Here is a 56332-nt window from a genome sequence, read left to right as displayed (position 1 = left end):
CGGCGTGTTCTGTCTGCCGGGTCTGGAACCGGCATCGCCCCGGCAGCAACGCCAGCCCGGGCACACCCTGTTTTATAGCGATACTGATCTCCAACAATTGTTGGGCGACGATGCGTGGCTATCGCGCTTCGGCAATCTTGATGCGCGCTTGCGCTTTGACCCCGGCACGCCGATGGCGGCCGACGAAGATCGCCTGATGCAGCAGGCGCTAGCGACGCCGCTGGCCATCCTGTTGGGCCAATCTGCCGGGATGTGGATGAGCGAGGCCTGGTATCGTCGCTATGCTTTGCGTGAGCGCGATGTGCAGGATGCCTGGCATGCTGAAAAACACGCCGGTGAATGGCGTTTTATTTGCTGCCGCACCTTGCCCGGCCGGGCGGGCACGCAATGTTTACCCCGCGAGGTGCGTAGCGAGGGCGGTGGCCGGCGCGCCAATGCGTGGCTGAGTTGGTCGCTGGATGAACTGGCGGCGCAATGTGAAATGCACGAGGTCGATCTGGAGCGTGGGCTAAGCGTGATGTTGCGCAATACAGCGCAGTCGAATGTTTCGGTGGGCGACACGGTGACGGCCCGTCCGGAGCAGGAAGTCTGGCGCGATGCGTCGTTCGGCTTTTATCTGAAGCAAGTTGAGCGTTAACGCGTCGCCCGAAGCGGCGCACTAAAAAGCCGGCGCAAGGCCGGCTTCCATTTGTATTACGCATCCGCCAAGGGATTAATGCCGCACCTGCGCCATTTCCTGCGGCACGTGCTTATAGCGAAAGCCCAGCGAAAACACGATGGCTAGCGTCAGCGCATAAGCCGCAAAAATCATCCAGATGGTGTGCCAGTCCCGCGTGCCGCTTACGGTGTAGTGGTCCACAATCGCGCCGCTGGCTTTGGCGCCCACAAACGCGCCCAGACCGTTGACGATGGTCATGAACAGACCTTGTGCACTGGCGCGAATCTGCGGGCTGACTTCTTTCTCGATGTAGATCGAGCCCGAGATATTAAAGAAGTCGAATGCGCAGCCGTACACCACCATCGACAGCAGCAGCCACACCATGCCCATCGGCGAGGGATTGCCGATGGCGAAGAAGCCAAAGCGCAGCGTCCAGGCCAGCATGCTGATCACCATCACCGTCTTGATGCCGAATTTACGCAGCATGAACGGGATGGCCATGATGAAGAAGATCTCGGAAATCTGCGACATCGACAGCAGCATCGACGGATATTGCACCACCAGGCTATCGGCGTATTGCGGTTGGCTGGCAAAGTCGTGCAAGAACGGATTGCCGAAGGTGTTGGTCACTTGCAGTACAACGCCCAGCAGCATGGCAAACAAAAAGAACAGCGCCATTTGCGGCCGTTTAAACAGGACGAAGGCATCCAGGCCAAAACGGCTGGCCAGGCTTTGATTGGCGCTGCGTTCGGCGGTGGGCACGGTGGGCAGCGTCAGCGCATACAGCGCCAGCAAGATGGACGCGGTGCCAGCGATGTAAAGCTGCACATTGCTCAGCTCAAAATGCAGCAGGCTGATCGACCACATCGCCACGATAAAGCCAGCGGTGCCAAACACGCGGATGCGCGGAAAGTTGGCCACCGTATCCAGTCCGGCTTTACCCAGGCAAAAATAGGTGATGGTGTTGGACAACGCCATGGTCGGCATAAACATCATCATATTGACCAACATCACCCAGAACATGACCGCAGGCTCGTTCACTTGCGCTGCAAAGAACAGCGCCAGGCCGCTGATGGTGTGGCACAAGGCATAGAGCCGGTTGGCGGGCACCCATTTGTCCGCCACGATGCCCAGCAGGCCCGGCATGATGATGGCGGCCAAGCCCTTGGTGCTGTAGACGTCGCCCACCTGCATGCCGGTAAAGCCGAGCGTGCGGATCATGTATGCGCCAAACGTCACCACCCAGGCGCCCCAGATAAAGTACTGCAGAAACGAGAGAACTTTCAGACGGTTTTTCATGATGATTTTCCGTGTTTGCGTGCAGGCACACCGGCAATGGCAATGCCCAGCAAAATGGCGGCGACGCCCGTCAGTTGTAGCGGCGTCACCGGCAGTTTTAAAACCAGAACGGACAGCAGGATGGTGATGGGCAGTTGCATGGCGCTCAGTACCGAGGCCAGCCCGGTGCTGATCAGCGGCGCGCCCAGCGAGAACATCAGCACGCTAAATACCGAGCCGAAAAACGCCAGGAACAGGCCATAAGAGCTGAGCACATTCCACAGGCTGTCGGCATGCAACAAGAAGGTCGGGGGCACAATCAGCGATGAGAAAATCGCGCCACCGCTCACCATCAATGCCGCGCGCAGCATCGGGTCCAGCTTTACCCCGATGCGGCCGCTGGCATAAATGCGCAGCGTGTTGCACAAGGCGGCGGCAAGGCCTAGCGCAGTGCCACGCCAGTTAAGCCCGCCCAGACCCAGCTCGGGCAAGTTAACCGCCAGCGCACTGCCGACCAGGATAATGACCACCGCCAGCAGTCGGGGTAGCGCGGGCCATTGCCGTTGCAGCACGCCGTCCAGCACGATGCCCATCCAGGTAAATTGCAGGAACAACACCACGGCCAATGCGGGCGACACAAACTGCAGCGTCGCGTAATACAGCAATGTGGTTGCGCCGGTCGTAATGCCTGCAATCATGGTGGGTAGCGCGGTGCGTAGTGTTGGTGCACGCCACTGACGGCGGCGGGCCAGCACCACCAGCCACAGCATCAGCGCGCCCACCACCAACTGGCTGCCGATTACATCGTTGAGCACAAAGCCCGCGCGATACGCCAGCGCCACCACCGTGGAGAGCACGCCATAGCTACAGGCCCCCAGAAAAACCAGAATCCCACCCTTCATAAGTGCTATCCGTCCTGTTTGCGCGGATGCGCTTTAGAAGTTGTATTTAACGGTGGCGATATAGCCGTCCGTTAAACCGGGCTGGCCCAGGGTATTCCAGGCGTAGCGATATTGAATGCCGGGGGACCAGGCGGACTGACCGGACGGCAGCCACCACAGCGACAGCGCGCCATTCAGGCTTTCACGATCGGCGCCACGCGGCACGTAACTGGATTTGCGCTCGAAATCAATTTCGTTCCAGTTGGTGACGCGCCAGTTCTGGCCCAATAGATTGAATTTCTTGCCAGCCGACCAACCCAATTGATAGCCATTCCATCCGGCAAATTCGACCTTGGCGGCACTGACGCTTTTATTGGTGTACAAGGCGCCAAAGAACGGCGCAAACCAGGCGTCGGTAAAATAGAAGTTGTAGCTCAGGCCGGTGACGATATTGACTTCATGAAAGCCTTTGGCCACGCCCGGCTTGCCTTGCATAAAGAAGGCCAGCCCCTTGCTGCCGTCTTTGGTCAAGTAATAACGGAATTGGCCTTTGGCAAAGAAGGAGTATTTGTCGGAATCATTGTTGAAATGCTCGAAATCAACGAATCCATACAATTCGCCCCAATCGTAATTGCTGGCGCCCTCCAACTCGATATAGGCATTGTTGGCGCGCTTGGCCGGATTGTGATTCCAGTCCAGATAATTAACGCTGACATCGCCAAACCCGCTTTTATATTCCGCTTGCGCCGCACCTGCGGCAAACAGCATTGCACCTGCAATCATCAGATAACGCATGTCGACTCCCACATCGGTTAAATAGGCTGTGGCCGTTTTATGGATATTGTCTGGCCGGTCTACAGTGGGTTTTATCGGCTAATAGCTAAACGGATAAGCGGACTGAAGTTCGCAAATACCGTCTTTTAGGATTTGAGAGATATGGCTATTAACGATGCGAGATCGTAGAGCTGGATTTATATACAGGTCCAATACCTTAATTGGTTTCATTAAGCGTGATTTTGAATAGAAGAAATCGGGCGTAGCGAAGGAATCAGACGAGTCGTAAAAACATGATAGGCAGCGCTTTATTTTTGATAAGTAACAGGGCTTTCCTCTCACTTTGGGCGGCTGCTTATCAAAAAATGAGAGGAAAGGCGCTTTCTTATCATTCCAATAACGCTACGGCCTTTCAGCGGCTGCGCGATGCCTGCGCGCGCAACCCTGGCAGAAAGTTGTGGCAACAAAAAACCCGGCCGCAGCCGGGTTTTGCTGGTACAGCGCCGCGCAAGGCGGTTTCAGGCTACGCGCTCGGCCACATAACGCTTCAGTGCTTCGGCATCGGCTTCCATCACATCAAAGCGTTGCGGCAATTGCTCCAGATCGGCCAGACCCGCAGGCGGCACCGGTTTCTGGTTTAACGCCTCGACCATCGTGCTTTCGAACTTGGCGGGCAGGGCGGTTTCCATGATGACGACTTTAACGCCCGCCTCGCGGTGCGCCTTGGCGGCGTGGTAGCCGTCGGCGGTGTGCGGGTCGACTTGCACGCCGTATTTGCTGAACACTTCGCGGATATTGGCGATGCGATCGGCGTGCGTGCTTTTCTCGGAGCGGAAACCGAATTCGTCGCGCAGGCGCGCGAAGTCGGCGGCTTCCAGATCAAAGCCTTTTTCCTTTTCAACGGTATGCCACAGCGCGGCCAGTTTGGCGCCGTCGCGGCCGGTCAGGTCAAACACAAAACGTTCCAGGTTCGATGCCTTGGAAATGTCCATCGACGGGCTGGAGGTCTCGTAAGTCAGATCCAGGCCGCGCGGATGGTAGCCGCCGGTTTTAAAGAATTCGTCCAGCACGTCGTTTTCATTGGTGGCGACGATCAGTCGGCGGATCGGCAGGCCCATCTGGCGTGCAACATGGGCAGCGCAGATGTTGCCAAAGTTGCCCGACGGCACGCAGAAATCGACCGGCTCGCCCACTTGTTCGGCCACCGCAAAATAGCCTTTGAAGTAGTAAACCACCTGCGCCACGATGCGGCCCCAGTTGATGCTGTTGACTGCGCCGATTTTGTATTGGCGTTTGAAATCGGCATCGTTGTTCAGCGCTTTCACCATGTCCTGGCAGGCGTCGAACATCGATTTGACCGAGATATTGAAAATGTTTTCGTCTTGCAGCGAAAACATCTGCGCGCGCTGGAAGGCGCTCATTTTGCCAAACGGCGACAGCATGAACACGTTAACGCCTTTCTTGCCGCGCATGGCGTATTCGGCCGCGCTGCCGGTGTCGCCGCTGGTGGCGCCGACGATATTGATCTGCTCGCCCGCGCGCGTCAGCACGTATTCAAACAGGTTGCCCAGCAACTGCATGGCCATGTCTTTAAATGCCAGCGTCGGGCCGTTGGACAATTGCTGGATAAACAGGTCGTCTTCCAGGCGCGTTACCGGCGTGATGTCGGCGTTGCCGAAGGCTTCAACCGTGTAGGTCTTGTCGATCAGCGCTTTCAGGTCGGCGGGCGGGATGTCGTCGACAAAGCGGCTGATGATGGCGAAGGCCAGATCGGTGTAGCTCAGGCCAGCCAGCGCGTTCAGGTCGTCGGCACTCAGGCGCGGATATTCATCGGGCACCACCAGGCCGCCATCGGGGGCCAGGCCGCCCAGCAGGATTTCTGAAAAACGCTTGGGCGGCATGCCGCCCCGGGTCGAAATATAGTGCATAACGTCAAACTCGCTCGGGCCGCGGCAACGAGGCCACGGCCGGGTTAATCGGGGGGATTACTGCGCGGTGGCCGCGTCGATCTGCTGGCCCAGGCAGGTAAAGCCTGCTGCCGCAGCGCGCGATTCGAGCACGCGCTTCAGGCCATCGTCATCCAGTTGCGCATCCGCGCCAGAGATCAGCGCATTGATGCGCTTGTCATCCTTGAGCTTGCTGCCCACGCAGCCGCAAAACGCATTGCGGTCCAGATCAATCTGCAGCTTGGTCAGTACATCCGCGGCACCGGCGGGCAAGTCTTTTTTCTTGCACTGGGCGACGGCCTGGCCCCGTAACAGCTGGATGTTGACCGCGCGCACGCTGGTGTTTTCCGCGAGGGCGGGGGTGGCAAGCACCAGGCTGAGCCACGTCAGCAGCAGCGGCTTAACCATGCAGATGTTCCAGCCGCAGCTTGACCACGTGGCCGGTAATGCTGTCCAGCGCTTCGATGCGCGCCAGCGCTTCGTTAACGTGGCGTTCCACCGCCAGGTGCGTCAGGATGATGATGTCGGCACGGCCATCCACTTGTTCGGCGGCCGGCTTTTGCAGCATCGAATCCACCGAAATATTGGCTTCGGCCAGAATGCGCGTCACATCGGCCAGCACGCCTGGCTTGTCGTTCGCGTCCATGCGCAGGTAATAGCAGGTTTCCACGTCATCAATCGGCAGGATCGGCAGATTGGCGATCGCGCTGGGCTGGAAGGCCAGATGCGGCACGCGGTTTTCCGGGTCGGCGGTGGCCAGACGGGTCACGTCCACCAGATCGGCAATCACGGCCGAAGCGGTCGGCTCAGCGCCCGCGCCGGGGCCGTAATACAACGTCGCGCCCACGGCGTCGCCTTTGACCAGCACCGCGTTCATTACGCCATCCACATTGGCGATCAGGCGCTTATGCGGAATCAGCGTTGGCGCCACGCGCAGTTCGATGCCGTTTTCGCGACGACGCGTTACGCCCAGCAATTTGATGCGATAACCGAGCTCGGAAGCATATTTGATATCAAGCGCATCCAGCTTGCTGATGCCTTCCAGGTACGCTTTTTCAAACTGCACCGGAATACCAAATGCAATCGCGCTCATGATGGTCAGCTTGTGCGCGGCGTCGTGGCCTTCAATATCAAAGGTCGGGTCGGCTTCGGCATAACCCAGGCGTTGCGCGTCGGCCAGCGCGGCGGCAAAGCTCATGCCCTTGTCGCGCATTTCGGTCAGGATAAAGTTGCTGGTGCCGTTGATGATGCCGGCAATCCATTCGATGCGGTTGGCAGTCAGGCCCTCGCGCAATGCCTTGATGACGGGAATGCCACCGGCCACGGCGGCTTCGAACGACACCATCACGCCTTTTTCTTGCGCGCGCGCGAAAATCTCGTTGCCGTACTCGGCGATCAGTTTCTTGTTGGCCGTCACCACGTGCTTGCCGTTTTCGATGGCGCGCAAGACCAGATCCTTGGCGATGGTGGTGCCACCAATCAGTTCCACCACGATGTCCACATCCGGGTGATCCGCCACGGTCATCACATCGGCCACCACTTCGATATCGGGGCCGCAAACGGTGCGTGCACGTTCGAGGTCCCGGCTAGCGGCAATCTTGATCACAATAGGCCGGCCGGCGCGGCGGGCAATTTCTTCCGCGTTGCGTTTCAGCACGGCGGCCGTGCCACCGCCGACGGTGCCCACACCGCACAAACCTACATGAATCGCTTTCATTTCAGCGCCTTTTTAAAGTTGTACGAGGCGATATGCATGCCCTCGCGAAAATAGAATTTATGCGCCAATGCGCGCTGCACGCCGGAATCCAGGGCCAGCACGTCGCAGCCCTGCGTATTGGCTCGCGCTTCAAGCCAATCCAGCAACATTTTGCCCACGCCTTTTGAGCGCTGGGCAGCATCGGTAACCAGGTCATCGACATACAGCCGACGCCCTTCGTAGGTATTTTCAATAATCCGCCACAAGGCCAGCCCGAGCACTTTGTCGTCTTTGACCACCGCAATCAGTCGCCCGCCATTGGCGGCAATCTGCGCCAGCCGCGTTGCGTAATCGGCGGGCAGGTTGGGGCGCAATTGCACATGCACGGCTTCGGCTTGCGCCAGCCAGCGCGGTTGCACAATGCGTGCGGTGTCGTCGATCAGCTCGAGTACCTGCATCAGTCGTTTCCGTAACGTTTGCGATAGTTGCCCAGAAAGCGTTCGATGCGATCCAGCGCATCGCCCAGGTCATCCAGGTTAGGCAAAAAGGTAATGCGGAAATGATCGGGATGCGGCCAGTTAAAGCCAGTGCCTTGCACCAGCAGTACTTTTTCTTCCTGCAGCAGTTCCAGAATCAGTTGCTGGTCGTCCTTGACCGGATACATGGCCGGGTCGAGCCGCGGAAACATATACAGCGCCGCTTTGGGCTTGGCGCACGTTACGCCGGGGATGGCGTTAAGGCGCTCATACGCCAGCTCGCGCTGCTTGTGCAGACGGCCACCGGGCTTGACCAGATCGCCGATGCTTTGATAACCGCCCAGCGCCGTCTGGATGGCGTATTGCGACGGCACGTTGGAGCACAGTCGCATCGTGGCCAGGATGTTGAGGCCCTCGATGTAATCCTTGGCGATCTTCTTGTTGCCCGACACCACCATCCAGCCCGCGCGATAGCCGCAGGCGCGATAGTTTTTGGACAAGCCATTAAAGGTAACGAACAACACGTCGTCGGCCAGCGAGGCAATCGAGGTATGCGTCGCGCCGTCGTACAGCACCTTGTCGTAAATCTCGTCGGCGTAAATGATCAGCTTGTTCTGCCGCGCAATTTCCACGATTTCGCGCAGCAAATCATCGGGGTACAGCGCACCGGTGGGATTGTTGGGGTTGATTACCACAATGGCGCGCGTGCGCGGCGTGATCTTGGCGCGAATGTCGTCCAGTGACGGTAACCAGCCATTGGAGGCATCGCACAGATAATGGCGCGGCGTGCCCCCGGCCAGGCTGACGGCAGCGGTCCACAGCGGATAATCCGGCATCGGCACCAGCACTTCGTCGCCATTGTTGAGCAGGCCTTGCATGCTCATCACGATCAGTTCGGATGCGCCGTTGCCGATATAGATATCGTCGACGGTGACATCGGCAATCTTCTTTTCCTGCGTGTAATGCATGATCGCTTTACGCGCCGGAAACAAACCCTTGCTGTCTACATAACCGGCCGCGGCGGGCAGGTTGCGGATGACGTCTTGCACCACTTCTTCGGGCGCATCAAAGCCAAACGAGGCCAGGTTGCCAATATTGAGTTTGATGATGCGATAGCCGTCTTCTTCCATCTGCCGCGCTTTTTCGGGCACTGGGCCACGGATTTCGTAGCAGACGTTTAACAGCTTGTTTGACTTGAGTATGGCATCCATGGGCTGATCGGCAGTAAGACAGGGGAACCGCCTATTCTAGCGAAGAAGATGCTGCGTTGCAGGGGGGTGATTGCAATTGGTGCGCGATTTATTTATTTCGTAGTTTTCAAGGTGTTACACGGCCCCTTGCTTGTGCACACGCCCATCCGCCCTGATTACATGATCGTAATGCCAGCGGCCCATTAATGCGCACGGGCCGCCAGGTTAGAATGGCGGCACTTTGCTTGAGCACCGATCAGGAAATCGCATCATGAAACTGCACCATACCAACGTCGATCATCTCAACCAGTTCACGTCGTATGGCGATGGCTTCGTCAAGGTTAATCAACAGCAATACGAAGGCAGCCTGATTGTGGGCGCCACCGAAATCCGCGAATGGGCACCGGCTTCGTTTGCCGAGTTGCAGCCCGAGCATTTCAGCCAGATTCTGGATCTGCAGCCCGAAGTCGTGCTGCTGGGCACCGGCAAAACCATCCAGTTTCCGCATCCGCGCCTGTACGCTGCGCTTAGCGCCGCGCATATCGGCGTGGACGTGATGGACATCGGCGCGCTGTGCCGCACGTTTAATATCCTGACCGCCGAAGACCGCAAGGTGATCGCCCTGGTGCTGGCGCGCTAGGTTATCCGCGAAGGTGGAATTAGCAGCCGCATAGGGTGGGTCTCGACCCACCCCTCAAAGTGCGCTAGATCAGCCCGCCAGCGGAAGGCACCGCGCCGCATAGGGTGGGTCAAGACCCACCACTCAATGTGGCATGCCAGGCATACCGCCCGTGGAAATAAGGTTGTCTGGTGGGTCGAGACCCACCCTATGCGGGGCGGTAGGGTTACGGTTGGCGCGCCAGGGTGCGCCCCAGCCTGCGTTCCAGCAGGCGTTGCACCTGCTCAAAAATCAAACTCAGGCACCAGTAAATCGCCGCAGCGGCCACGTACAGCGGAAACGGCTGAAACGTGGTCGAAATGACTTCCTTGGTGGCCAGCATCAGTTCGGTCACGGCAATTACCGACACCAGCGACGTGTCTTTAATCAGACTGATCAAACTGTTGGACAAGCTCGGCACCGCCAGCCGCAATGCCTGCGGCCACACGATGTAATGCAGCGTTTGCCAACGGCCCATGCCCTGGCTGAAAGCCGCTTCCCACTGCCCGCGGTCCACGCCGTTGATGGCCCCGCGCATGGTTTCGGACACATAAGCGCCCGTGTTCAGACTCAAGGCCAGAATGCCCGCCGTAATCGGCTCAAACTGGATCCCAATCGCGGGCAGCCCGTAATAGATGATAAAGATCTGCACCAGCAAGGGCGTGCCGCGCATTGCGCTCACATACAAGGCGGCGGGCCATTGCAGCGCCTTGATGCCGGATAAACGCAGCACTGCCAGCAGCGCCCCCACCAGCAAGCCGCCCACCATCGCGCCCACGGCAAACAACAGCGTGTAGCCAGTGCCTTTCAACAAATAAGGCCATGCGGATTGGAGCAGCGCGAGTGTATTCATGGGCGGATTCCAGCAAGCAAAACCCCCTGCCGGGCAGGGGGTCTGGGGATCAGAGTGCCGCCATTATAAGCGGCCTCCATCTTGATGTTGATGGGCGATGTTTATTGCGCCGCAACCGGCTTGCTTACATCGCGGCCAAACCACTTGGTCGAGATTTTGTTGTATGTGCCGTCGGCCTTGATATCCGCCAGCGCCTTGTTCAGCGCGGCCTTGAACTTGGGGTTGTTCTTCACAAACGGAATGCCATTGAGCGACGGTTCGCCCACGCCCGCACCGGCCTTCAGCGGCAGATTGGTTTTGTGAATCAGGTACGGAATCATCAGCGTGTCGTTCAGCGCCGCGTCAATGCGGCTCAGCGCCAGATCCTGCAGATATTCCTGTTCGCCCGGATAAGTTTTAACGTCGATGCCGTTCACGGCTTTCAGCATCTCGGCAAAGTTGGTGCCTTGGCCCACGCCCACTTTTTTGCCTTTCAGATCATCCAGCGTCTTGAAGTTGCGGCTGTCATCCTTGCGCACCACCAACTGCGCTTGCGACAACACGTACGGATCGCTGAAATCAAACGATTCCTGGCGCTTGGCGGTAATGCCCACCTGGTTGACGATCACGTCGTATTTGCCCGCACTCAGGCCCGCCAGAATGCCGCTCCACTCGGTGGTGGTGAACTCGGCTTTTACGCCCAGCTTTTGCGCCAGCGCTTGCGCGATCTCGACATCAAAGCCGGTCAGTTGGCCGTTGTCTTTGTAGTTGAACGGGGGATAAGTGCCCTCTACCGCCACCCGCAGCGTGCCGCGTTGCTTGACGCTATCGAGCAGATCGGCGGCCATGGCCGAAGCGGCGGTGATGCCCAGCAGGGCGGCGATCAGGACTTTACGCACTAGCATAGTTTTTCCAGTTATAAGTGTTTGTAAAAATCAATGGCCAGAGAATAAGTGCTTGTAAGTCGTCTGGTCAAATGCGGTTTCTACTTATGCGAAACCCGTGCCGTTCTTGCACGCTGCCCTCAAACATTAGACCGACCGGCTTGAACTCAAGCCCCATCTGCACCATCTTTGCCGCATTGCGCAGTCGCGCGTTTAACCGGATCACGCTCATGGCCACCCCGTTACGTATTGATTTTGTGTCTGATGTGTCTTGCCCGTGGTGCGCCATCGGGCTCAATGGTTTGCAACAGGCGTTGCAGAATCTGGATGGCGAAGTGCAGGCCGAACTGCATTTCCAGCCGTTTGAGCTCAACCCGCAAATGGCGCCCGAAGGCGAGGACGTGCTGGAACATCTGGCGCGCAAATATGGCAGCACGCCCGAACAAGCCGCAGGCAACCAGGAAGCCATCCGCGCACGCGGCGCTTCGGTGGGCTTTACCTTCAACATGGGCGAACGCCGCCGCATCTATAACACCTTTGACGCGCACCGCTTGCTGTACTGGGCCGAGCAGGAAGGCCGCCAGGCCGAGCTGAAACACGCGCTGTTCAAAGCGTATTTCACCGATGGCAAAGACCCGAGCGACCACGCCGTGCTGACCGCGCTGGTGGCCGAGGTGGGGCTGGATGCCGACCGCGCCGCGCAAATCCTCGGCAGTGATGAATTTGCCGACGACGTGCGCAATCAGGAACAGTTTTTTCTGCGCAACGGCATCAACTCGGTGCCCGCGGTCATCATCAACCAGCGTCATCTCATCCAGGGCGGCCAACCGCCCGAAGTATTTGAGCAAGCACTACGCCAGATCGCGGCGCAAGCCTGACAAGGTTTTGATTGAGACAACCTTACACTTATGACATGCGGGTAGTGTAAACTTCGGTCGATACAACTTTTGAGGTAAGGCGCGCGTGGAACAGCTGGAACGCTTGCCCAGTGGAGTAAAAGGCCTCGACGCCTTGTTCAAGGGCGGTATGGTCGCTGGTTCGTCCTATATCGTGCAGGGGCGGCCGGGTTCGGGCAAAACCATCCTGGCCAACCAGATGGCGTTTAATCACGTGCGCCAGGGCGGTCGCGCCTTGTTTGCCACGTTGCTGGCCGAGTCTCACGAGCGCCTGTTCCAGTTTCTGTCGACCATGAGCTTTTTTGACCCGACCGCAATCGGGGCAGAAATCCAGTACGTCAGCGCGTTTGATACGCTGGCCAACGATGGTCTGGACGACGTGGTGCGCTTGCTGCGCCGCGAAATCATTCGCCAGAAAGCCACGCTGCTGGTGGTGGATGGTTTGCTGAATGCGCGCTCGAAGGCCGAAACGCCGATCGACACCAAAAAGTTTATCGCCGAGCTGCAAGGCCACGCCGCCTTTGCCGGTTGCACCGTGCTGTTTCTGACCAGCGCCATGCTGCAAGACAGCAGCCCGGAACACACCATGGTGGATGGCGTGATCGAACTGGGCGAAGAGCTATACGGCTCGCGCTCCATCCGCCGCCTGCATCTGCGCAAAACGCGCGGCAGCGGTGCGATTTCGGGCTTGCATGAATTTGAAATCACCGACAACGGCCTCGTGGTTTATCCGCGGCTGGAAGCGCTGTTGTCCAGCCCGTCGCTGCCCGATGAACCCGATCTATCCCGCGTGCGTTCGGGCATCGACAGTTTTGACCGGCTGATCGAAGGCGGCATTCCGCGCTCGTCGGTTACGCTGATCATGGGCCCGTCCGGCATTGGCAAAACCACGCTGGGGCTCAGTTTTCTGGCGCAATGCACCCCTGAAGAACCCGGCCTGCATTTCGGCTTTTACGAAACCCCGGCGCGGCTCAAACACAAAGCGCTGTCAGTGGGGATCGATCTGCAAAGCAAACTGGATAGTGGCGCGCTGCATATCCAGTGGCAGCCCACCACCGAAACGCTGATTGACGTGCTGGGTTATCGCTTGCTGGATGCGGTGGAACGCACCGGCGCCCGCCGCGTGTTTATCGACAGCCTCAGCGGCATGGCGCGCGCCGCCAGCAACAGCGGTCGCATCGTCGAATTCTTTAGCGCATTGATGAACGAGTTGCGCTCGCGGGACGTCACCGTGTACGCCACCTGGGAAATGCGCGATCTGTTTGGCTCCGAAATCAAGGCGCCCGCACCGGAATTGTCGAGCATCGTCGACAACCTGTTCCTGATGCGCTTTGTGGAACTGCGTGCGCGGATGAAGCGCGCCCTGTCGGTGCTTAAAATGCGCGACAGCCTGTACGACACGTCGTTGCTCGAAGTGCTGATCAGCGAACGCGGCGTCGAGCTGGCGAGTACCTTTGGCGACGTCGCCACCGTGCTTTCGGGCTCGGCCACAACGCAGTCGGCCGGGTAGGCCGCCGCGTGCCGCCGGGAGCGCCCTCATGACCACCATTCTGGTTGTAGACGATGAGTTTCTCATCGCGGACATCCTCGGCATGGCGCTGGAAGACGAAGGCTATATGGTCGTCTTTGCCAGCAACGGCAAGCGCGCGCTTGAAGTGCTGGCGCGCGAACGTGCCGGGCTGGTCATTACCGATTTCATGATGCCGGTCATGAACGGGATGGAGCTGGCGCAGAACATCAAAAGCCGCCCCGAAACCGCCCACCTGCCCATCATCCTGATGAGTGGGGCGCAGGCGCACATCGCCAACCAGCACCCGGAACTGTTTGCCTCGGTGTTCGACAAGCCGTTTGATATCGACATGCTGCTCGAACGCGTCGCCCAATTGATCGGCCATCCTTCCAGCGATTGATCCCGCGCGTTTCCTACGCCATTTGCCGTAGCTTGCTCACCTACATGTCGCCAGGCATCCTTCTGGCTGCTGTCTCAGTCCATCGCGCGTACGGTGGCCGTACTTGCGCGTTTGCGCACTTCAGCCCTGGTACAAAACAAGCACGGAGACTCTCATGCAACGCAAAGCTTCAGCAGAATGGAAAGGTGGTTTTAAAGACGGCAAAGGCACCATCTCGACCGGTAGCGGCGTACTCAGCAGCGCGCCGTACGGGTTTCATGCGCGCTTTGAAGACGGCCCCGGCACCAATCCGGAAGAACTGATCGGCGCGGCCCACGCCGGTTGTTTCTCGATGGCGCTGTCCGTCGCGCTGGGCCAGGCCGGCCTGACCGCTGACAAGATCGCCACCAACGCCACCGTCACCTTCGGCCCGCAGGGCGATGGCTTTGCGATTACCGACGTGCACCTTGATCTGGTCGCCAAAATCCCCGGCGCCACCGACGAGCAATTCCAGCAGATCGCCGCCGGCGCGAAAGCCAATTGCCCGGTCAGCAAAGTGCTGAACGCCAATATCACACTCACGGCCAAGCTCGAAGCGTAATGGGATTGGGTGGGTTGAATCCCACCCATACCAATACCCGGCGCGATGAATCCGTTCTTCGGCTAAACCAAACGCGTTCGCATACGGTGGCACGCGGCATCCCCGTCAGCCCCAACAGCCAAATCAAACGCGTTCGCATACGGTGGGTCTAGACCCACCAGCCAAAGTGGTATGCCAAGCACTGCGCCCGTAGTTATGGCTTTGCTGGGTGGGTCATGACCCACCCTATGCATCAGGCGGCGACGCGCGCGACGCGCGACATGCGGCAAGATGTCGAGAAACTCCACGCCGCTGTGGCTCACTTCCTCGCCCTTGCGCGTGGCTAAACCAAACGCGTTCGCATACGGTGGGTCTGGACCCACCAGCCAAAGTGATATGCCAAGCGCCGCGCCGGTGGCGATGGCTTTGTTTGGTGGGTCATGACCCACCCTATGGGCATCCCGGCGGCGCAGGCCCGCGGCGTCGTAATCCGCTTTCGGACCAACGAATTGGTGACCGTGGGTTGGGCTTAATTCACCCATACAAACTGCCCGGCGCGATGAATCCGTTCTTCGGCTAAACCAAACGCGTTCGCATACGGTGGGACTCGGCTTCCCCGTTAGACCCACCAGCCAAATCAAACGCGTTCGCATACGGTGTGACTCGGCGTCCCCGTCAGACCCACCTGCCAAAGTGGTATGCCAAGCTCGGTGCCCGTGGCTATGGCCTTGAATGGTGGGTCATGACCCACCCTATGCATCAGGCGGCGACGCGCGCGACGCGCGACATGCGGCGCAAGATGTCGAGAAATTCCACGCCGCTGTGGCTTACTTCCTCGCCCTTGCGCGTCAGCACGCCAAACGGTGCAAGGCTGCGGCCCACGGCCAGCGGCAGCGTCACCAGCAGTCCGGCCTGCAAGTGGTCGCGCAGCACCGGCTCCGACAGGATCGTCACCGCATCACTGCGCTGCGCCAGCTGCAGCGTGGCAAAAATCGAATCGCATTCCACCGTGTTTTGCGGCGCGCTGACCTGGGCCGCTTCAAACTCATGCTCCAGCAATTGCCGCGCCGGGCTGGTCATCGGCTGCAGCACCCACGGCCACGTCGCCAGCTGCGCCAGCGTCACGCTTTCCTCGCGCGCCAGCGCATGCCCGCTACGCACCACCAGCAGCAGCTTCTCGTTGCCCAGCGCTTCAAAGTCCAGCCAGTTATGTTGTTCCAGATCGCTAAAGCGGCCGATGGCAAAGTCGATGCGGCCTTGTTCCAGTAGCTCGATCAGTTGATCGCTGGTTTCACCCTTGATGCGGATTTTCAGCAGCGGCTTGCGTACTTTCAAATCCGACACCGCCTGCGCAATCCAGTCCGGCGCCGCGCCCATAATCGTGCCCACAATCAGCTGGCCAAAGCCGCCGCGCTGCCATTGCGTCAGATTGTCGGCGCAGCGTTCCAGTCCGCCCAGGGTGGCGCGGGCAAAGCGGATCACTTCGATGCCCACTTCGGTTGGCTTCATGCCGCGCGCCAGCCGTTCAAACAGCGGACAATCCAGATATTGTTCCACCTCACGCAGCATGCGGCTGGCCGCCGGTTGCGACATCGCCAGCGTTTCCGCGGCCTGATGCAGATTGCCGTGCTCATCCAGCGCCACCAGCAGGTACAAATGTTTGTAACGTAATCGATGTAGTAACGACTGATACAAATACGGCTTGAGCATGACGTTTCCGGTAAGTGATGCGGCTAGTTGTGATTGTTGCCGTAAAAATCCGCACCGCGCACTCTGCAAATACCCTTACCGATACCTTCTGGTTATCGCACTCGCCAGATTTGTGATTGGAACGGCAAGGCAAAGCCCGTTAAAAATGTAGCCACTAAACCGACACTACGTCGCGGAGACCCAGAATATGAAGTTGTTGCGCTTCGGCCCGGCGGGCCACGAAAAACCGGGCGTGCTCGATGCCAATGGCGTCATCCGCGATCTGTCGGGCGTGATCGACGATATCTCCGGTGAAGTGCTGCACCCCGGTTCCCTGGCCCGACTGCGCGACGTGCGCCCCGAAACGCTGCCGACCGCGCCCGCTGGCGCCCGCATTGGCCCGTGCGTGGGGCGCATCGGCAAGATCATCTGCATCGGCCTTAACTACAGCGATCACGCCAAAGAATCGAATATGGCGATCCCGGAAGAGCCGATCATCTTTATGAAGCCGACCAGCTCACTGTGCGGCCCGTTTGATCAGGTGGAGATTCCGCGCAATTCGCAAAAAACCGATTGGGAAGTCGAACTGGGCGTGGTCATCGGCAAGACCGCCAAATACGTCGATGAAGCGCAAGCGATGAACCACGTGGCCGGCTATTGCGTGGTGAACGACGTGTCCGAGCGCGCGTTTCAGCTGGAGCGCGGCGGCCAGTGGGACAAGGGCAAAGGCCACGATACCTTTGCGCCGATCGGCCCATGGCTGGTAACGGCCGATGAGATCAAGGATCCGCAAGACCTCGATATGTGGCTGGAAGTGGATGGCCACCGTTATCAAAACGGCAATACCCGCACCATGATTTTTGGCGTGGCCACCCTGGTGGCGTATCTCAGCCAGTTTATGACGCTGCAGCCGGGCGACGTGATCTGCACTGGCACGCCGCCGGGCGTGGGCCTGGGCCAGAAGCCGCCCAAATACCTGGTGGCAGGCCAGACCATGAAGCTCGGCATTGCCGGCCTCGGTGAGCAACAACAAATCACCGTCGACGCCGTGGTACCGCGCTAAGCCCGCAGCCACAACAACAAACACAACCCGTCCCGAATTTTTTCGCCGCAACCTGCGCGGTGCGGCCTGTTGCAACCTGGAGATACGCAACATGAACCAGCTCGACCTCAATAACCGTGTCGCCATCATCACCGGCGGGGCGCGCGGCATTGGTTACGCCGTGGCCAAACGCATGCTGCAATCGGGCGCCAGCGTGGCGCTGTGGGATGTGGATGCGGCGCGGCTGGACACCGCCGCGTCCGAGCTGGCCGCGCTGGGCAAAGTCAGCGCCCACGCGCTGGACCTGACCGACCGCGTCGCCGTCGGCGCAGCCACTCAGGCCACGGAAGCCGCGCACGGCAAGATCGACATCCTGGTCAATAACGCGGGCATTACCGGCGGCAACGCGCCGACGTGGGAACTGGACCCCACCGTGTGGGCCAAGGTAATCGAAGTCAATCTGGTTGCGCCGTTCCTCGTCTGCCACGCCGTGGTGCCGCGCATGCTGGCCAATGGCTACGGCCGCATCATCAACGTGGCCTCGGTGGCGGGCAAAGAGGGCAACCCCAACGCCTCGCACTACAGCGCGTCCAAGGCCGGTTTGATCGGGCTGACCAAATCGCTGGGCAAAGAACTGGCCAGCAAAAACGTGGTGGTCAACTGCATTACCCCCGCCGCGGCCAAAACCGAAATCTTTGATCAGATGGCGCAAGAGCACATCGATTACATGCTCAGCAAAATCCCGATGGCGCGTTTTCTGCAAGTGGACGAAGTGGCCGCGCTGGTGGGCTGGCTGGCCTCGGAAGACTGCTCGTTCAGCACCGGCGCCACCTTCGACATCTCTGGCGGCCGCGCCACTTATTGATCCGACCCAGCCTTGCAGGAGCGACGCATTATGGCCATGCCAACCATCAAACATATCCGTGCCTTTACCGTGAGGGGCGGCGGCGCGGATTACCACGACCAGGGCGGTGGCCACTGGATTGACGACCATATCGCCACGCCGATGAGCCGCTATCCGGAATACCGCCAAAGCCGGCAAAGCTTTGGCATCAACGTGCTGGGCACGCTGGTGGTGGAAGTGGAAGCCAGCGACGGTACGGTGGGTTTTGCCGTCACCACCGGCGGTGAAATCGGCGCCTATATCGTCGAAAAACATCTGGCGCGCTTTGTGGAAGGCCAGCTGGTCACTGATATCGAAAAAATCTGGGACCAGATGTATTTCTCCACGCTGTATTACGGCCGCAAAGGCGTGGTCATCAATACGATTTCAGGCGTCGATCTGGCGCTGTGGGATTTGCTGGCCAAGGTGCGCGGCGAGCCAGTGCATCAGTTGCTGGGCGGCGCAGTGCGCGAAGAACTGCAATTTTACGCCACCGGCGCCCGGCCCGATCTGGCCAAAGAAATGGGCTTTATCGGCGGCAAGATGCCCTTGCATCACGGCCCGGCCGAAGGCGAAGCCGGCTTGCGCAAAAACCTGGAGATGATCGCCGATATGCGCAACCGCGTCGGCGACGATTTCTGGTTGATGCTGGATTGCTGGATGAGCCTGGACGTCAATTACGCCACCCGGCTTGCCACCGCCGCTCATGCCTACGGCTTGAAGTGGATTGAAGAAGCGTTGCCGCCCGACGACTACTGGGGCTACGCCGAACTCAAGCGCAATGTGCCGCGCGGCATGTTGGTGACCACCGGCGAACACGAAGCCACGCGCTGGGGTTTCCGCCTGCTGCTCGAACAACAATGCGCCGACATCATCCAGCCCGACGTCGGCTGGTGCGGCGGCATGACCGAACTGATCAAGATTTCCGCGCTGGCCGATGCGCACAACGTGATGGTGGTGCCGCATGGCTCGTCGGTTTACAGCTATCACTTTGTGATTACGCGCCACAACAGCCCGTTTGCCGAGTTCCTGATGATGGCGCCCAAGGCCGACAAGGTGGTGCCGATGTTTAACCCCTTGCTGCTGGATGAGCCGGTGCCCGTCAACGGCCGCATCAAGGTCTCCGAGTTGCAGGCGCCCGGTTTTGGCGTGCGGCTTAACCCCGAATGCAAGCTCAATCGCCCGTACGAGCGCTGATTGCCGCCGGCCCTGAACCCAATACGGAGAACGCTGCATGTTGCTCAAAGATAAAACAGTGATCGTCACCGGTGGCTCGCGCGGCATTGGCGCGGCGGTGGCCATCGGATGTGCGCAGCACGGCGCCAATGTGGTGGTGAGCCATCACAGCAATGCCGATGAGGTGGTGGCGGCAATCCAGGCGCTGGGCCGTGGCGTGGTGGCGGTGAAGGGCGATGTGGCCGACCCCGCCACCGGCAGCCTGCTGGTGCAAGCCGCCGTCGAGCATTTTGGTGGCGTGGATGTGCTGGTCAGCAATGCCGGCATCTGTCCGTTTCACGCTTTCCTCGATATGCCGCCCGAAACGCTGAAGCGCACGATGGAAGTGAATCTGCATGGCGCGTATTTCGTCACCCAGGCCGTGGCCAATCGCATGAAAGAGCAAGGCCGGGGCGGCTCGATTATCGCGATGAGTTCGATCTCGGCCTTGGTGGGCGGCGAGTTCCAGACCCACTACACGCCCACCAAAGCCGGCGTGCATTCGCTGATGCAATCGTGTGCGATTGCGCTGGGCAAATACGGCATCCGCTGCAATTCATTACTGCCCGGCACCATCCTTACCGACATCAATAAAGACGACCTGGCCGATCTGGACAAGAAAGCGTATTTCGAAAAACGCATCCCTTTGGGCCGCTTGGGCCAGCCCGAAGATCTGGTCGGCCCCGCCGTATTTCTGGCCTCCGATATGGCGCAATACGTCACCGGCGCGGCCTTGCTGGTGGACGGCGGCATGTTCGTCAATCTGCAGTGAGACCCGCCATGGCCGAATTGCACACCCATGCGTTTCGCATGCAGTTAAACCACGGTGCGGCGGCGGAATACAAACGTCGCCACGACCAGCTGTGGCCCGAGCTGGCGCACGCGCTGAAGGCGGCGGGCATCGTCGATTACTGGATTTTTCTGGATGAGCCCACGCACATCCTGTTTGCCGTGTTGAAAGCCCCAGCCGATCACGGCATGGACGCCTTGCCGACGCAGGCCATCGTGCGCCAGTGGTGGGATTACATGGCCGACCTGATGGCCACCGAGCCCGACCACGCGCCGGTGCAAATTGCGCTGCAACCGATGTTCCACCTGGCCTGAGCGGAGACCGCGTATGTCTGAACTCCAAGTCGTCGATCCGCATATACATCTCTGGGAAATCAGCACGCATCGCTACCCGTGGATGGAAGCCGAAGGCGAAGGGTATACCGGCGATATCAGCCCGATCCGCCGCGATTATGTCGTCACCGATCTGCTGGCCGATGCGGCTGCGGCAGGCGTGGTCATTCTGGATGCCGTGCATATCGACGCCAATCACGACCCGGCCGATCCGGTGGAAGAAACCCGCTGGCTGCAAAGCCTGGCCGATGCGCCCGGCAACCATCGTTTGCCCGGCGCGATTGTCGCCGCCGCCGACTTTAGCCAGCCGACGGCCGAAGTGGAAAAACTGCTGGCCGCGCACTGCCAATATCGCAATGTGCGCGGCATTCGCCAGATTCTGAATGTGCATCGCAACCCGCGCTTTGATTACGTGGGCCGCCACTTTATGCGCGAGCCGCTGTGGCGCAGCAACTTCGGGCTGCTGAGCAAATATCGCCTGAGCTTTGATTTGCAGCTCTACCCCGACCAGATGCCCGAAGCGGTGGAGTTGGCGCGCCAGTATCCGGACATCAGTTTCATCATCAACCACGCCGGCATGTTGGTGGATCGCGGCAGCGTGGCCGGTTGGCGCGCGTGGCGCGACGGCCTGGCGCAGCTGGCGACCTGCGCCAATGTGCAGATCAAGCTGAGCGGCTTTGGCATGATCGACCACGGTTGGACCACCGAGAGCATCCGCCCCTACATCCTGCAAGCCATCGATAGTTTTGGCGCAGAGCGCGCGATGTTTGCCTCCAATTTTCCGGTCGACCGCTTGTATAGCGATTACGGCACCGTCTGGCGCGCCTACGCCGACTGTGTGGCCGATGCCAGCGCGGCCGAGCACGCCGCGCTGTTCCGCGACAACGCGCGCCGCATTTACCGGCTGGAGTAAATACCCATGTCCCCGTCCCCCCTCAATCTCGCGCCCGGCACAACGCCGCGGCTGGAACTACGCAACGCGCGCAAGAACTTCGGCGCCGTGCGCGCGCTGGAAAACGGCACGCTGACGCTGTGGCCCGGCGAAGTGCATGCGCTGCTCGGTGAAAACGGCGCGGGCAAATCCACGCTGGTCAAAATCCTGGCGGGCGTGCATCAACCCGATGGCGGCGAGCTGCGGGTGGATGGCCAGCCGCGCCAGTTTGCGCGGCCGTCCGACGCCATCGACGCGGGCATCGCGGTGATCTATCAAGAGCCGACGCTGTTCCCCGAATTATCGATTGCCGAAAACATCTACATGGGCCGCCAGCCGCTCGATCGCTTCGGCCGCATCCGCGCCGAAACGATGCAACACGCGGTGCAGGAAATGCTGGCGTCACTGGGCGTTAATCTGCAGGCCACGCAAAGCGTGCGCGGCTTGTCGATTGCCGATCAGCAAGTGGTGGAAATTGCCAAGGCGCTGTCGCTGAACGCCAATGTGCTGATCATGGACGAGCCCACCGCCGCCTTGTCGCGGCCCGAAGTGGAGCGCCTGTTTGCCATTGCCGAGCGTCTGCGCGCCGCCAATGTCGCCATCCTGTTTATTACGCACCGGCTGGAAGAAGTGTTCCGTCTGGCGCAACGCATCACCATCATGCGCGACGGCGCGGCGGTGCATTTCGCCGAAACACACGAGATGACGCACGACAGCATTGTGTCGCGCATGGTGGGGCGTGATCTGGCCAGCTATTACCCCAAGGCCGAGGTCGAGCCGGGCGAGATTGCGCTGGCGGTGCGGCGGCTAACCCGGCGCGGCGTGTTCAAGGACATCTCGTTTACCGTGCGCCGTGGCGAAATCGTGGCGCTGGCCGGGCTGGTGGGAGCAGGGCGCAGCGAAGTGGCGCGGGCGATCTTCGGCGTCGATCCGGTCGATAGCGGCGACGTGCAGATCAAAGGCAAATCGTTGCTGTTGGGCGATCCCGCCGCCGCCGTGCGCGCGGGCCTGGCGCTGGTGCCGGAAGATCGCCGCCAGCAAGGCCTGGCGCTGGACATGAGCATTGCCCACAACGCCGCGCTCACCGTGTTAAAGCGGCTGGTGCACTGGGGCCTGATCTCGAACCAGTCCGAGCGCAATCTGGCGCAGGACTGGGGCCGCAAGCTCAAGCTGAAAGCGCATTCGATGGATGTGCCGGCCAGCACCTTGTCGGGCGGCAATCAGCAGAAAGTGGTGCTGGGCAAATGGCTGGCCACGCATCCCGATGTGCTGATCATCGACGAGCCCACGCGCGGCATCGATGTCGGCGCCAAAGCCGAGGTGTATCAGACCCTGACCGAGCTGGTGAAGAACGGCATGGCGGTGTTGATGATCTCGTCCGAGCTGCCCGAAGTGCTGGGCATGGCCGACCGCATTCTGGTGATGAACGAAGGCCGCCTGACCGCCGATATCCCGCGCGCCCAGGCCGACGAAGCCCGCATCATGGCCGCCGCGCTGGGCCAGTCCGATCCACATAGCCGGAGCGCCGCATGAAAGCCACACACGCTTTGCCGCTTGCACGGTCCGCTCAACGCAAAACCTCAGCCGGGGATGCCGCCGCCATGCGCTGGTTTATTTTTCTGGGCCGCCACCGCGAAACCACTTTGGTGGCTGTGCTGCTGGCGCTGATCGTCGCCACCAGTCTGGCGAGCCCGCATTTTTTGAATATCCAGAATGCCCGCGACGTGCTGCTGAACGTCGCCATCATCGCCATGCTGACCGCCGGCATGACCGTGGTGATGCTGATGCGGCATATCGATTTGTCGATCAGCTCCACCGTGGGTTTGACGGCGTATTCGATCGGCGCGCTGTTTGTGGCGCATCCGCAGATGCCGATTGCCGTGGCCGTATTGGCGGGCGTGGCGATGGGGGCGGTGGCGGGTTCCATCAACGGCGCGCTGGTCACGTTTGGGCGCGTGCCATCGCTGGTGGCCACCTTGTCCACGCTGTATATCTTTCGCGGCATCGATTACGCCTGGGTGCATGGCGGCCAGATCAACGCCACCAGTTTGCCGGCGGCATTCCAGATGATCGCCAGTGGCAGCGTGCTGGGCGTGCCGTATCTGGTGGTGCTGGCGCTGGTGGTGTTGGCGGTGACCGGTTACTACCTCAAGCACTTTCGCGGTGGGCGCGAGTTTTACGCCATCGGCTCCAACCCCGAAGCCGCCAACCTGGCCGGCATCCAGGTGGATCGGCGCGTGTTTAAAGGCTTTGTGATTTCCGGCGCCTTGGCCGGTCTGGCCGGCGTGTTGTGGCTGGCGCGCTTTGGCACGGTGGATGCCAGCACCGCCAAAGGCATCGAGCTGCAAGTGGTGGCCGCCGCCGTGGTCGGCAGCGTGGCCATTACCGGCGGCATCGGCAATGTCTGGGGCGCCACGCTGGGCGCGCTGTTGCTGGGGGTGATCAACCTGTCGCTGGTGGTACTGAAAGTGTCGCCCTTCTGGCAACTGGCTATCCAGGGCGCGCTGATTGTGCTGGCGATTGCCACCGACACCTTGCTGGCCCGCGCCATTGCGCGCTGGACCATGAAAAAACGCGATCACGGAGATGACTGACATGAGCACTGCGACACATAAGCCGCATCTGGGCTGGGAAGTGATGCTGGTGGCCGTGCTGGCCGCAGCGCTGGTGCTGGGCCGCAGCTTATCGGCGGACTTTTTGACCACGTCCAACATCGCCAACTTGCTGGCCGACTTTACCGAGATCGCGCTGATGGCGTTGCCGATGACGCTGATCATTATCGCGGCGGATATCGATTTGTCGGTGGCGTCGATCATGGGCATGTCGAGCAGCCTGATGGGCGTGCTGTGGCATATGGGCTTGCCAATGCCGGCAGTGATTGTGCTGTGCCTGGTGGCGGGCACGCTGGCGGGGGTGTTTAACGGCGTGGTGATCGTGACGTTTGCGCTGCCTTCGCTGGCCGTCACCATCGGCACCCTGGCGTTATTTCGCGGCGTGTCTTATCTGCTGCTGGGCGACCAGGCCATCGCCGATTTTCCGACCGCGTTGACCACCTTCGGCATCAGCAATGTGGGCGACACGTTTATCCCGCAGCCGTTTGTGATTGTGATTGTGGCGGCGATCGGGTTTACCGTTTTGCTGCAAGCCACCGCCTTTGGCCGCAGCTTGTACGCCATCGGCAGCAATCAGACCGCGGCGCGGTTTTCCGGTATCAACGTCAGCCGCGCACGCTTGATTCTGTATGTGGTGAGCGGGCTGATGAGCGCGCTGGCGGGGATTATCTACACGCTGCGTTTTTCCAGCGCGCGTGGCGACAACGGCGAGGGCTTTGAGCTATCGGTGGTGGCGGCGGTGCTGTTTGGCGGCGTGTCGATCTTTGGCGGCAAAGGCAGTCTGCCGGGTGTGTTGCTGTCGCTGGTGATTATCGCGGTGCTGAAAAACGCGCTGACGCTGTCGGATGTATCGAGCGAAGTGCTGACCATCGTGACTGGCGTGCTGCTGCTGAGCTCGGTGCTGGTGCCCAATCTGGTGAACCGCTGGCGCGACGCGCGCCAGCAAAAAGCACTGGCCGCCCACGCGTAACCCCCAGCTCATAGGGTGGGTCTCGACCCACCACCCAAAGCCGTGGACTAGCTGGCCGCGCGCTTTGGTTAGCCACGTTGGTTCGCCGTTTTAGCCGTGGCGAGAAGTGCGCCACCCAAGCGTAACGGCCAGCTAGCCAGCCACTTTGATGGGTGGGTCATGACCCACCCTATGGGCGTGGCACCCCAGTTTTTGTATTCGTATTCAAGAGAACCGGTTCGCCGGGGCAGTCCCACTACAACAGAAGTTCTCGAGGAGTCGACTCATGCGCCACTTGCAATCCATCCTGCTGACCGCCATCGCAGCCACCATGCTGCCGCTGGCGGTCCACGCGGCTGATCTGAAGAAAGACCTCAAGATCGCCTTCCTGCCCAAGCAGATCAACAACCCCTACGAAGTGATCGCCGATGAAGGCGGTCTGGCCGCGATCAAGGAAATGGGCGCGGTCGGCAAAGTGGTCGGCCCGTCCGACGCCGGCGCTTCGTCGCAAGTGCAGTACATCAATACGCTGATCACGCAGCGCCAGTCCGCCATCGTCATCGCCGCCAACGACGCCAACGCCGTGGTGCCTTACCTCAAAAAGGCCCAGGCCGCCGGCATCAAGGTGGTGACTTTTGATAGCGACACCGCGCCCGAAGGCCGCCAGATCTTCGTAAACCAGGCCAACAGCGAAGGCATCGGCCGCGCGCAGGTGCAATTGCTCAGCAAGTTGATCGGCCCGGAAGGCGGTGAGATTGCCGTGCTGTCGGCCACGCCCAACGCCACCAACCAGAACACCTGGATCAAGTGGATGCAGGAAGAACTGAAGAAGCCGGAATACGCCAAGCTCAAGCTGGTGAAGATCGCCTACGGTAACGATGACGACCAGAAATCATTCGTGGAAACCCAAGGCCTGCTGCAGGCGTATCCCAATCTGAAGGGCATTATTTCGCCGACCACGGTGGGGATCTCGGCAGCCGCACGCTATCTGTCGACCTCGCCCAAGAAAGGCCAGGTGGTTATCACCGGCCTGGGCACGCCTAACCAGATGCGCGAATTTGTGAAGAACGGCACGGTGAAGGCATTCCAGCTGTGGGACCCGGGCCAACTGGGTTACCTGGCGGCCTATGCGGCGGCCAACCTGGCGTCGGGCACCATTACCGGCAAGGAAGGCGATACCTTTGAAGCGGGCAAGCTGGGCAAGCGCACGGTGGGCAAATCGGGCGAGGTGATCCTCGGACCGCCGACCACGTTTGATGCCTCCAACATCGACAACTTCAACTTCTAAGCGCTTGGCGACGGGATGGGCTATTCCCATCCCGTCCCTGGATACCCCATGAAAGTCGCCTTGTTTGTCCCCTGTTTTATCGACACGTTTTTCCCCGAAGTGGCCATCGCCACGCTGGAATTGCTGGAGCGGGTCGGTTGCGAGGTGGTCTATCCGCCGGACCAGACCTGTTGCGGCCAGCCCTTGGGCAATAGCGGTTGCCAGCAAGACGCCGCCGGGGCCGAGGCCTTGTTTGTGCGCAATTTTGCCGCTTATGACTACATCGTCGCGCCGTCGGGCAGCTGCGTGCATCACGTGCGCGACCACCTGACCGCCATCCCGCAAGACGCCGCAGCCAAACACGTGCGGGCGCAAACGTTTGAGCTGGTCGAATTTCTGCATGACGTGCTGCAGATCCGCGATTTTCCGTGGGCGCGCTTTGAGCACAAAGTGGGTTGGCACAATAGCTGCGGCACGCTGCGCCAACTGCACCATGCACAACCGAGCGAGATCAATGCGCCGTTTTTTTCCAAGCCCTTAACCTTGCTGGCCGGTGTGCCCGGCATCGAGCTGGTCAGCCCCAAACGGCCCGATGAATGCTGTGGTTTTGGCGGCACCTTTTGCGTCACCGAAGAACCCGTGTCCGCGCGCATGGGCTACGACAAAGTGCGCGATCACCAACAGGCGGGTGCGGACTTTATCGCGTCGGCCGATATGTCCTGTTTGATGCATCAAAAAGGCTGTGCCGAGCGGCTGGGCCTGCCGCTGCGCTTTGTGCATATCGCGCAAATCCTGAACGGGAGCGTGCGATGAGCCGCCGCGTTGATCACGTCAAAGCCGCGCGCACGTTTATCCAGGACGAGCCGCATATCAAGTTTCATGACCAGCGCCTGTGGGGCCTGCGCCAGTTGCGCGATGGCCAGGCGCATGGCATCGCCGAATGGGAACAACTGCGTGAACTGGCGTCGCAGATCAAGGAACACACGCTGTCGCATCTGGGCGATTACCTGGAGCAATTTGAACGCAACGCCACCGCCAATGGCGTGATCGTGCACTGGGCTGCCGACGCCGCTGAACACAACCGCATCGTGCATGAAATCCTCAGCGCGCAGGCGGTGACGCTGCTGGTGAAAAGCAAATCGATGCTGACCGAAGAATGCGAGATGCGGCCGTACCTGGAAGCGCGTGGCATTGCGGTGGTCGAGACCGATCTGGGCGAGCGCATCCAGCAACTGGACCACGAAATGCCCAGCCATATCGTGGTGCCAGCGGTGCACAAACTACGTGGTGATGTGGCGCAGGTATTTGCCGAAAACATCGGCACCGACCCCACCAATGACGACCCGGCCTATCTGGCGGAAGGCATGCGCCAGGATACCCGGCCGTACTTTTTAAAAGCTGGCGCGGGCATGACCGGCTGCAACTTTGCCGTGGCCGAAACCGGCAGCGTGGTGGTGTGCACCAACGAGGGCAATGCCGACCTGAGCGCCAATGTGCCGCCGCTGCATATTGCCAGCATCGGCATCGAAAAACTGATCCCGCGCCAGAGCGATCTGGGCGTGTTTATCCGCATGCTGTCGCGCAGCGCGCTGGGCTCGCCGATTACGCAATACACCTCGCATTTCCGCGCGCCCAAAGCCGGTGGCGCGATGCATTTTATTCTGGTGGATAACGGCCGCAGCGCCCGGCTGGCGATGGATGATTTCTGGTATTCGCTGAAGTGCATCCGCTGTGGCGCTTGCATGAACACTTGCCCGGTGTATCGGCGCAGCGGCGGGCTGAGTTATGGCGGCGTGTATGCCGGGCCGATCGGCGCCATCATCAATCCGACCTTTGATTTGAAGAAATACAGCGCGCTGCCGTTTGCCAGCACGTTGAATGGCAGTTGCAGCAATGTGTGCCCGGTGAAGATCAACATCCACGAGCAGATCTACAAATGGCGGCAGATTGTGGCGGAGCAGGGCGAGCTGGGCTTTATCAAAAAGGAATCGATGAAGCTGGCGGGCAAAGTACTGGCCGACCCCAAACGCTATCGCGCGTTTAGCGAGGGCAGCAATCGCGCCATCGACACACTGCCGCGCGCGCTGCTGTACAACCCGTTTAATGCTTGGGGCAAACAGCGCGAACTGCCCACCCCGGCCGCGCAGACCTTCCACCAATGGTATGCGGCGCAACGCAAGGAGCAGGCCGATGAGTAGTCGCGACGCGATCTTGGCGGCGGTCCGGGCCAGACAACCCGCCGCCCGCGCTTTGCCCGAGGTGCCTCTGTTTGATGCTGAGTACGCGGGCGATCTGGTGCCGCGCTTTGCCATGGCGCTGGAGAAGATGGGCGGACGCTGGCTCGACGCCGATGCGAGCGTGCCGCTAGCGACGCAGATCCGCTTGCTGTATCCGTCGGCGCAGCGCTTTTGCAGCGCGGTGGCTGGAATGGATGGGTTTGCCTCGCCCGGCGCCGACGCCGCCGCGCTGGCCAATGTGGATGTCGGCATCGTGCAGGCCGCGTTTGGCGTGGCGGAAACCGGGTCGTTGTTCTTGTCGGAACACGAATATGGCAATAACGCGCTGGGCTATCTGGCGCAACACCTGCTGGTGCTGCTGCACCCGACGCAGCTGGTGGGCAATCTGCACCAGGCCTATCAACGCCCGGAATGGCGCAGCGCGCGCTACGCCGCGCTGGTGACCGGCCCCTCGGCCACCGCCGACATCGAAGGCGTGCTGATCCGCGGCGCCCAAGGCGTACGCAGCCTGACCGTATTAGCCCTCGCCAACCCATAGGGTGGGTCTAGACGGGGTCGCCTAGACCCACCCCTCAAAGCCGCAAGAGAAGGACCGCAACAATCGCGGGCTTCATCTTTGGGGTTTTGGTGTTCGGGTTCAAAACCCCGTCACCAAGCGACTGATGAGCCCTGCGGTCTTTGCGTTCTTCTGGATAGCTTGGCCAGGTGGGTCATGACCCACCCTATACGTTTACTTCTTGAACAGCGGTTGCGTCTGCGTATCAGGCATCGGCACGGGCTCGGGCCGCTGCAAAATCGCCGGATCGGCGTTATCGAGTGCGCGATGCTGCTGCAACATGTGCCACATCCGCACCTGGCTGGCGCGCTGCCGCGCCACGTGGTTGATGATCTGACGGTTAAGCATGCTTCCCCTGCAACAAGACGGCCGGATTGGTGGGCGGATATTACTCCAGAAACGTAATCGCAGAATTGCGGATGTGCTGCCCCGGCCAAGTCAGCGAACGCGTCACCCACTCGCCGAGCTTGCAATCCGCTAACACGGCCGTATCTGTGTTTGACAGATTAACCGGAGAATTCTGATGTCGCAGCAACCCCTGGTACAACTGAATGACGGTCGCCAGATTCCGCAACTGGGTCTGGGCGTGTGGCAGGCCAGTGATGAAGAAGCGCGGTCGGCGGTGGCGGAGGCGTTGCGGGTGGGGTATCGCTCGATTGATACCGCGGCCATTTACAAGAATGAAGTGGGCGTGGGGCAGGGCATTGCCGATGCCGGTTTGCCGCGCGAAGACGTGTTTGTGACCACCAAAATCTGGAACAGCGAGCAGGGCCTGGACAGCGCACGCCGGGCGCTGGAAGACAGCTTGCGCAAGCTGAAGCTGGATTATGTCGATCTGCTGCTGATCCATTGGCCCGCCCCCAGCCAGGACAAATTTGTCGATACCTGGCGCGCGCTGATCAAGGCGCAGCAGGATGGCCTGGTTAAATCCATCGGCGTGTCCAATTTCAAGGCGGAGCATCTGCAACGGCTGATTGACGAAACCGGCGTTAAACCGGTGCTGGACCAGGTGGAATTGCATCCATATATGCAGCAAGCCGCATTGCGCCAGACGCTGGCAGATCTGGACATCCACGCTGAGGCCTGGAGCCCGCTGGCACAGAACAAGGCGCTGGCCGACCCGGTGATTCAACGCATCGCCGAGCAACTGGGCAAAACGCCGGCGCAAGTGGTGATCCGCTGGCACGTGCAGAACGGCGTGATTGTGATTCCGAAATCGGTGACGCCTGAGCGCATCCGCAGCAACTTTGCAGTGTTTGATTTCGAACTTGACGCGGCGGCGATGCAGGCGATTGCGGGCCTGAACAAGGATCAACGCATCGGGCCCGATCCGGCGGTGTTTGCCTGAACACCACGGCAATCTGATCAGCACGCCGCGGCGCGCAATCTGTATCTGGCGCGCGGGCGTGGCAGCAGCCATATTGAATGTCCGACGCGTACGGCGGGGCCACACGGCCCCGTTGTTACGTCCACTGATTGCTGATGCCCACCGCCCAACCCGGAGCCGCCATGACCGCCGCCGCAAACCGCCAGCCCACCATCCACCCCACCGCGCAGATTGCCGCCAGCGCCGTTATTGAAGGCGCGGTCGAAATCGGCGCGCATAGCGTGATCAGCCATGGCGCGGTGCTGGTGGCCGAAGGCGGCACCTTGCGCATCGGCGCGCATTGCGTGGTGATGGAGAACAGCGTGATCCGCAGCACCAGCCACAACAACTGCACGCTGGGCAACCATGTGATGGTGGGGCCGCATTGCCATCTCAGCGGGTGTGTCATCGGCGATGAAGTCTTTGTCGCCACCGGCGTTTCCGTGTTCAATGGCGCGCAGATTGGCGCGGGCGCGGAATTGCGCATCAACGCGGTGGTGCATATCAAAACGCATGTGGCTGCGGGCGCGACGGTGCCGATAGGCTGGGTGGCGGTGGGCAACCCGGCGCAATTGTTCTCCGCCGACCAGCACGACGCCATCTGGGCCGTGCAGCAGCCGCTGGATTTTCCCGGCTATGTGTTTGGCGTTGATCGCAACAGCGACGGCGTAATGCGGCAGATAACCGAGCGCTACGGCGCATTTCTGGCGCGCCAACGCACCGCCGAATAACCCTGAAACTGACCTCTTGATGGATCGCCGCACATGAACTTCCTGAATCAGGCCTTGTTGATCCTGGCATTGCCGTTGGTGGTGTGGTGGCCGCTGCGCCGCGTGATGCCGCTGGTGCTGTCGCAGATTTTATGCGGCATCGCCATCGGCCCCAGCGTGCTGGGCCACCTGGCGCCCACGGCGTTTGCGCAGATTTTTCCCAGCGGCACCTTGGGCGCGTTGGGCGGGATTTCGAGCCTGGCCGTGGTCTGCGTCGGCTTTATCGCCGGCATGGAACTGGATATCGACGAATTGAGGCACCAGGCGCGCCACGTGGTGCGCACGGGCCTGGCCAGCTTTGCCATTCCGGCGCTGGGCGGCGCGGCCTTTGCGGGCTGGGCATTAACGCAATGGCCCGCGCTGGCCGGCGCACACGCTACGCAAGGCGCATTTATCGCGGCCGGCGCTATCTGCTTTGGCGTGACCGCATTGCCGGTGCTGGTGGCCATCTTGCGCGAACTGGATTTGCTAGGCACCGCTATGGGCCGCGTGGCGCTATCGCTGGCTGCCATCAACGATATGTTGCTGTGGGTCGGTTTGGCGGGGCTGATGCTGGTGATTTCACATAAAACGCAGACGCTGGGCAACTGGTGGTGGGTGCTGGTGTTGCTGCTGCTGACGCTGGTGGCCACGCTGTTTGCCATCCGCCCCAAGGTCAGCGCCTGGCTGGCCGATCTGGATGCGGGCAAGGAATTGAGTACCGCGCGTTTTACGCTGGTGCTGATCGGCCTGCTGGCCTGCGCCATCATCACCGATACCTTGGGCCTGCATGCCGTAATCGGCGCCTTTGTGGCCGGCGTGCTGATGCCCAAAGCGCTGCGCCCGCGCATTACGCAACTGGCCGGGCCGTTTAGCAACGCGCTGCTGCTGCCGTTTTTCTTTGTCTCGGCCGGGCTGAGCCTGGACATCACCGCTGGACCGGTGTGGCCGTTCTTTATCGCCAGCGTGGTCATCGGCAGCGCGCTCAAGATCATCAGCACCGCCGTACCTGCGCGTGCCTGGGGCTGGCGCTGGGCCCAAGCGCTGCAACTGGGCGCGCTGATGCAAAGCCGTGGGCTGATGGAAATCATCGTGCTGCGCGTGCTGTACGACGCGGGCGTGATCTCGCAATCGTGCCTGTCTGCGCTGATGCTGATGGCGCTGGTGTGTACCGGACTGGCAATGCCGCTGGCACGCTGGCTGGACCGCCAGTCCGCCGCACCGGCGACTGCTGCGACGATCGCCAACCTTCCCGCCGCACGCTGATCGCCATGCGCAACGGGGCCCGTCTGGCGCGCACTCCGGTTATGCGCCGCTGCGCCACCGCGTTGCTATGCCTGGCGCTGTTGGCCTGCCGCAACGTGCCCGATCCGGCCACGCGCGGCGCGTCGGCATTGGCGCTGGCGCAAGCCCAAGGCTGGTCGGCGCGACAAGTGCAGGCGGGCGCGTTTGATCTGCTGGCGCTGGGGCCCGCGCCGGATGCCGCTTCCGTGCCCGCGCCCGCATCCTCCGCCAACGCGCTCACCATTTACATCGAAGGCGACGGACTGGCCTGGCTGTCACCCGATATGCCGTCCGATGACCCCACGCCGCTGAGCCCACTGGCGCTGAAACTGGCCTTGGCGCAACCGTCCGGCCGCGCGGTGTGGCTGGCGCGACCCTGCCAATATCCCGCCCCCAACGCGCCCGTTTGCGCGCGCCGCTACTGGACCAACGCCCGCTACGCCCCCGACGTGATCGCCGCGATGGACGATGCCGTCACGCAACTCAAAACCACCTACGGTGCGGCGCAGCTGCAACTGGTGGGCTACTCCGGCGGCGGCGCGGTCGCCACCCTGATCGCGGCACGCCGCCACGACGTCAGCCGCCTGATTACGCTGGCCGCCAATCTCGACACCGCGCGCTGGACGCAATGGCTGGGCCTGAGCCCGTTGGCCGGTTCGCTTAACCCGGCCGACGCCACGCCTGCGCTGCACTCCACCGTGCAATGGCACTACGCAGGCGCAGACGACGCAGTGGTGCCGCCCGCAGTGACGCAATCCTATGCAGACCATTATCCCGTGGCGCAGCGACCTCACGTTACCGTGGTGCCGGGCTTTGACCATGATTGCTGCTGGGTGCGGGACTGGCCGCGACTGTGGGCCGCCGTGCCGCAGCGCTAGCGGCGTGTTGCAACCGAGGTGCAACGCTTGCCGGGTGCAACCGAATTCTCCGATTATCTGCTGTCTATTGTATTAAGCATCATGGCAGGTTGATTTCAGCTTCCGCGTCGTCGATAAAGCGGGCACAACAAGTAAATACGTTGGGTTCACTTTTACACGCACGGAGATGTCTCATGACGCAGTTACTTAAACCGGCGCTGGCGGCTTGCGCCCTCTGCGCCGCGAATTCGGCGTTTGCGCTCGAATTCAATAGCAGTCAGCCCTTTACGCCGCAAACCCCGTTTATTCAGGATGATCAGTACGATTTTTTGAGCTGGGTGAGCTACAACACCGAGGATTCGCGCCAGCATGGCGCCAACGATCTGATTACTGGCGCCGCCTATAACAGCATCTACGGCGCGAACCTGAATTTTGCGTATGGCAACGCCGCGCTGACCGCGTTTGACTACGGGCAAACGGTGACCTATCTCAGCGCATATACCGCGTTTGGGCCGTTCAGTTTTTCCTTGAATGGCCTCGACGCCGCGGCTTTCACCGGTGGGCCGCTGTTTGGCAGTTCCACGCTGACGCTGATTGGCTACAACGGCGCCAATACAGTGGGCTCGTTTACGCTGGACCTGAACGCCAATGCATTCCAGTGGTATGACTCGCCGCTGGCGGGCCAGGCGTTAACCCGGCTGGAAATCGTGTCTGCCGGCCCCGGCCAGCGCTGGTTGATCGACAAACTGGATATCGTGCCCAACAACTATCCGGCAGGCGAAGCCCCCGCGCCGCTGGCTGCAGTGCCTGAGCCCGAAACCTGGGCGCTGATGTTGCTGGGCGTGTCTGCCGCCGTCGGCCGCACCTTGTCGCGCCGCCGTGCGCAAGCTCGCGCAGGAGTTCCCGCATGAAACCACGTCTGCAACTGGCCACGCTGCTGGCCGCATTGTCGTTAAGCATGGCTGCCCATGCCCAGCTGATCACCTTTGACGACCTGACCAAACCCGACGGTCTGCCCGCGGTGTACGAAGGTTTTGAGGTGTCCTGGTCCACGCTGCTAAGCACCTGGGACAACCCGGCGCCCGCCACGGCGTTGGGCAGCAAAACTTTAAGCCCCGGCCAGGAACAATCCATTGAATTGCGCAGCTTCACCCCGTTCTATCTGGATTCAGTGCACCTGAGCACCGCGTTTTTCCAACAGTTTGACCCGGTGACATCGGTGGTGCTGCGCGGCTATAGCGCCGGGCAGCAGGTGGCGTATGCCCAATTCAACCTGGATTTGAGCAACCCTGGAACGCCGCAATTTGAGTGGTACAGCCTGGACGGCACGCCGTTTGATCACCCGGTCGATCGGCTAACCTTTTCTGGCGTATCGGATGGATCGCTGGATACCGACTTTTATCTGGATGGCCTGAACGTAAGGCCGGTACCGGAACCTGAAACGTGGGCGTTGATGGGCCTGGGCGCGGTCGGCGTGCTGGCGCGACGCCAACGGCCAGGCAAGAAGCGGGCGACTGCCTGACCGGGTATGGATTCCGGTCTGGCAGACTCGAAACGGCGACAGGCCACCTGGCTTGCCGCCGTTTTGCGTTGATTACGCCGGGCGCTTAATGCGCCGCGGCGGGCGCGCTGGCATCGGTTTTGGTCAGCGACGCATAGTAATCGCTGATGTTGTCCTCGCCGCCATGCTCGATGCGGTTAAACGCGCGCAGCCATGGCCAGAACTCCAGCCCGGTTTTAGCGCGCAAACCCGGAAACACCTTGCCATCCCAACTGAGCAAACCCCAATCCGCGCCATGACTGCGCCGGAATACCTCGCCGATATAACTGCCATAGGCCTTGGCGAACGTCATCACCTGATCATCCGTCGGCTTCTGCGCCGCCTGCGCGTACGAATCATGCAGCTTGCCCAAGGCCACCTCCACCTGGGCGATGCTGGCCTCCGACCCATCCAGCGTCATGTCGAACGCCTTTTTGGCATGCTCCACCGCACTCTGCGCGTACACCGTGGCGGCCTGCTGCACCTCGGGGTTGGCATCAAACGTGGACGGCTTGCTGGACTGCGGCGCGGGCGGATTGGTGGGCTGACTGGCCGGCGCGCTGGCGGATCTGGCAGCCGGCGCGGCGTGCGCGGGCAGGGTGGTTAGCAGAGTTAACACGCACACAGAGACGGTAAGGGAGAGCGGGCGGAGTTTCATGAAGATGGATGAGCGCGGGGCGCTGAGGTTGGGGACGATGGGGTTAGTGTAGGAGGGCGGGGAAAAGGTTGCTGGAGACGGCGGGTTGTGAGCGATTGATTCGGAAGGCGGGTGACTGCGGCAATCAAGGTGGAGGTTTTGCCCGACTGATCATGGCAGCGGGGTGAAGTAAGCAAAAGGCGAACGGGGTAGGGCCGTTCGCCTGGCGATTGATCAGACTGGTTTGCCGGTGACGACGTCGAAGTGGCCGGTGTCAGTGCGTAGCGGAATCAGGATGATGCTGCCATTCAGCAGACTGGCGTGAATCGCAATATTGTCTTCAAATCCGGCGCGGAGCAGATCGTCGTAATTGAAGATTAGTTTGCGGATTTCTGGATTGCCAGAGGATTGCTCAATTCCAATAATTCGTGAATTTGGAGTCGAGTGGGGGACTGACTTATACTCTGCGGTAGCCATGGTTACTTCCTACTAAAGTGATTTTGGTTAGCGGGTCATCGGTGTTGGCGCACCGGTGGCTCGCGCTTCATTTCGCAGAATGAATCGATAATTATCCTGGTGTGGATTGAAATATCACCGCGCAGCTTTGAATTGCGAGGCGATGGCACATCATAACAGAACGAATGTTCTGAATGACCAATTAATTTTGTTAAAACTGGCAATCGAAATTGAATTAATGAGATTATTGAATTTTAGTTTTAAATAAAAAAGCGAACCGAAGTTCGCTTTTTTATTAGCGCTTGAATTTCCCGAAGATCTTTGAAAGCAATCCGCCCTGCGAAGAAGATTTTGATGTTGACGAATCCTGATTGTCCTCCCGAGGAGGATGGGTGGAAGGCCCATCCGGACGCAGCAGATCTCCCGGATAATTTGGATGCCCTAAACAAAGGCTATCGTCCAGATCAAATGCCTTGACGGCAGCCACCGCTTCAACACACCACCGGCCGAAATAAGCACCGCCTTCGAAATTGTTATCGCCAAATCGATGCCAGTACGGCCGTTCATACATAGCGGTAGCGGGCGCGTTGCCCTTTTTGGCAGGGCGATCCAGCTCTGAGTGCCAATGATTCAAAAATTCCAGCAGCAATTTGGCTTGGTCAGCGGCCGGCGCTTCAATCGCAGCCAATAGCCGACGATAAGGTTTCGGGTGGCACAGGGCAGCACCGATTTTGCGACCAGGCTGTCGAGAGGAAATGACCAGGTCCAGCAATTTATCTTCGCCCTCATTTCCAATAAGAGCGAGTAAACGCTGCCATTGGTCATCGGGAACGTCCAGCGCGAGCGCAATTCCGACCAACCAGAAACATACGATGTAGTGGTCAAGGTTTACCTTCCACGCATGCCGCGTATATTGCTGGTTTTCAGTCCATACGGATTGGCCGCTCTGTTCTGCCTGCTCCCAGCAAGATAAAATCATTGGGAAATAGCGGGCAAGGTAGGCCGTATTGTCACCTCTTGAATAGCGTCTGAGAATTTGCTCCCAATAATGTCTCGCCAAATTATAGATAAATTGGGGCTTATAGGATGGATCTCCAGGCTGATCTATCTCCGCTAATGCTTGATCCGCCCAGCTATCTGAATACGCTGTCCATTCGTCCCAATATGCTGCGCTGCCTAACTTGTCTCTAATCAAGGAGATACTCCGAGCATTTTTGTTGCTGCGCCTGGATTCAATATGAATTTGCTGTTCTTATCCACCATGCCGACCGTGACTCTAACAGTGGGGTCCGTATGAACAATCCATTTTTCCAAGTGGCCGTTTTACGACGCTAAACCGCTTTATTCCTGTAATCTTGGATCGGCGCGTAATCTTTCAATCACTTCTTGCCAAATCATATATGGAGTGTGCTCACGGTCAGTTTCCATTGCGTGCTTGTAAGCCGCTTCGGTCGCAGATAGAAATGCTTTCACCTGTTTTGCGCCCGAATGCAAAAAATCGATTGCCGTGACGCCCTCATTATCATATCGGTGCTAGATATCCTTGCAAAGTTCGCTCTGCTCCGCTGGAAAAAATTTTCGTGTGGTCTCCGCTATGTAGCTGAGTCCAAAAGTCCCCATTGAGACTCCCGAGGTCGCTGCGACAATAATCGCGCCTGCCATGAGATCATCCCGTCAGATTGTAATTTATCTATTTGTTCTGCTTTGATCGCTTAATGATGTCTAGAGCAATTAATAAGCCATACAATTTTCATCGAGAGAAAATTATTGTGCGTGCTTCGTGAGAATCCATACATGTGAAGACTTTATTTTATTGCCGTATTTGGTTTTTCTTGTTGTCGATTAAGAGATAGGTTGGTTTTCTGATAGTGCGAAGTCTGGGTCTGCGTAACAAGTAATCGACAAAGCCCGCGCCGCCGGTGCCAAACAGCCAGATTTCCTGGTTTTTCTGCTGTCGGCCTCTTTGCTCGTAATTCCGAATTAGAAGGTTTGCGCCATTTGTTATCTAATCGCCATAAAAGCATGGTCTGCTCATCGAGGCCATCGAATTTATTTTCTATTACACGGCGTAAACGGGCTTAAAACCGTGTTCGGTGAGCCATAACGTCAAGTATGAAACCAGTGAAATAAGATCTGCATGCGCCTTTTTGCTGAACTCGGGGTATTTTTTCTGCACGTAATCTGAGACGGACTCGAATGGCGGGCATTCTGTATTACGCAGCAACGAAACAAATTGAGGTTCGATTATCCAGTTGCTTTCCCCTCCAGAGACGCGCTTGTATTCAAAAATATTCCATAAAACCTCGCCCGCGTAGCCGCTAATCGCAGTTTTCAATACTTCGGCGTATCCCGATTGCCCATCCCGAAACCTGATCGTTGTGAATGGAGGCAACGTTGTGCGATCAAATTCAATAATTGTTCCATTGGCATCTTTGATTTTCATTGTCCTGCTGCAATATTTTCTCCATTCATCCAAGGGGAAATAGTCGCGCAGCAGGAAAAATATCTCGCCGCCATTTTTTTTAGCTTGTTCTCTCATTTTTTACCTTTTACGGAAATGGTCACGTCGCCGGAATTGTTTTTTTTGCATTAGCGTTTCCCATTCTCCTTCAGGAATCGGAGCCGTAGAAACCCGCCGATCGTATACATATTTTCCGTCCGCGTAGACCTCATAATAATACTGGTTTGGTACAACCGCGCCGCCTTCATACACGTTCAGTTTGCCGGGATTAGCAGGCTCAACTCGGCGCCTCATCCAGATGCGTACCGGTCTGGCCCGCGCGCAGGTTGAGGTCGTTGCCCGCGTTCAGCGTTACATTGCCTTTGGTGCTGATGCTGCTGCCGGCTTCGGTAGTAATGCTGACATTGCGCCAGGCATCGGCGCTGAACTGGGCGTTGAGGTTGCTGGCGGCGTCGATCATACCGCCCAGGTTGGTCAGATCGAGTCCTGAGGAGGGGATTCAAAAGGCGAACGGGGGAGGCCGTTCGCCTGACGGTCGATCAGACTGGTTTGCCGGTTACGACGTCGAAGTTGCCGGTATCGGAACGCAGCGGGATCAGGATGATGATGCCATTCAGCAGACTGGCGTGAATTGCAATATCGTCCTCAAATCCGGCACGGAGCAGATCGTCGTAATTGAAGATTAACTTGCGGATTTCTGGATTGTCAGAGGATTGCTCAATTCCAATAATGCGTGAATTTGGAGTCGAGTGGGGTACTGACTTATACTCTGCGGTAGCCATGGTTACTTGCCTATTAAGTGATTTTGGTTAGCGGGTCATCGGTGTTAGCGCACCGGTGGCTCGCGCTCATTTCGCAGTAATGAATCGATAATTATCCTGGTGTGGATTGGGGAATCACCTTGCTGATTGAATCGCGAGGTGATAGATCATGCTACCAGAACGAATGTTCTGAATGGTGAAATTTTTCTGTTAAAACTCGCAATCAAAATTGGCCTTATTGAGATTATTGATTGCGACTTTACAAATAAAAAAGCGAACCGAAGTTCGCTTTTTTATTAAATATTATTTCTTGAAAATTCTGCTTATCCAGCCGGGCTTGGCGATTGGAGCATCGATCTTCTTCAGCAGGAACAGCACTTCGCCTAGATCCGGAAATTCTTCCCTTTTTAGCCGATCGATAACACGTTCGAGTAGCGCGTCATTTGAAAATGGCATTGGCTCCGGCAGAAAGACATAATCCGGTTCAAACAGGGGATGATCTACTCTTGGGTTTGGAAGCCCAAGTTGCTCTCGCAAACGGAACCACGCGAGAATCAGCATTGGAAAACGGGTTTGAAGTAAGTCATTTGCGAACTCACGTTCAACCGTAGGGCGGGTCCGATGAGTGTAGTAATCGCAAAGCCAGACTAGCTCGTTCGACAATGGGGTTAGATCCGTGTCGTCCCAATGCTCTAAAAGTAAATTTAGTGTTGGCTCACCACAACACTCTCCAGGCAAAAATATATCGGGCTCTTCCCCGTCGAACGATTTACCCCAGCCGTTGAACTCCCAACACTGGGAGTCAAAGTATATTCGTAAGAACCAATGAAACAGCGGATTAGAGAATTCGCCAGCCGTGTCGTGATACATTCTGTTTTTATATTCGTCCAGAATTTCTCGGCCTAAAACATTTGCCTCTTTGGTCCAGTTAAAAAAGACACATCCAGAGAGAGCGTCCACAGCAGTATGGAATGAGTGCCCGCTGGTGCTCTTTGTGGCCCGATGCATAAGCAGGGCGTCCCAATAGCGGTATACATTCTGCTTTTGTAGGGGCTCGCCCCATGAAGTGCAGTATTTAAACATCGAGAATGCGGCTTCGATCTCATAATGCAATCCGACGCCCAAATGCGACCTTACTCTATAAAAAAAGGGCGGGGTGGCGGGCCGATCCTTTTCAATAATATCGTAAAAAGGATTGCCGCCCTCACCATATATTTTCAATGCATTGCGACTTACTGCCCATTGCTCTTCGTATACCGGAAGATCGTTCTCCAGGCGTTTGATAATCGCTGAGACCGGCATCCAGCTTTTTAAAATTCCATATCTCTTCATCGGTAAGCTCGATTAATTAGTCTGAAACGGCACATATACCGAACAGTATGGTGCACTTAACCTTATCTTGAATAAATTGACGAAGAATAAACTCGAATTCGGACGGTTTGCATATTAATCAGCAATCGAGTAATGCGGATTCGTTCCATATAATAGAGTCAATATTTGCTGCGAAGGCGAGGGCCACTAATCCGGCAAACCCTTCGTGGTCACGCCTACTTTTGTTGGCAAGCATGGTCCGCGCTTCGTACTCTACGCATTCTTTATCTTCTTCAAAGATCGAAAAGCGAAAAAATCTGGGTGAACCGGTTTGCCCTATATAGACATCGCTTTGGCCAAATTTTAGTATCCCTCATCGTCATTTCAGTTTCAACGCACGGAGCGGGAAGCTAAAATTTTTCCAAAAAAGGAGACAATATGTCGCTGATTTCGGCGGTCGATTTCGGGCTGGATCGTAGGGGTACAGAAAAGCTGGCTGGCATCGCTGAGGTCCTGGGTTTTATGATCCGGTCAGGCGTTTAATGCTTGGGTTCGCCCGGTGGCGCTCTCCCGCAGCGCGGCAGATCAGCTGGGTGATCGCGTGTCTGACCCGTGGGCCATCTAAATCACCAGTCCTTGATCGAATATGCTTCGGTTAAGTTTTGCAAAACCTGATTTGGCTACCGTTCATATTAGGCACGTTATTCGTCAGGGATGATGAAAATACCCTCAATTAATTGTTCGCTGAAAGATTCCAGCGATTGCAGCGCGGCCCGAAAAGCGACGCCCGATACGCCTGAATCGGATGTCGGAAAATGAAGTTCCTCAACGTCGTCATATTCGATTTCAAAGTGTTCCCGCACCTTGGCAAGAGGATCACCAACTCTAATGTTTTCGAAAAGTTTTCCCATATAGCCGTCGCTAACTTCGAGCCAATCGAGAATGCCAGCTGTAAAATGGACCCTTAATATCCCTTGCTGATAATAATAAGTCCCGTCAGTCGTGATGGCGGGGTCAGCTGAGGACAGACTGGGCTTTAGTAGCCAGCCCGACTCCCGAACCACTACCTCTTGAATCTGACCATCGCTCAGATTCCATCTTTTCGCTGTGCAAAAAATGTCCTCAAGCTCAAAAAAAGTCGCCCCCAGATGGAAGCCAGCACCAGATTTTCCAGGGACTATTTCTGCTGATAGGTAAGCTGCATTCATAGATTCAGTTCTGAATTTAGCGTGATTGATATTGCGAAATGCTCCAATGCTCGATGGAATAATTTCCTTTCGAAGTAGACCGTCGCAATTGTGCAGTAAGTAGATGCATCTTTGTAACCAAGTTCAATAGCACGCCCCAAGTCTGCGAGGGACAAATCGAACTCCTTTAGCATCGCATATGCGGTTCCGCGATCGGCATATGCCATCGCGCATGCCGGGTCTACTTTAAGACATCGCCATATAATCCAGGTGCGTCTTCGACACGGCCTTGGGTTAGAAAGCTGCGGGCACGTATGCAAAATGGCGATAAGTCTAGCGTTGCTTCGCTCATCGAGGTGCTCTCCACAAACTTTTATCAGCAGTTTCTGCCGAAGTTTTCAATTAGCTGCATAAGGTAGTTTTCCATGACATCGAGCTTTATCGCCGATGCATAGGGGCGAGTGGGGTCTTGTATAGCATTCTCTCGGATAACTTGGGGTATATCTTGGCTCAACCACAGTTCCCGATGGGGATAGATGGCATATTGTTCGGTACCGATCTTTTCTACAAGCATGTGCCCGCGCCATGACTCCTCATAAAGACGGTCCGAAATGCCTACAATAAACACAATGGCTCTTTCGCCAGTTTTCAGAATCGGATCTCCAAAGCGGCCGGGAGAATGAACGAATTCGATCTCGTCACTCGCTGATAATCCTTCGATCCATCTGAGGGCCGAATATGTGCGCTCCACCTTTGCGCGCAAAACTTGTGCGCGAGGAGAGCTTTTGGTTGTCACCATTACCACGTCATACTCCGCGATCTTATCCGCCAGGAAACTGGATTTGCTCATAATGGGGTCCATGGAGCTGTGGTCAGCAGTGGCTTGCGCTCCGTCACCTCGATCTCAGGTTGCCATGGAGCGCAAGTTACTTCTTTCCAATGATAAATGAATGAAGTGACTTCTGTTTCTGTTGCATAGCGGTCAGCCGGTAACTCTTTTTTCCACTTTAACGTTTGCGAACCGTGTTTGGCCGCTGCAAGAATAATTCAAACAATCCGGGTCAACCTCGGAGAAGCTAATGTTATCCAGATAATGCTCGTCGGGATCTTCGAAGTAGGGCCCCATGCATCGAAAATCATGGATCTGTTGAAGTTGGCCTCGTACCGTCCAATAATGCATTCAAAGGTCCGGGTTGTTAAAAAAAATCCACCCCCTCGCCGGATTGATGGTAAGTAGCTTGCTGATTTTGGTAATTATAAATATAAGATTCAATGAAATCAGGTCTTATGGTTCCATTCTCGGATCCGCATAAAGCTCCAATCCGCCGAAGCGGGGTAGGGTCCATTGCGACTACCGTTATCTGCATATCTTGCGCGGGTACCATCTAGAAGAGTCGAGTTTCATTCCTGGTTATTTCTGTATTTTTCGTCGAAATCATATTTGTCTAAAAGGGGTGGCCAGTCCAGTTCCCTATTATCCGTCCGGTTAAGACCAGATTGCGCCGCGAGAATCAGATCGTCTTTAATGTCTTCAAAAAAGCTGCAGAGACTATGGGCAATAACCCGGGCATTCACTAGCGCCGACCTGGCTGCGAGCAAATCGTTTTGCTTTAACGCAAGACGGTGAATGCGCATGTAATTAGACAGTAGCGCAGTTAGTCTTTCAAAATCTTCATCGAGATTGACGCGATAGTTTATATTCCATTCCTCGTTAAGCTCATGAGTTGAAATACCCCGAGACTCCGCCAGTTCCGCTAACGAAATCTTGATTTCATTGAATTTGGTCATTGCAGTCTCCTACCGGCTGCGGCATCAGATTTTTTTCGAGTGACTGTTGCGTCCAGATTTTAGCGGACTAACAGTTTTTGCTTTTGTAAAATAATTTGAGTTCTTTATGTTCACAATCAATAGAAGGTTTGGAAAAATATTTTTCTATTATCGATTGTGCTTCTTCTTTGAGTTCGGGGGTGTCGACGGCCAGGTTGGTCAGCGCCATTTTTGTAAACATATATATTTCTGCCAAGGGATATTCGGCGGTGTCTGGCGATATTCCGCTAATTTTCTCCTGCGCCCAGCAACGTCCTACGAGAATGCCTTGTGAGTTGGTCAACGCATTCCCGTTTTCGTTGGCGGTATCTATTTCCCACCCCGGATCTCCGCCGCAATACCCACCGTTTCCGTCGGCTATAAGTTCTTTGATAAATCGATCCAGGGGTTGTCGGGTCCCGTTCACCATTTTTCCGATGCAATAAAACAAGAGTTCAAGCCGCGATCCCGATTCGACTGGGGGTAGATCATGCGATGGGCGATAGGTCGTCAAGTTCATGTCTGGGCTCCTGGGGAAATACGATTTTGAGCTCGGGTCGTCCAGTTTTAGTATGGGTACGCATCTCAAGACAAGCCTTTCCAACTTTAACGATTGGATACCCGTCCACTGAGTTGATGGAATTATTTTCATGGTGGCAATATCTTCCATCGGGGGGGGCGATGTAAACGGCAGGGCATTCAAGCAATAAAAATTACTTCAGATCATAGGCAGCAATAATCTGATTGACTTCATTTGCACGGTGCGGGTGCTTAAGCGCAATGTTTTGCAAAGCCATTAATATAAACTTTCTGACCTCGCAGATCGTGTAGTAGGCGGCCTCTTCCGGGATACCACTAGTAGCAGAATCCGCCCATGCTTCGTAGCAAGTCGAGTCATTCTCCGCAGAAGTTAGTAAATGCTGCTTCCATAAATCAGGCCGGATAGCCGAATCTGCGTCGGATATGATGTTCAAGGACCAACCTGGGTCGCCTCCCGAAGGGGCAAATTCATCTTCGATAAGAATGCCTTTAAGGTGACGGTCTAGCGGCGACGATGCGGCGTATAGAGCGAAAGATACGCAGTAAAAAAGAAGTTCGTATTTGCTACCGACCCCAATTCCCGGAAGATAATCACAGACTCGATATGTGTTCATTTGAGCATTCGATCCAGCATTTTAGTCGGGAATACCATGCATATTGCGAGTGTTCCTGCTTTCTACTTAAGGGTACAACGAAATCCACGCCGTTAACTTTTGTTATAGGTTGCGTGCTCGCTTGATGAGTATAAGAATACGCCGTATTCCCGCCGATACCAATGATCAACAAGTTCATTACAAACTAGAGATGCTGCCCGGATATCAAGAGCCATATCTAACTATTTCGTTTTGCTGAACGTCAACAATCACCGATCCCGGTATGACACGAAAATAGTCTTGTATAAGAATCATTTCGTTGGTGTATTCTCGCTCAGGATCATTGTTAAAAACCAATCTGATTCGTCTATCAAACCTTTCAGGGTTATTTAAACGCTCCTTAAGGACTTTGGCTATTTCAATCGAATCTTCCTTTACGTAATCTCCCTCTTCATAGCTGATGCGGGATGACCAAGAGTCCCATCGGAGGATAAGCGTGTCCCGATTTACAAACGGGAGCCGATCAACTTCTATGGAGAACCGGTTGTCTGTGTGAAACGCTCGTTTCAATCCTTGCTCTAGAGTTTCGTTGGACATTACGGGGGCGAATGAATCTAGCAGGACATATAAGGCAAAGCTCATTTTAGTTTCCCCTCCAGGGGGCCAGCCCCGCTAAAGTTGATCGAAGTAAATGGTTCTGTTTTGGGTCCGCGGCGTGAACGATTCCCCCGGGTCGATTTAATGTTGTTCAAAACACTCTGAGATTGGCTTGTGTAACGGGTGAAATCACAATATTGAATGGGAGTCTATTGTCAGCGGCATACTAATCCCGTTGCCCGCGCCGAGTGCGTTGTCCAGTTCTTTCACCTCGGTAGTACCCAGGCCTTGCGGGTTGTTAATGGCGCCGGTTTCGACCATCGCGACCGTGCCGCCCGTCACATTGCCGCATAACCCTGCGGTAATGGCACCCGCAAGCCGACAGTCTATGCCCCCCGCCCCAATCGGATTCAAGCTGGTTCGCTACTGTGAGCAAATCGGCACGTTGGATCGGCGTTAGCGGCGAGCCGTCCGCGTTTTTCGCATCGGGATCGGTTGCTTTGGTTTTCGCAATCCGCACTTCGGTGACGCGCCGTTATTTGTCAGCTGGCCAGCATTCGGTACTTTGCTAATTCCTGGTCGTAACCCGATGGAGGAGCCCGGGTTTGCGATTTTCTAATTTTGTTTGGACCAAAAACTCAGGTAATCCTCAGATTTTATATAGATGCCAATTTCATTCGCGATTTTAGAAAAATATCCGCGTTCGAGCACTATCTCGCCAACCGAGAAGCCCGATGTTCCACAGCCATAGATAATTTTTTCAAAGTCTCCGCTTTGAATAAGAAATATATCGCATTTTGCGTCTTGCAAACTCTGCGTGCTTATCAAATACGTGTAATCGTTATCCAGATCGGACTCAAAAGGCGGATAGGCGATTTCGTACAGGGCATCGTAGACGTCCCGAGTTGGACGCAAAAATTGATCTTGTGCCACCTCCCTGTTGGTGTCGCCCATTTTCGATATGCCCACCAAGTCAATGTGATATGTAATCACTTGTAGGTTCGACGGAAAAATATTTCCGCCGATCGAAAACAGGAAGATTCCGTTGCGAAAAGTTTTATCACTCCAAGGATCAACTTTTTCTGCTATAACTGCGAATTTGTAAGGGTCGCCGAATATCATTTCGTCCTTATTGTTACCTGGTGTGCGATTCTGTTCAAAGCTTTATGGGGCCAGAGGATATATAGTGATTGCCTCTGTACGCGAATACTCGTCCGCAATGTCCAAAATCAAATTGAGATCTTTAGTGGCTGCCTGCCGAGGGTAACGATCTCCCAGAATTGCAATCGTTTCCCGCGGCTTGGCGGGGCTGTTAATCGTTAGAACCTCGTACTCGCCGTCTTCATCTATTTCGCCCGCCATTAACAGGAAAAATTCATTCTCGGCGTAGATGGTAAGTTCCTGAATTCCAGTATCCGGGACGGGCTCAGGAGTAAATTTAAGTACTCCCATCAAGCTTTGCAGCTTCGTTAGCATGCGCTCGATCTGGCTTCGATCGGGGCTTCGAATGATTTCAAATTGCTCGCGTTCATTGTTCTGATTAATTGCAAATCCACCGGCTCTCATTTTTATTCCAATTTCATCTTAGGGTTTTCGTTCAAGGCATCCATATATAAGGCTTCGACGTTTTAATTTCGCTGTCTACAGATTTTTTAGCCATGAACGGAAGGATTCTAAATCAACAGAATTTTTCGGGATTGGATGTAATAAAAATAACTGAAGCCAGCTTTTTTTTCTGAATCGGGCACTACTATTCAGAATAGAATACATCCAGTTTAAATTTGCTATTTGTAACATCTGCAAATATTTTACAACCCTGCCAAGCTGGTTGCCCCTGCTCGATAAAAAATTGTCTGAGTTCAGTAAACAGGTTAAAAACGCTATCGTTTAATTTAGCGCCACCGAGAAAATAGCTGCTCTTGCCTTCTTCATCCACGTAGTCATACTCTAACGTAGCACTCTGAGCATCATCATCCAGAACGATGGCGACCACTAACTCACGCACCTGTGTAGGGGCTGCGGCATAGGCTAGCGAACTAATCGCCTGGCATATCTCGATATCTCGACTGATCATTACACCCACCTGCGCTATTTATATAACTCTCTGCACTTCAAGCTGAACTCTGACTTCGAACTTTACGGTAAAACCATCTGGCGGACGCCGGATCCAGTATCGCTGGGTTCAGCAGGTATATTTTCTACTTTAGCCGTTTATTAATGCTTTGATTTGCGGGTTATATTTGCAAATAACCTCTGCGATAACGGGCTAATAAAATTGCAGGGGTAGGTCGTTCGCCCATGCGAGTAGAGGGCTCTCCGATGCATCGAGCGGATGACGCAAAGCCCCTTACCCAAATCAATAGTTTTTGAGCGGCCGTCATCCCCGCAGAAAAAGCGTTCCTCGGTCCATGGCCACCGAAATTGCACCAGGCGGGGGCTCAAATTGATCTTCCAGTGAAGATTTCAGAAATAGAGCAATGTCGAGAAAATGTTCCCCAATTTCGTGCGCATCTACAGAATCAGAAGAGGCGACCCTGATGGAGTCCGGGCACCAACTTTCTTCGAATGCGAAAATGAGCGACCTTATCGCGGACAAGTCGTTTACATCATAGCTGCTCGGTAGCGAGATGAGCACGCTATTGCTTAGACGGATCGATGGGTAATCGATGCCGCATCGAATCGAGAGTGATGCGGCGTCGTTGCTGCCCTTGCCATTCCAGATTGAAATACCGAATCCTAGACCCGGAATGGGCTCCTTTGTTGTGTCGTATCGATTGACACCAGATACGAACAGAGATTGAAGGGTCTCTAGCGAATCATGGGTGATAATTTCACCCATGGACGCCGATTTCCGTGTCCTCCCTTTTTTTCGCCATCCATGAAAAGAAGATGAATTTTCACTGAGGGCTTTAAGAAATCGTACCGTACGAAGTGAACATTCTTCAATGCTCTCGGTACGGGGCCCCCAATAGGCTGCAGCAAAATATGAGCTCATTAGTTAACCTTTGGCTTTGTATATATAACTTTGATGCCGCCCACGCCATTTTGCTTCAGCAATCTTTGAATTGCGTTCGCTGCAACAGGCTCTGCGACGATCCATTCGACTGTTGCACCTTTGGCTGCAGCGCTTTGTCGCGTTGCTTGCTCAACGAGGGCGGCCGCCCCGGCAAACCAAGGTTTGAATTCCCCATTTTTGTCCACGAATTGGGCGTATCCAGGGCCTTTAGTTTCCAACAGTGTGCCATTGGCGCTCACCCCGTCAAATTTCACGCCGTCAATAACATACGCCTGGTCCACGGACCCCGTTATTTGCTGTTGATAATCACGAGCCCGCTGAGGCATGCTTTCGTTCACGGAGGTCCAAACGCCAGCAGGTGCAGGTGTGATCTGATTGCCCTCGGGGTTCGTTTTATCGCTGCCTGTGCTGGCGATTATTCCCAATCCGGTGATCGGTCCGTTATTAGGCGTCGCAATAATCCCGTTCCCCGTGGAGGTCTGCCCCGGATTCGCAAGAATGGTCGCCCCGTTCTGCCCGATCGCATTGTTAACCAACACGCCTTTATTCTTGTCCGTCGCCGGAACATTCTGCCCCGGCGGGCTGGTGTTGCCGTGTTGATGCGCGGGCTGGACCAGCGTGCTGACGGCGCTCAGCCAGTCCGAGATCGACGTCATCATGCTGGCGTTCAGCGGATAGGCGGCCGCCAGCGTCGTCAAAAGCGTCGCTTTGGTGTATTTGCCTTGCTCTACCAACTGGCTCAGGGTGCTGAGGATGGTTGGCGTCTGGGTTCCCAGGTCCGGGAATGCCGGGCCTTGCTTGCCGAACAGCAAATCCTCGGTACTCGGTTTGGCGGTCGCCTTATCCCAGTAATACTGGAAGACGTAACCCATCGGGTCGACGCCCGGTTTGAGCGTCAAGGTCGCGTTATTTTCTGTCTCTGTGCGGCCCGTAGTAACGACGGTCCCCGCATCCGCGCTCAGACCTGATGCAACCGAGATACCGGCGAGTATGGTCTGCACGGTGTTGGTCCGGTCTTCCTTGTCCGTGGCCGACAGGTCAGCGCCTTTGCTCTTGGTGGCCTGGTCCAGCAAGTTGTTCAGCACAACGCTGGCCGATGCGCCGAGCGCGCCCGCAGCGCAGCTTTGATTGCTGGCGGCAGCGCCAGCGCAACCCACGATGCCCTGCAAGGCTGCGCGCGCGTTCTCGTCGCCGAGCGCGTTGGCCAGTTCTTTCACCTTGGTCGTACCCAAGCCTTGCAGGTAGTTAATGGCGCCGGTTTCCACCATCGCGGCCGTGCCGCCCGTTACATTGCCGCTTAACCCTGCGGTAATGGCACCCGCAAGCCGACGGTATGTGCCACCGGGCCCCCAATCGGATTCAAGCTGGTTTGCTTCTGTGAGCAAATCGGCACGCTGGATCGGCGTTAGCGGCGAGCCGTCCGCGTTTTTCGCATCGGGATCGGTTGCTTTGGTTTTCGCTGTCTGTGCTTCGGTGACGCGATTGTTGACGTAGGTACCGGTCTGGTTGATCAGCTCCTTCGCCACCGTAAACCCGGCTTCGATCTGGGTTTTGTCGAAGATCGGTTTCAGCGCGCCGGTGGTGTCTTTGTCGGTCGAGACGGAGGTGTCCAAAGACGCCAGGGTTTCCGCTGCCGTCTTGCCGGTCTTCGCCAACTGGCCCGCTTCATCGGTGATGGTCAGGCTACCGGCGCTGATGCCGCTGCGGGTGATACTCCCGCTGTCGCCCGTTGCCGCCATCACGATTGGCGTACCGGTCGAGAAGCCGCTCTTGTTACCGCTGCCCGGCACCTTGGTACCGGCCGAAGCAACATCGCCGTCCTGGGTTTTACCCACGCCGCCATTGTTCGAACCAGAAGAAGCGCTACCGCCATCTCCCTCCGACAGCTGCTTCATCCCCCCACCGCCCTGGCTGTAGCCCCCGCCAATCCCCACACTGGTAGCGCTGTAGTGCGCGTAATTCTCGATATCGGAGTAGGTGAGGGTGCCGGTCGTGAATGAATTCGCCTTGTTATCGATGGCGGCCTGGCTGCTTTCCACCACCGCACCCTTCAGATCCGTATTTCCTTTAACGTTAACCTGGAAGCCGCCATCGCCCGCGCGGATGCCCGATTGCTCCATCACGCTGGCGTAGTCGCTGTTCATCTTCTGCTGGCTGGCGTTGGCGCTGGCGCTGAAGCCATAGCCGACGGTGACGCTACCGCTGACCTGCTGGTCCTTGCTGTCGTACTTGTGCGTGTCCTGCAGGCTTTCGATATTCAGGTTGCCGCCGACGTTGGCGACGACCTGGTTGCCGCTGACCACGGCGCCCTTGATGTTGGTGTCGCCGCCGGAATCAATGCCGACCGTCTTGCCGGCGCTGATGTGGCTGTTGGTCCAGCTCTGGTCGGTGCCGTCGCTGCCGCCTTTGCCCAGCGCGGCGTTGGCGGTGATCCCGGCGGCAAAGCCGTTCTTGCCATAGGTAATCGCCACGCCGACGCCCGCGCTCTGGTTGCTGCTGTCGCTGTGTTGTTCGTTGGTGTTGCTGGCCGCGAGCAGGTTGACCGTTCCGTCGGCTTTAAGCAGCACATTGCCGCCGCCCTTGATGTCGCTGCCCTGTACGGTCAGGTTGCTGTCCGCACCGGCGCCGGTCGCCTTGATGATGACGTCACCGCCTGCGGCCACTTTTGATCCGGCCGCAGTGCTGCCGCTTTGCGTGGTTTTGCTTTCGTTCTTCGACTGGCCGTAGGTGATCGAAACGCTGACGCCTCCGGCGTTCTGCGGATCGGCCTTCATCGCGTCGTAGTTGTTGACGGCCGCCAGCGCGGTCGCGCCGCCGGCCAGGGCCTGCACGCGTTTGTCAGAGGTCTGGCTGGCCGCCTGCTTCATCTGCTGCGCGGTCTGCAAGGCGCTGATCACGGGTGCACTGACAGCGACGGTGATGCCGCTCTGTTTGAACTCGCTCTGCTGGGTGCTGCTGCTGGCCTGCTGCGTCTCGACAATCTCGACCTTCTTGCCGCTGATGCCGATATCGCCGGCCAGCGCGGTGACGTTGCTGCCTTCCTGGCGGTACAGGTTGCCCGCGGTGATGACCACGTTGCCGCTGGTGGCGCCGACGTTGGAGGCGTTGGCGCTCTGGCTGGTTTGCGTGGCGTCGGCCGTCTGTTGCTGCGTGCCATAGGTGAAGCCCGCACCGCCGGTGCCGAACAGGCCGGATTTGCTGGTCTTGCTGCTGTTGTTGGTGGTCTGGGTGTCGATGCTGGCGACGATTTTTACGTCATTGCCCGCGCTCAGCGTGGTGCCCGCGTCGGAGGCCACATTGCTGCCGGTCAGCGTCAGATCGTGCCCGGCGCTTATGTGCAGGTTGCTGGCGGCGTCGATCATGCCGCCCAGGTTGGTCAGGTCGAGTCGTGGGGCGGGGATTCAAAAGGCGAACGGGAGGCCGTTCGCCTGACGGTCGATCAGACTGGTTTGCCGGTGACGACGTCGAAGTTGCCAGTGTCAGTGCGTAGCGGAATCAGGATGATGCTGCCATTCAGCAGGCTGGCGTGAATTGCAATATCGTCTTCAAATCCGGCGCGGAGCAGATCGTCGTAATTGAAGATTAGTTTGCGGATTTCTGGATTGTCAGAAGATTGCTCAATTCCAATAATGCGTGAATTTGGAGTCGAGTGCGGGACTGACTTATACTCTGCGGTAGCCATGGTTACTTCCTGTTTAAGTGATTTTGGTTAGCGGGTCATCGGTGTTGACGCACCGGTGGCTCGCGCTTCATTTCGCAGTTAATGAATCGATAATTGTCCTGGGTGGATTGGGTAATCACCTCGCTGATTGAGTCGCGAGGTGATAGATCATGCTAACAGAACGAATGTTCTGAATGGTGAAATTTTTCTGTTAAAACTCGCAATCAAAATTGGCTTATTGAGATTATTGATTGCGACTTCACATTAAAAAAAGCGAACCGAAGTTCGCTTTTTTATCAGGTCATTTTTGAGGCCAGATCGGGTCACCGTGTGTTCTCGCCGTCTCGCCATTCAAAATTTAATGTTCTGCATCTGTAGACCAGACCTCCGCGCCTTCGTCATCGATCCATACCAAGTCTCCCGGTGTCCAGTATTTGTATCCGCCGGTGTTCTCGTCTTCTATGTAAAAGAATAGGTCATCATCAAATTCCGATTCCGCTGGCCATTGATCCCGATATTCTTTGACAATCTGTTGCTGATCCATGCTCAATAGGACGTGATTTCGTCCTATCTTTACCTTGTTGTTCTTAAGTAGGTATTCCAAGGTATACAAAAAAGCGGCTATCCTTTTTTCAAAGGGCCAAACTGTGGGCACTATATAACTCCATAATGCACCCGAGTGCATGCCCATCCGCCGATCGTAACTAAGCAGGCTTTGAATGTAACCGTCGATAAGACAACGTTCTTCCATAGATAAAGTAGACATGGTTCTTACTTAAATTTCAATTCGCCTCCGCCTGCGCTGCCTTTAGGGGTCGGTCGGAAAGTCGGGGTGTTTATTAATATCCGAGGTCCATTTGACATCGGTACTGGATGCGCTACTTGAGTAGTGGCGCAAAGTTATGGAGATGCCTGTTTGAGGATCTTTAAACGGGTATATATCCCCTTCCCGGGCACCGGTCGTGCAGCTGCTTAGTGCCAGCGGATTTTTAATAGGCTATCTCAGCGAGAACATGTAGAGGAAACAGGGACGTGCTCTATTTCCACCGCTGGGCCGATTTCCTCTCGCAGCTTTCCAACTAATGTGATCCCTTTTAGATTGTGAGCATCTAATTCACTTTGGTTTTAAAACCTGAATCTGGAGGGTAATCATCATGAAAAGTTGATTGGAAGATGGTATCCCATGATTCTATCTCCGCAGAAAGCTGACTCGATATTCCTGGTTCGGAGGCCTCCATAAACCCCATCGCCTCGGCATCGGGGCAGAAAAATGGTGGCACCCCGTATTCATTACTAAATCTCAGTTTTTTCATTTTGCATTACTCCAGGTGGAAACCGGATTAATGCCTAGCGCTGCTGCCTTTTTAAAATGTGCGTTAGGTTTTTTTGAGTTTTAGTTTCGACTTCAAACCAAATCAAGTAATTTTTTAAATTTATTGTTCATTGCCTTGAATTCTGTAAAGGTCATATCTAAATTGTCATTTAATAATAAATATACGCCATCATTTATTATCTCTACCAAAAGTGCGTCGCCTTCCAATCTTGATTTAACTGTTCTGGGTCCAAAACCTAAAGCCCGCTCGCACAGTGCTTCCCCCCAGAATTGCGCGGGCGCTAATGTGAAAATATGATGCCGGGCGTCGACATTGCCGTTTCTTTCCTCACGGAATTGATTGAAGACGGCATTTGCCCAAACGCTGTTACCATCGGCGTCATATGCAGTGCTAGCGTCTGGAACGGGCTCGAACCCGCCTTCGTAGCCGGCCTTATAATCGGAGAAGTATACGACAGCGGACGAGGGTTTAATTGCAGCAATAATTTCGGGGAAGTTTTTTCTTAGAAGCGTTTTGTAATCAATAGCCCTATTTGATGACTTGAATTTATACAAAAGAAGATCGTCAAATTGTGCGCTGTCATGATACTTGTAGCTTTGCCCTCTAAAAAGGTAGTGGGCATAAAACTGCAGTCCGCGCACTTTAAGTCGCGGCGAAAATACAGCGGTCGCACCTCGACATTCTGGAGGTGGAGGTAACTCGAGACCCTTTAGCCCCAATGGTTCGTCGATCGCACTAAGAGCGCTCATAAACTCGTTGTGGCGCGTCTCGATGCTCACATCTTGCGATGCTTGGCTTCGAAGCGTCAGGTCGATTTCGAAGGTAGCCATTATTTCCTCACTCGGACGGATATGGTGCTTGTGAAGCCGGTCTGGTCAATGAACTTTTGTGCGGCATTCGCCGCTTTTAAATTCGGGAATTCGTAGACTACTTTAAAGCCGGGATTTTGCTCAAGCGCGCTCTTTATTTTTGTCAAAGAGTCTTTCAAGTCATTTTGCGCTTCAGGAATCCATAACGGTAGTTGCCGTTTAGAGTCGATTAGCAGCAGAGTGCTACCGTCGGGGGGTGTCTCGATCCCATCGAATCGTATGTAATTAACCCCGTTTGGAAACGGATTGTCATATCGCAGCGCAGGAACCGCTGGCTTGACGGTTCCGAGATCCGTGAACGCGCCGGAGGTTCCGCTTTGAAAGTCGATCGCGTTCTGCTTACCGCGTGGGGTCTCTGCCACATAAATCAGTCCCTCGTTTTTGCCGATCAGCGCACGTGCTTCTTTCTCGGTCAGTACCGTCGTATATGGATTCGGCAACAACTCGCCTGGCGTTTGGGTTTTGCCTGCGGTTTGCGCAGCAGCCCCAGCGACTTTGCCACCACTCGACGCGAGCGCCGCATCGGCTGCAGTTGAGCCACCCAGCAATCCATACACCAGTTCGGCGGTGGCGGGAGATACACCGAAGCCTTGCTGGATCAGCTTTCCGCCAATTGTGGATGTTGGGTCACCGGTAATCGCGGTTGTGGCTCCGGCGGTGGTCTGGTCTATGCCCCACGCCGTGGTAGCGATCCCCAGTGCCGCCACGCCGCAGCCCACGCCCACGGTGCAGGATGCACCGCCTGCGGCAATGGCGCTCCCGCCCACGGCGGTCGCTGCTACACCACCCGCAGCCTGAGCAACGCCCAGCGCGCGCGTACCCACCTGATACTCCGACAAAAAGTCTTTCGTTCCGTCAGAAGCCGAGTACGTAAACAGCGGCACCGTATCCACCAGTTGCTGCGACGAGCTCTTGGTCACCTTTTCGCTCTGACTGGCGAGGAGGGTGCGTTCCGCTTTCAGGTCATCGCTATCGCCGACCTTTGCCAGCTGCAGATAGAACGCGCGCTCTGCGCTGCCAGCTGGATATTGCTCGTAGCACTGGATCAACGCGCAAGCCGCCGCGACCAGGCGAGCCTCTTTCTTCTGATCACCACCCGCCAGCACCTGGATACGCTTGATCTCGGATTTGGTCGCCAGCCGGTTATTTTCCGTCTCAATCTGCGCCGCGTTCGCCGTCGTTGCCGGGTTCAGCCCCGTCAGCGTCGAGATCCCCGCCAGCAGCGTGCCGACTTCCTTCGCGCGTTCTTCCTTCTCGGTCGGGGAGAGCGTGGTGCTGTTATTGATCTGGTCGAGCAGGTTGTTGATGACGCTGCCGCCTGCCGCGCCGAGTGCCGCCGCACCGCAAGCCTGCGAACTGGCCGCTGCGCCGGCGCAGGCGACGATGGCATGCAGGCCGGCGCGGGCGGTTTCGTTGTCCAGCGAGTCGGCGATTTCCTTGACCTTGCTCGCGCCCAGTTCTTGCAGGTACGCCACCGTCGCGCCCTGCACCAGCCCGGTTACGCCGCCGGTGACATTGCCGCCCACGCCCACGGTCAGCGCCGTGGTGATCTGGCGGTAAGTGCCGCCCGGGCCCCATTCGGCTTTCAGTGTTTCGGCTTCCGTTGCCAGATCCTGGCGTTGCTGGTCGGTCAGCGGTTTGCCGTCTGCGCCGATGCCGCTCTTGGCCTGGGCCGCTTTGGTTTCGGCTTCCTTCGCGCGGTTGTCGAGGTAGGTGCCGGTCTGGTTGATCAACTCCTTCGCCACCGTAAAGCCGGCTTCGATCTGGGTCTTGTCGAAGATCGGTTTCAGTGCGCCGGTGGTGTCTTTGTCGGTCGAGACGGTGGTGTCCAATGACGCCAGCGTTTCTGCTGCCGTCTTCCCGGTCTTCGCCAACTGGCCCGCTTCATCGGTGATGGTCAGGCTGCCGGCGCTGATGCCGCTGCGGGTAATGCTGCCGCTGTCGCCCGTTGCCGCCAGCACGATTGGCGTACCGGTCGAGAAGCCGCTCTTGTTGCCGCTGCCCGGCACCTTGGTACCAGCGGATGCCACATCACCGTTCTGGTCTTTACCGACACCGCCATTGCTGGATGCAGACGAGGAAGTACCGCCATCCTGCGACAGCGACTTCATCCCACCGCCGCCCTGGCTGTAGCCGCCGCCGATGCCGACACTGGTGGCGCTGTAA

59 protein-coding genes (1 of these 59 cut by a window edge) are annotated in these 56332 nt (G+C 57.1%); 25 read left to right on the top strand and 34 right to left on the bottom strand.

Annotation, left to right across the window (positions count from 1 at the left end; genetic code table 11):
* Positions 1-637 carry the 3' end of a P-loop NTPase family protein gene (locus tag WG78_RS08910; RefSeq protein ID WP_053937466.1) on the top strand. It extends 2072 nt beyond the left edge of the window, so the window shows 637 of its 2709 coding nt (coding positions 2073-2709); its start codon lies off the left edge, out of view; the stop codon is at positions 635-637.
* Between the two features lie 75 nt (positions 638-712).
* Here WG78_RS08910 and WG78_RS08905 read toward each other — a convergent pair whose 3' ends face one another.
* From WG78_RS08905 to WG78_RS08870, 8 genes are all read right to left on the bottom strand, one after another.
* Positions 713-1957, bottom strand: a complete 1245-nt coding sequence (locus WG78_RS08905; RefSeq protein ID WP_308417197.1) for a nucleoside permease — start codon at positions 1955-1957, stop codon at positions 713-715.
* The gene (locus tag WG78_RS08900) at positions 1954-2838 is read right to left on the bottom strand and encodes an EamA family transporter (RefSeq protein WP_053937464.1); all 885 of its coding nucleotides are present in this window, start codon (positions 2836-2838) and stop codon (positions 1954-1956) included. The genes WG78_RS08905 and WG78_RS08900 overlap by 4 nt, the downstream gene beginning before the upstream one ends.
* Before the next feature lie 33 nt (positions 2839-2871).
* Complete coding sequence (locus WG78_RS08895) at positions 2872-3612, bottom strand: outer membrane protein OmpK (RefSeq protein ID WP_053937463.1); 741 nt, start codon at positions 3610-3612, stop codon at positions 2872-2874.
* Positions 3613-4109: 497 nt separating this feature from the next.
* Entirely contained in the window at positions 4110-5519 is a 1410-nt protein-coding gene (gene thrC, locus WG78_RS08890; RefSeq protein ID WP_053937462.1) for a threonine synthase, read from the bottom strand.
* Positions 5520-5576: 57 nt separating this feature from the next.
* Positions 5577-5945: a hypothetical protein gene (locus WG78_RS08885; RefSeq protein WP_053937461.1), complete on the bottom strand. Its 369-nt coding sequence runs from the start codon at positions 5943-5945 to the stop codon at positions 5577-5579.
* On the bottom strand, positions 5938-7254 hold the full coding sequence (locus tag WG78_RS08880) for a homoserine dehydrogenase (protein WP_053937460.1): 1317 nt from the start codon (positions 7252-7254) through the stop codon (positions 5938-5940). The genes WG78_RS08885 and WG78_RS08880 overlap by 8 nt, the downstream gene beginning before the upstream one ends.
* Entirely contained in the window at positions 7251-7691 is a 441-nt protein-coding gene (locus tag WG78_RS08875; protein ID WP_053937459.1) for a GNAT family N-acetyltransferase, read from the bottom strand. The genes WG78_RS08880 and WG78_RS08875 overlap by 4 nt, the downstream gene beginning before the upstream one ends.
* Positions 7691-8920, bottom strand: a complete 1230-nt coding sequence (locus WG78_RS08870) for a pyridoxal phosphate-dependent aminotransferase (RefSeq protein ID WP_053937458.1) — start codon at positions 8918-8920, stop codon at positions 7691-7693. The genes WG78_RS08875 and WG78_RS08870 overlap by 1 nt, the downstream gene beginning before the upstream one ends.
* A gap of 250 nt (positions 8921-9170) precedes the next feature.
* On the opposite strand from WG78_RS08870, the gene WG78_RS08865 reads away from it, so the two are divergent.
* Entirely contained in the window at positions 9171-9539 is a 369-nt protein-coding gene (locus tag WG78_RS08865; protein ID WP_053937457.1) for an Mth938-like domain-containing protein, read from the top strand.
* A 205-nt stretch (positions 9540-9744) separates the two neighbouring features.
* On the opposite strand, the gene WG78_RS08860 is transcribed toward WG78_RS08865, so the two are convergent.
* Positions 9745-10410, bottom strand: a complete 666-nt coding sequence (locus tag WG78_RS08860; protein ID WP_053937456.1) for an amino acid ABC transporter permease — start codon at positions 10408-10410, stop codon at positions 9745-9747.
* Between the two features lie 101 nt (positions 10411-10511).
* The gene (locus tag WG78_RS08855; protein WP_053937455.1) at positions 10512-11294 is read right to left on the bottom strand and encodes a transporter substrate-binding domain-containing protein; all 783 of its coding nucleotides are present in this window, start codon (positions 11292-11294) and stop codon (positions 10512-10514) included.
* Positions 11295-11503: 209 nt separating this feature from the next.
* On the opposite strand from WG78_RS08855, the gene WG78_RS08850 reads away from it, so the two are divergent.
* From WG78_RS08850 to WG78_RS08835, 4 genes are all read left to right on the top strand, one after another.
* Entirely contained in the window at positions 11504-12151 is a 648-nt protein-coding gene (locus WG78_RS08850) for a DsbA family oxidoreductase (RefSeq protein WP_053937680.1), read from the top strand.
* An 85-nt stretch (positions 12152-12236) separates the two neighbouring features.
* On the top strand, positions 12237-13679 hold the full coding sequence (locus tag WG78_RS08845; protein ID WP_053937454.1) for an ATPase domain-containing protein: 1443 nt from the start codon (positions 12237-12239) through the stop codon (positions 13677-13679).
* 28 nt (positions 13680-13707) lie between these two features.
* Complete coding sequence (locus WG78_RS08840) at positions 13708-14079, top strand: response regulator (RefSeq protein ID WP_053937453.1); 372 nt, start codon at positions 13708-13710, stop codon at positions 14077-14079.
* 154 nt (positions 14080-14233) lie between these two features.
* Positions 14234-14659, top strand: coding sequence for an OsmC family protein (locus tag WG78_RS08835; protein ID WP_053937452.1), 426 nt, complete (start codon positions 14234-14236; stop codon positions 14657-14659).
* 738 nt (positions 14660-15397) lie between these two features.
* Here the strand turns inward: WG78_RS08835 and WG78_RS08830 are convergent.
* Positions 15398-16348 (bottom strand): LysR family transcriptional regulator, encoded by a 951-nt coding sequence (locus WG78_RS08830; protein ID WP_053937451.1) that lies wholly within the window; start codon positions 16346-16348, stop codon positions 15398-15400.
* 187 nt (positions 16349-16535) lie between these two features.
* Between WG78_RS08830 and WG78_RS08825 the strand changes: the two genes are divergently transcribed.
* The 13 genes from WG78_RS08825 to WG78_RS08765 all read left to right on the top strand — a co-directional run bounded on the left by WG78_RS08825 (position 16536) and on the right by WG78_RS08765 (position 29123).
* Positions 16536-17390: a fumarylacetoacetate hydrolase family protein gene (locus WG78_RS08825; protein ID WP_053937450.1), complete on the top strand. Its 855-nt coding sequence runs from the start codon at positions 16536-16538 to the stop codon at positions 17388-17390.
* Between the two features lie 91 nt (positions 17391-17481).
* The gene (locus WG78_RS08820) at positions 17482-18234 is read left to right on the top strand and encodes an SDR family NAD(P)-dependent oxidoreductase (RefSeq protein ID WP_053937449.1); all 753 of its coding nucleotides are present in this window, start codon (positions 17482-17484) and stop codon (positions 18232-18234) included.
* A gap of 30 nt (positions 18235-18264) precedes the next feature.
* Complete coding sequence (gene rhmD / locus WG78_RS08815) at positions 18265-19449, top strand: L-rhamnonate dehydratase (RefSeq protein ID WP_053937448.1); 1185 nt, start codon at positions 18265-18267, stop codon at positions 19447-19449.
* Between the two features lie 37 nt (positions 19450-19486).
* The gene (lra1, locus tag WG78_RS08810) at positions 19487-20239 is read left to right on the top strand and encodes an L-rhamnose 1-dehydrogenase Lra1 (RefSeq protein WP_053937447.1); all 753 of its coding nucleotides are present in this window, start codon (positions 19487-19489) and stop codon (positions 20237-20239) included.
* Positions 20240-20247: 8 nt separating this feature from the next.
* Entirely contained in the window at positions 20248-20571 is a 324-nt protein-coding gene (rhaM, locus tag WG78_RS08805; protein ID WP_053937446.1) for an L-rhamnose mutarotase, read from the top strand.
* 13 nt (positions 20572-20584) lie between these two features.
* Complete coding sequence (locus WG78_RS08800; protein ID WP_053937445.1) at positions 20585-21502, top strand: amidohydrolase family protein; 918 nt, start codon at positions 20585-20587, stop codon at positions 21500-21502.
* A 6-nt stretch (positions 21503-21508) separates the two neighbouring features.
* A complete protein-coding gene (locus WG78_RS08795) occupies positions 21509-23053 on the top strand; it encodes a sugar ABC transporter ATP-binding protein (RefSeq protein WP_053937444.1) in 1545 nt (514 codons plus the stop codon).
* Positions 23050-24114: an ABC transporter permease gene (locus WG78_RS08790; protein WP_053937443.1), complete on the top strand. Its 1065-nt coding sequence runs from the start codon at positions 23050-23052 to the stop codon at positions 24112-24114. The genes WG78_RS08795 and WG78_RS08790 overlap by 4 nt, the downstream gene beginning before the upstream one ends.
* A gap of 1 nt (position 24115) precedes the next feature.
* Positions 24116-25102 carry an ABC transporter permease gene (locus WG78_RS08785; RefSeq protein ID WP_201782405.1) on the top strand — a complete coding sequence of 329 codons (987 nt, stop codon included), beginning with the start codon at positions 24116-24118 and terminating at the stop codon, positions 25100-25102.
* A 265-nt stretch (positions 25103-25367) separates the two neighbouring features.
* Positions 25368-26369, top strand: a complete 1002-nt coding sequence (gene rhaS, locus WG78_RS08780) for a rhamnose ABC transporter substrate-binding protein (protein ID WP_053937441.1) — start codon at positions 25368-25370, stop codon at positions 26367-26369.
* A 48-nt stretch (positions 26370-26417) separates the two neighbouring features.
* Positions 26418-27161 (top strand): (Fe-S)-binding protein, encoded by a 744-nt coding sequence (locus tag WG78_RS08775; RefSeq protein ID WP_053937440.1) that lies wholly within the window; start codon positions 26418-26420, stop codon positions 27159-27161.
* Positions 27158-28546: a lactate utilization protein B gene (locus tag WG78_RS08770; RefSeq protein ID WP_053937439.1), complete on the top strand. Its 1389-nt coding sequence runs from the start codon at positions 27158-27160 to the stop codon at positions 28544-28546. Before WG78_RS08775 ends, WG78_RS08770 begins: the two co-directional genes overlap by 4 nt.
* Positions 28539-29123: a LutC/YkgG family protein gene (locus WG78_RS08765; protein WP_053937438.1), complete on the top strand. Its 585-nt coding sequence runs from the start codon at positions 28539-28541 to the stop codon at positions 29121-29123. The genes WG78_RS08770 and WG78_RS08765 overlap by 8 nt, the downstream gene beginning before the upstream one ends.
* A 192-nt stretch (positions 29124-29315) precedes the next feature.
* On the opposite strand, the gene WG78_RS22690 is transcribed toward WG78_RS08765, so the two are convergent.
* Positions 29316-29489 (bottom strand): hypothetical protein, encoded by a 174-nt coding sequence (locus WG78_RS22690; RefSeq protein WP_161805088.1) that lies wholly within the window; start codon positions 29487-29489, stop codon positions 29316-29318.
* Positions 29490-29664: 175 nt separating this feature from the next.
* Here WG78_RS22690 and WG78_RS08760 point away from each other — a divergent pair, with 175 nt between their 5' ends.
* From WG78_RS08760 to WG78_RS08735, 6 genes are all read left to right on the top strand, one after another.
* A complete protein-coding gene (locus tag WG78_RS08760; RefSeq protein ID WP_201782404.1) occupies positions 29665-30489 on the top strand; it encodes an aldo/keto reductase in 825 nt (274 codons plus the stop codon).
* A 161-nt stretch (positions 30490-30650) separates the two neighbouring features.
* Positions 30651-31238 (top strand): gamma carbonic anhydrase family protein, encoded by a 588-nt coding sequence (locus tag WG78_RS08755; protein WP_053937679.1) that lies wholly within the window; start codon positions 30651-30653, stop codon positions 31236-31238.
* Between the two features lie 33 nt (positions 31239-31271).
* On the top strand, positions 31272-32522 hold the full coding sequence (locus WG78_RS08750; RefSeq protein WP_053937436.1) for a cation:proton antiporter domain-containing protein: 1251 nt from the start codon (positions 31272-31274) through the stop codon (positions 32520-32522).
* A gap of 5 nt (positions 32523-32527) precedes the next feature.
* Positions 32528-33418 carry an alpha/beta hydrolase gene (locus tag WG78_RS08745; protein ID WP_201782403.1) on the top strand — a complete coding sequence of 297 codons (891 nt, stop codon included), beginning with the start codon at positions 32528-32530 and terminating at the stop codon, positions 33416-33418.
* A 173-nt stretch (positions 33419-33591) separates the two neighbouring features.
* Positions 33592-34308, top strand: a complete 717-nt coding sequence (locus tag WG78_RS08740; protein WP_053937434.1) for a PEP-CTERM sorting domain-containing protein — start codon at positions 33592-33594, stop codon at positions 34306-34308.
* Entirely contained in the window at positions 34305-34919 is a 615-nt protein-coding gene (locus WG78_RS08735; RefSeq protein WP_053937433.1) for a PEP-CTERM sorting domain-containing protein, read from the top strand. Before WG78_RS08740 ends, WG78_RS08735 begins: the two co-directional genes overlap by 4 nt.
* Before the next feature lie 85 nt (positions 34920-35004).
* Here WG78_RS08735 and WG78_RS08730 read toward each other — a convergent pair whose 3' ends face one another.
* From WG78_RS08730 to WG78_RS22685, 22 genes are all read right to left on the bottom strand, one after another.
* Positions 35005-35556: a hypothetical protein gene (locus tag WG78_RS08730; protein WP_053937432.1), complete on the bottom strand. Its 552-nt coding sequence runs from the start codon at positions 35554-35556 to the stop codon at positions 35005-35007.
* 252 nt (positions 35557-35808) lie between these two features.
* Positions 35809-36051, bottom strand: a complete 243-nt coding sequence (locus tag WG78_RS08725) for a hypothetical protein (RefSeq protein ID WP_053937431.1) — start codon at positions 36049-36051, stop codon at positions 35809-35811.
* A gap of 274 nt (positions 36052-36325) precedes the next feature.
* A complete protein-coding gene (locus tag WG78_RS08720) occupies positions 36326-37225 on the bottom strand; it encodes a PoNe immunity protein domain-containing protein (protein WP_053937430.1) in 900 nt (299 codons plus the stop codon).
* 864 nt (positions 37226-38089) lie between these two features.
* Positions 38090-38569 carry a hypothetical protein gene (locus WG78_RS08715; protein ID WP_053937429.1) on the bottom strand — a complete coding sequence of 160 codons (480 nt, stop codon included), beginning with the start codon at positions 38567-38569 and terminating at the stop codon, positions 38090-38092.
* Between the two features lie 199 nt (positions 38570-38768).
* Positions 38769-38951 (bottom strand): hemagglutinin repeat-containing protein, encoded by a 183-nt coding sequence (locus tag WG78_RS08710; protein WP_053937428.1) that lies wholly within the window; start codon positions 38949-38951, stop codon positions 38769-38771.
* Positions 38952-39030: 79 nt separating this feature from the next.
* Positions 39031-39273, bottom strand: coding sequence for a hypothetical protein (locus WG78_RS22395; protein WP_152969134.1), 243 nt, complete (start codon positions 39271-39273; stop codon positions 39031-39033).
* A gap of 282 nt (positions 39274-39555) precedes the next feature.
* Positions 39556-40584: a hypothetical protein gene (locus WG78_RS08700; RefSeq protein WP_053937426.1), complete on the bottom strand. Its 1029-nt coding sequence runs from the start codon at positions 40582-40584 to the stop codon at positions 39556-39558.
* A 680-nt stretch (positions 40585-41264) separates the two neighbouring features.
* Entirely contained in the window at positions 41265-41771 is a 507-nt protein-coding gene (locus tag WG78_RS08695) for a hypothetical protein (protein ID WP_053937425.1), read from the bottom strand.
* Positions 41772-42126: 355 nt separating this feature from the next.
* Positions 42127-42600, bottom strand: coding sequence for a hypothetical protein (locus tag WG78_RS08685; protein ID WP_152969133.1), 474 nt, complete (start codon positions 42598-42600; stop codon positions 42127-42129).
* Between the two features lie 551 nt (positions 42601-43151).
* Positions 43152-43538: a DUF6853 family protein gene (locus tag WG78_RS08680; RefSeq protein ID WP_053937422.1), complete on the bottom strand. Its 387-nt coding sequence runs from the start codon at positions 43536-43538 to the stop codon at positions 43152-43154.
* A 67-nt stretch (positions 43539-43605) separates the two neighbouring features.
* The gene (locus WG78_RS08675; RefSeq protein ID WP_152969132.1) at positions 43606-44076 is read right to left on the bottom strand and encodes a hypothetical protein; all 471 of its coding nucleotides are present in this window, start codon (positions 44074-44076) and stop codon (positions 43606-43608) included.
* A 193-nt stretch (positions 44077-44269) separates the two neighbouring features.
* A complete protein-coding gene (locus tag WG78_RS08670; protein ID WP_053937420.1) occupies positions 44270-44710 on the bottom strand; it encodes a hypothetical protein in 441 nt (146 codons plus the stop codon).
* Positions 44711-45901: 1191 nt separating this feature from the next.
* Complete coding sequence (locus WG78_RS08655) at positions 45902-46408, bottom strand: Imm42 family immunity protein (RefSeq protein WP_053937417.1); 507 nt, start codon at positions 46406-46408, stop codon at positions 45902-45904.
* A 42-nt stretch (positions 46409-46450) separates the two neighbouring features.
* A complete protein-coding gene (locus tag WG78_RS08650; RefSeq protein ID WP_053937416.1) occupies positions 46451-46852 on the bottom strand; it encodes a DUF6911 family protein in 402 nt (133 codons plus the stop codon).
* A 184-nt stretch (positions 46853-47036) separates the two neighbouring features.
* Positions 47037-47360, bottom strand: a complete 324-nt coding sequence (locus WG78_RS08645) for a hypothetical protein (RefSeq protein WP_053937415.1) — start codon at positions 47358-47360, stop codon at positions 47037-47039.
* 303 nt (positions 47361-47663) lie between these two features.
* Positions 47664-48281 (bottom strand): Imm52 family immunity protein, encoded by a 618-nt coding sequence (locus WG78_RS08640; RefSeq protein ID WP_373278977.1) that lies wholly within the window; start codon positions 48279-48281, stop codon positions 47664-47666.
* Entirely contained in the window at positions 48281-51664 is a 3384-nt protein-coding gene (locus WG78_RS08635) for a hemagglutinin repeat-containing protein (protein WP_053937413.1), read from the bottom strand. Before WG78_RS08635 ends, WG78_RS08640 begins: the two co-directional genes overlap by 1 nt.
* Before the next feature lie 77 nt (positions 51665-51741).
* Positions 51742-51984 (bottom strand): hypothetical protein, encoded by a 243-nt coding sequence (locus WG78_RS08630; protein WP_053937412.1) that lies wholly within the window; start codon positions 51982-51984, stop codon positions 51742-51744.
* 337 nt (positions 51985-52321) lie between these two features.
* Positions 52322-52729 (bottom strand): DUF596 domain-containing protein, encoded by a 408-nt coding sequence (locus tag WG78_RS08625; RefSeq protein WP_152969131.1) that lies wholly within the window; start codon positions 52727-52729, stop codon positions 52322-52324.
* A gap of 343 nt (positions 52730-53072) precedes the next feature.
* On the bottom strand, positions 53073-53276 hold the full coding sequence (locus WG78_RS22390; protein ID WP_152969130.1) for an immunity protein CdiI family protein: 204 nt from the start codon (positions 53274-53276) through the stop codon (positions 53073-53075).
* Positions 53277-53368: 92 nt separating this feature from the next.
* Complete coding sequence (locus WG78_RS08620) at positions 53369-54127, bottom strand: hypothetical protein (protein WP_053937410.1); 759 nt, start codon at positions 54125-54127, stop codon at positions 53369-53371.
* Positions 54127-56332 (bottom strand): hypothetical protein (locus WG78_RS22685; RefSeq protein ID WP_053937409.1); only part of this gene is annotated, 2206 nt, incomplete at its 5' end. The genes WG78_RS22685 and WG78_RS08620, both read right to left, overlap by 1 nt.

Source organism: Amantichitinum ursilacus (assembly GCF_001294205.1).
Taxonomy (GTDB): domain Bacteria; phylum Pseudomonadota; class Gammaproteobacteria; order Burkholderiales; family Chitinibacteraceae; genus Amantichitinum; species Amantichitinum ursilacus.
The sequence above is the reverse complement of the archived record's forward strand: the minus strand, read 5'-3'. Positions and strand labels throughout refer to the sequence as shown.

Coding starts and splice junctions, on each gene's coding strand:
- WG78_RS08905 (WP_308417197.1), bottom strand. CDS start 1,957: ATGAAAAACCGTCTGAAAGTTCTCTCGTTTCTGCAGTACTTTATCTGG.
- WG78_RS08900 (WP_053937464.1), bottom strand. CDS start 2,838: ATGAAGGGTGGGATTCTGGTTTTTCTGGGGGCCTGTAGCTATGGCGTG.
- WG78_RS08895 (WP_053937463.1), bottom strand. CDS start 3,612: ATGCGTTATCTGATGATTGCAGGTGCAATGCTGTTTGCCGCAGGTGCG.
- thrC (WP_053937462.1), bottom strand. CDS start 5,519: ATGCACTATATTTCGACCCGGGGCGGCATGCCGCCCAAGCGTTTTTCA.
- WG78_RS08885 (WP_053937461.1), bottom strand. CDS start 5,945: ATGGTTAAGCCGCTGCTGCTGACGTGGCTCAGCCTGGTGCTTGCCACC.
- WG78_RS08880 (WP_053937460.1), bottom strand. CDS start 7,254: ATGAAAGCGATTCATGTAGGTTTGTGCGGTGTGGGCACCGTCGGCGGT.
- WG78_RS08875 (WP_053937459.1), bottom strand. CDS start 7,691: ATGCAGGTACTCGAGCTGATCGACGACACCGCACGCATTGTGCAACCG.
- WG78_RS08870 (WP_053937458.1), bottom strand. CDS start 8,920: ATGGATGCCATACTCAAGTCAAACAAGCTGTTAAACGTCTGCTACGAA.
- WG78_RS08865 (WP_053937457.1), top strand. CDS start 9,171: ATGAAACTGCACCATACCAACGTCGATCATCTCAACCAGTTCACGTCG.
- WG78_RS08860 (WP_053937456.1), bottom strand. CDS start 10,410: ATGAATACACTCGCGCTGCTCCAATCCGCATGGCCTTATTTGTTGAAA.
- WG78_RS08855 (WP_053937455.1), bottom strand. CDS start 11,294: ATGCTAGTGCGTAAAGTCCTGATCGCCGCCCTGCTGGGCATCACCGCC.
- WG78_RS08850 (WP_053937680.1), top strand. CDS start 11,504: ATGGCCACCCCGTTACGTATTGATTTTGTGTCTGATGTGTCTTGCCCG.
- WG78_RS08840 (WP_053937453.1), top strand. CDS start 13,708: ATGACCACCATTCTGGTTGTAGACGATGAGTTTCTCATCGCGGACATC.
- WG78_RS08835 (WP_053937452.1), top strand. CDS start 14,234: ATGCAACGCAAAGCTTCAGCAGAATGGAAAGGTGGTTTTAAAGACGGC.
- WG78_RS08830 (WP_053937451.1), bottom strand. CDS start 16,348: ATGCTCAAGCCGTATTTGTATCAGTCGTTACTACATCGATTACGTTAC.
- WG78_RS08825 (WP_053937450.1), top strand. CDS start 16,536: ATGAAGTTGTTGCGCTTCGGCCCGGCGGGCCACGAAAAACCGGGCGTG.
- WG78_RS08820 (WP_053937449.1), top strand. CDS start 17,482: ATGAACCAGCTCGACCTCAATAACCGTGTCGCCATCATCACCGGCGGG.
- rhmD (WP_053937448.1), top strand. CDS start 18,265: ATGGCCATGCCAACCATCAAACATATCCGTGCCTTTACCGTGAGGGGC.
- lra1 (WP_053937447.1), top strand. CDS start 19,487: ATGTTGCTCAAAGATAAAACAGTGATCGTCACCGGTGGCTCGCGCGGC.
- rhaM (WP_053937446.1), top strand. CDS start 20,248: ATGGCCGAATTGCACACCCATGCGTTTCGCATGCAGTTAAACCACGGT.
- WG78_RS08800 (WP_053937445.1), top strand. CDS start 20,585: ATGTCTGAACTCCAAGTCGTCGATCCGCATATACATCTCTGGGAAATC.
- WG78_RS08795 (WP_053937444.1), top strand. CDS start 21,509: ATGTCCCCGTCCCCCCTCAATCTCGCGCCCGGCACAACGCCGCGGCTG.
- WG78_RS08790 (WP_053937443.1), top strand. CDS start 23,050: ATGAAAGCCACACACGCTTTGCCGCTTGCACGGTCCGCTCAACGCAAA.
- WG78_RS08785 (WP_201782405.1), top strand. CDS start 24,116: ATGAGCACTGCGACACATAAGCCGCATCTGGGCTGGGAAGTGATGCTG.
- rhaS (WP_053937441.1), top strand. CDS start 25,368: ATGCGCCACTTGCAATCCATCCTGCTGACCGCCATCGCAGCCACCATG.
- WG78_RS08775 (WP_053937440.1), top strand. CDS start 26,418: ATGAAAGTCGCCTTGTTTGTCCCCTGTTTTATCGACACGTTTTTCCCC.
- WG78_RS08770 (WP_053937439.1), top strand. CDS start 27,158: ATGAGCCGCCGCGTTGATCACGTCAAAGCCGCGCGCACGTTTATCCAG.
- WG78_RS08765 (WP_053937438.1), top strand. CDS start 28,539: ATGAGTAGTCGCGACGCGATCTTGGCGGCGGTCCGGGCCAGACAACCC.
- WG78_RS22690 (WP_161805088.1), bottom strand. CDS start 29,489: ATGCTTAACCGTCAGATCATCAACCACGTGGCGCGGCAGCGCGCCAGC.
- WG78_RS08760 (WP_201782404.1), top strand. CDS start 29,665: ATGTCGCAGCAACCCCTGGTACAACTGAATGACGGTCGCCAGATTCCG.
- WG78_RS08755 (WP_053937679.1), top strand. CDS start 30,651: ATGACCGCCGCCGCAAACCGCCAGCCCACCATCCACCCCACCGCGCAG.
- WG78_RS08750 (WP_053937436.1), top strand. CDS start 31,272: ATGAACTTCCTGAATCAGGCCTTGTTGATCCTGGCATTGCCGTTGGTG.
- WG78_RS08745 (WP_201782403.1), top strand. CDS start 32,528: ATGCGCAACGGGGCCCGTCTGGCGCGCACTCCGGTTATGCGCCGCTGC.
- WG78_RS08740 (WP_053937434.1), top strand. CDS start 33,592: ATGACGCAGTTACTTAAACCGGCGCTGGCGGCTTGCGCCCTCTGCGCC.
- WG78_RS08735 (WP_053937433.1), top strand. CDS start 34,305: ATGAAACCACGTCTGCAACTGGCCACGCTGCTGGCCGCATTGTCGTTA.
- WG78_RS08725 (WP_053937431.1), bottom strand. CDS start 36,051: ATGGCTACCGCAGAGTATAAGTCAGTCCCCCACTCGACTCCAAATTCA.
- WG78_RS08715 (WP_053937429.1), bottom strand. CDS start 38,569: ATGAGAGAACAAGCTAAAAAAAATGGCGGCGAGATATTTTTCCTGCTG.
- WG78_RS08710 (WP_053937428.1), bottom strand. CDS start 38,951: ATGATCGACGCCGCCAGCAACCTCAACGCCCAGTTCAGCGCCGATGCC.
- WG78_RS22395 (WP_152969134.1), bottom strand. CDS start 39,273: ATGGCTACCGCAGAGTATAAGTCAGTACCCCACTCGACTCCAAATTCA.
- WG78_RS08700 (WP_053937426.1), bottom strand. CDS start 40,584: ATGAAGAGATATGGAATTTTAAAAAGCTGGATGCCGGTCTCAGCGATT.
- WG78_RS08695 (WP_053937425.1), bottom strand. CDS start 41,771: ATGAATGCAGCTTACCTATCAGCAGAAATAGTCCCTGGAAAATCTGGT.
- WG78_RS08685 (WP_152969133.1), bottom strand. CDS start 42,600: ATGAGCAAATCCAGTTTCCTGGCGGATAAGATCGCGGAGTATGACGTG.
- WG78_RS08680 (WP_053937422.1), bottom strand. CDS start 43,538: ATGACCAAATTCAATGAAATCAAGATTTCGTTAGCGGAACTGGCGGAG.
- WG78_RS08675 (WP_152969132.1), bottom strand. CDS start 44,076: ATGAACTTGACGACCTATCGCCCATCGCATGATCTACCCCCAGTCGAA.
- WG78_RS08670 (WP_053937420.1), bottom strand. CDS start 44,710: ATGAACACATATCGAGTCTGTGATTATCTTCCGGGAATTGGGGTCGGT.
- WG78_RS08655 (WP_053937417.1), bottom strand. CDS start 46,408: ATGATATTCGGCGACCCTTACAAATTCGCAGTTATAGCAGAAAAAGTT.
- WG78_RS08650 (WP_053937416.1), bottom strand. CDS start 46,852: ATGAGAGCCGGTGGATTTGCAATTAATCAGAACAATGAACGCGAGCAA.
- WG78_RS08645 (WP_053937415.1), bottom strand. CDS start 47,360: ATGATCAGTCGAGATATCGAGATATGCCAGGCGATTAGTTCGCTAGCC.
- WG78_RS08640 (WP_373278977.1), bottom strand. CDS start 48,281: ATGAGCTCATATTTTGCTGCAGCCTATTGGGGGCCCCGTACCGAGAGC.
- WG78_RS08635 (WP_053937413.1), bottom strand. CDS start 51,664: ATGATCGACGCCGCCAGCAACCTGCACATAAGCGCCGGGCACGATCTG.
- WG78_RS08630 (WP_053937412.1), bottom strand. CDS start 51,984: ATGGCTACCGCAGAGTATAAGTCAGTCCCGCACTCGACTCCAAATTCA.
- WG78_RS08625 (WP_152969131.1), bottom strand. CDS start 52,729: ATGTCTACTTTATCTATGGAAGAACGTTGTCTTATCGACGGTTACATT.
- WG78_RS22390 (WP_152969130.1), bottom strand. CDS start 53,276: ATGAAAAAACTGAGATTTAGTAATGAATACGGGGTGCCACCATTTTTC.
- WG78_RS08620 (WP_053937410.1), bottom strand. CDS start 54,127: ATGGCTACCTTCGAAATCGACCTGACGCTTCGAAGCCAAGCATCGCAA.